General features: G+C 62.3%; 52 protein-coding genes and 1 pseudogene (2 of these 53 cut by a window edge). 33 read left to right on the top strand and 20 right to left on the bottom strand.

Features of this window, described 5'->3' with window-relative positions:
• The 3 genes in view from IZV00_RS12345 to IZV00_RS12335 are tightly spaced (at most 4 nt apart) and all read left to right on the top strand, a layout consistent with a single transcriptional unit that may run on beyond the window.
• A protein-coding gene (locus tag IZV00_RS12345) for an SCO family protein (protein ID WP_196224911.1) crosses the window boundary here: on the top strand, positions 1-467 show its 3' portion. It extends 190 nt beyond the left edge of the window; only the last 467 of its 657 coding nucleotides appear in the window; its start codon lies off the left edge, out of view; the stop codon is at positions 465-467.
• 4 nt (positions 468-471) lie between these two features.
• Entirely contained in the window at positions 472-897 is a 426-nt protein-coding gene (locus IZV00_RS12340; protein ID WP_230463201.1) for a YcgN family cysteine cluster protein, read from the top strand.
• Positions 878-1,588, top strand: a complete 711-nt coding sequence (locus tag IZV00_RS12335) for a M48 family metallopeptidase (protein WP_196224909.1) — start codon at positions 878-880, stop codon at positions 1,586-1,588. The genes IZV00_RS12340 and IZV00_RS12335 overlap by 20 nt, the downstream gene beginning before the upstream one ends.
• Here the strand turns inward: IZV00_RS12335 and trhO are convergent.
• On the bottom strand, positions 1,585-2,400 hold the full coding sequence (gene trhO, locus IZV00_RS12330; RefSeq protein ID WP_196224908.1) for an oxygen-dependent tRNA uridine(34) hydroxylase TrhO: 816 nt from the start codon (positions 2,398-2,400) through the stop codon (positions 1,585-1,587). The two genes, IZV00_RS12335 and trhO, sit on opposite strands and share 4 nt — an antisense overlap.
• A gap of 64 nt (positions 2,401-2,464) precedes the next feature.
• Between trhO and pdeM the strand changes: the two genes are divergently transcribed.
• Together pdeM and IZV00_RS12320 are read left to right on the top strand one after the other, a co-directional pair.
• Positions 2,465-3,124, top strand: a complete 660-nt coding sequence (gene pdeM / locus IZV00_RS12325) for a ligase-associated DNA damage response endonuclease PdeM (protein WP_196224907.1) — start codon at positions 2,465-2,467, stop codon at positions 3,122-3,124.
• Between the two features lie 186 nt (positions 3,125-3,310).
• Positions 3,311-6,082 carry a TonB-dependent receptor gene (locus tag IZV00_RS12320; RefSeq protein ID WP_196224906.1) on the top strand — a complete coding sequence of 924 codons (2,772 nt, stop codon included), beginning with the start codon at positions 3,311-3,313 and terminating at the stop codon, positions 6,080-6,082.
• On the opposite strand, the gene IZV00_RS12315 is transcribed toward IZV00_RS12320, so the two are convergent.
• Positions 6,060-6,794 carry a YggS family pyridoxal phosphate-dependent enzyme gene (locus tag IZV00_RS12315; protein WP_196224905.1) on the bottom strand — a complete coding sequence of 245 codons (735 nt, stop codon included), beginning with the start codon at positions 6,792-6,794 and terminating at the stop codon, positions 6,060-6,062. The genes IZV00_RS12320 and IZV00_RS12315 overlap by 23 nt on opposite strands.
• A 23-nt stretch (positions 6,795-6,817) precedes the next feature.
• On the opposite strand from IZV00_RS12315, the pseudogene IZV00_RS12310 reads away from it, so the two are divergent.
• Positions 6,818-7,366: pseudogene (locus tag IZV00_RS12310) on the top strand (thiamine phosphate synthase); the annotation flags it as partial.
• Between the two features lie 41 nt (positions 7,367-7,407).
• On the opposite strand, the gene IZV00_RS12305 reads toward IZV00_RS12310, so the two are convergent.
• Both IZV00_RS12305 and IZV00_RS12300 read right to left on the bottom strand, forming a co-directional pair.
• Complete coding sequence (locus tag IZV00_RS12305; protein WP_196224903.1) at positions 7,408-8,037, bottom strand: FMN-binding negative transcriptional regulator; 630 nt, start codon at positions 8,035-8,037, stop codon at positions 7,408-7,410.
• Between the two features lie 178 nt (positions 8,038-8,215).
• Positions 8,216-8,944 (bottom strand): hypothetical protein, encoded by a 729-nt coding sequence (locus IZV00_RS12300; protein ID WP_196224902.1) that lies wholly within the window; start codon positions 8,942-8,944, stop codon positions 8,216-8,218.
• Between the two features lie 225 nt (positions 8,945-9,169).
• Between IZV00_RS12300 and IZV00_RS12295 the strand changes: the two genes are divergently transcribed.
• From IZV00_RS12295 to IZV00_RS12270, 6 genes are all read left to right on the top strand, one after another.
• Positions 9,170-9,619, top strand: coding sequence for a DUF3576 domain-containing protein (locus IZV00_RS12295; RefSeq protein ID WP_196224901.1), 450 nt, complete (start codon positions 9,170-9,172; stop codon positions 9,617-9,619).
• A gap of 86 nt (positions 9,620-9,705) precedes the next feature.
• Entirely contained in the window at positions 9,706-12,222 is a 2,517-nt protein-coding gene (gene leuS, locus IZV00_RS12290; protein ID WP_196224900.1) for a leucine--tRNA ligase, read from the top strand.
• 97 nt (positions 12,223-12,319) lie between these two features.
• Positions 12,320-12,814 (top strand): LPS assembly lipoprotein LptE, encoded by a 495-nt coding sequence (lptE, locus tag IZV00_RS12285; RefSeq protein WP_196224899.1) that lies wholly within the window; start codon positions 12,320-12,322, stop codon positions 12,812-12,814.
• Complete coding sequence (gene holA, locus IZV00_RS12280) at positions 12,811-13,836, top strand: DNA polymerase III subunit delta (RefSeq protein WP_196224898.1); 1,026 nt, start codon at positions 12,811-12,813, stop codon at positions 13,834-13,836. Before lptE ends, holA begins: the two co-directional genes overlap by 4 nt.
• Before the next feature lie 39 nt (positions 13,837-13,875).
• Positions 13,876-14,280: a peptide-methionine (R)-S-oxide reductase MsrB gene (msrB, locus tag IZV00_RS12275; protein ID WP_196224897.1), complete on the top strand. Its 405-nt coding sequence runs from the start codon at positions 13,876-13,878 to the stop codon at positions 14,278-14,280.
• Positions 14,281-14,391: 111 nt separating this feature from the next.
• Positions 14,392-16,470 (top strand): transglycosylase domain-containing protein, encoded by a 2,079-nt coding sequence (locus tag IZV00_RS12270; protein ID WP_196224896.1) that lies wholly within the window; start codon positions 14,392-14,394, stop codon positions 16,468-16,470.
• Here IZV00_RS12270 and IZV00_RS12265 read toward each other — a convergent pair.
• Positions 16,467-17,414 carry a retroviral-like aspartic protease family protein gene (locus IZV00_RS12265; RefSeq protein ID WP_196224895.1) on the bottom strand — a complete coding sequence of 316 codons (948 nt, stop codon included), beginning with the start codon at positions 17,412-17,414 and terminating at the stop codon, positions 16,467-16,469. The genes IZV00_RS12270 and IZV00_RS12265 overlap by 4 nt on opposite strands.
• 277 nt (positions 17,415-17,691) lie before the next feature.
• Here IZV00_RS12265 and rho point away from each other — a divergent pair, with 277 nt between their 5' ends.
• Positions 17,692-18,948 carry a transcription termination factor Rho gene (rho, locus tag IZV00_RS12260; protein WP_196224894.1) on the top strand — a complete coding sequence of 419 codons (1,257 nt, stop codon included), beginning with the start codon at positions 17,692-17,694 and terminating at the stop codon, positions 18,946-18,948.
• Between the two features lie 21 nt (positions 18,949-18,969).
• A complete protein-coding gene (locus IZV00_RS12255; RefSeq protein ID WP_196224893.1) occupies positions 18,970-19,692 on the top strand; it encodes a YjbE family putative metal transport protein in 723 nt (240 codons plus the stop codon).
• 68 nt (positions 19,693-19,760) lie between these two features.
• Here the strand turns inward: IZV00_RS12255 and IZV00_RS12250 are convergent, their stop codons facing one another.
• Together IZV00_RS12250 and IZV00_RS12245 are read right to left on the bottom strand one after the other, a co-directional pair.
• A complete protein-coding gene (locus tag IZV00_RS12250; protein ID WP_230463200.1) occupies positions 19,761-20,729 on the bottom strand; it encodes a quinone oxidoreductase family protein in 969 nt (322 codons plus the stop codon).
• Between the two features lie 14 nt (positions 20,730-20,743).
• On the bottom strand, positions 20,744-21,442 hold the full coding sequence (locus tag IZV00_RS12245) for a dienelactone hydrolase family protein (RefSeq protein ID WP_196224892.1): 699 nt from the start codon (positions 21,440-21,442) through the stop codon (positions 20,744-20,746).
• A 142-nt stretch (positions 21,443-21,584) separates the two neighbouring features.
• On the opposite strand from IZV00_RS12245, the gene IZV00_RS12240 reads away from it, so the two are divergent.
• The 7 genes from IZV00_RS12240 (at position 21,585) to pepN (ending at position 30,207) form a co-directional block, all read left to right on the top strand.
• The gene (locus IZV00_RS12240) at positions 21,585-21,839 is read left to right on the top strand and encodes a DUF6489 family protein (protein ID WP_196226641.1); all 255 of its coding nucleotides are present in this window, start codon (positions 21,585-21,587) and stop codon (positions 21,837-21,839) included.
• A 7-nt stretch (positions 21,840-21,846) separates the two neighbouring features.
• Positions 21,847-23,124: a tRNA uridine-5-carboxymethylaminomethyl(34) synthesis GTPase MnmE gene (gene mnmE, locus IZV00_RS12235; RefSeq protein WP_196224891.1), complete on the top strand. Its 1,278-nt coding sequence runs from the start codon at positions 21,847-21,849 to the stop codon at positions 23,122-23,124.
• Between the two features lie 60 nt (positions 23,125-23,184).
• Positions 23,185-25,035 carry a tRNA uridine-5-carboxymethylaminomethyl(34) synthesis enzyme MnmG gene (mnmG, locus tag IZV00_RS12230; RefSeq protein ID WP_196224890.1) on the top strand — a complete coding sequence of 617 codons (1,851 nt, stop codon included), beginning with the start codon at positions 23,185-23,187 and terminating at the stop codon, positions 25,033-25,035.
• Positions 25,032-25,673, top strand: a complete 642-nt coding sequence (gene rsmG, locus IZV00_RS12225) for a 16S rRNA (guanine(527)-N(7))-methyltransferase RsmG (RefSeq protein ID WP_196224889.1) — start codon at positions 25,032-25,034, stop codon at positions 25,671-25,673. The genes mnmG and rsmG overlap by 4 nt, the downstream gene beginning before the upstream one ends.
• The gene (locus IZV00_RS12220) at positions 25,670-26,452 is read left to right on the top strand and encodes a ParA family protein (protein ID WP_196224888.1); all 783 of its coding nucleotides are present in this window, start codon (positions 25,670-25,672) and stop codon (positions 26,450-26,452) included. The genes rsmG and IZV00_RS12220 overlap by 4 nt, the downstream gene beginning before the upstream one ends.
• The gene (locus tag IZV00_RS12215; protein WP_196224887.1) at positions 26,449-27,375 is read left to right on the top strand and encodes a ParB/RepB/Spo0J family partition protein; all 927 of its coding nucleotides are present in this window, start codon (positions 26,449-26,451) and stop codon (positions 27,373-27,375) included. Before IZV00_RS12220 ends, IZV00_RS12215 begins: the two co-directional genes overlap by 4 nt.
• Positions 27,376-27,606: 231 nt before the next feature.
• Positions 27,607-30,207 (top strand): aminopeptidase N, encoded by a 2,601-nt coding sequence (pepN, locus tag IZV00_RS12210; protein WP_196224886.1) that lies wholly within the window; start codon positions 27,607-27,609, stop codon positions 30,205-30,207.
• A 47-nt stretch (positions 30,208-30,254) separates the two neighbouring features.
• Here the strand turns inward: pepN and IZV00_RS12205 are convergent, their stop codons facing one another.
• The 4 genes from IZV00_RS12205 to IZV00_RS12190 are packed head-to-tail and all read right to left on the bottom strand — an operon-like array spanning position 30,255 to position 33,829.
• Complete coding sequence (locus IZV00_RS12205) at positions 30,255-30,869, bottom strand: ABC-type transport auxiliary lipoprotein family protein (protein ID WP_196224885.1); 615 nt, start codon at positions 30,867-30,869, stop codon at positions 30,255-30,257.
• 11 nt (positions 30,870-30,880) lie between these two features.
• Positions 30,881-31,843 carry an MlaD family protein gene (locus tag IZV00_RS12200; protein ID WP_196224884.1) on the bottom strand — a complete coding sequence of 321 codons (963 nt, stop codon included), beginning with the start codon at positions 31,841-31,843 and terminating at the stop codon, positions 30,881-30,883.
• Between the two features lie 4 nt (positions 31,844-31,847).
• Positions 31,848-32,720, bottom strand: a complete 873-nt coding sequence (locus IZV00_RS12195) for an ABC transporter ATP-binding protein (protein ID WP_196224883.1) — start codon at positions 32,718-32,720, stop codon at positions 31,848-31,850.
• Positions 32,720-33,829 (bottom strand): MlaE family ABC transporter permease, encoded by a 1,110-nt coding sequence (locus IZV00_RS12190; RefSeq protein ID WP_196226640.1) that lies wholly within the window; start codon positions 33,827-33,829, stop codon positions 32,720-32,722. Before IZV00_RS12190 ends, IZV00_RS12195 begins: the two co-directional genes overlap by 1 nt.
• Positions 33,830-33,927: 98 nt before the next feature.
• On the opposite strand from IZV00_RS12190, the gene IZV00_RS12185 reads away from it, so the two are divergent.
• Positions 33,928-34,602, top strand: coding sequence for an HAD family hydrolase (locus tag IZV00_RS12185; protein ID WP_196224882.1), 675 nt, complete (start codon positions 33,928-33,930; stop codon positions 34,600-34,602).
• A 7-nt stretch (positions 34,603-34,609) separates the two neighbouring features.
• On the opposite strand, the gene IZV00_RS12180 is transcribed toward IZV00_RS12185, so the two are convergent.
• A complete protein-coding gene (locus IZV00_RS12180; protein ID WP_196224881.1) occupies positions 34,610-35,548 on the bottom strand; it encodes a 2-hydroxyacid dehydrogenase in 939 nt (312 codons plus the stop codon).
• Entirely contained in the window at positions 35,545-36,870 is a 1,326-nt protein-coding gene (locus IZV00_RS12175; protein WP_196224880.1) for a cystathionine gamma-synthase family protein, read from the bottom strand. The genes IZV00_RS12180 and IZV00_RS12175 overlap by 4 nt, the downstream gene beginning before the upstream one ends.
• Positions 36,871-37,032: 162 nt before the next feature.
• On the opposite strand from IZV00_RS12175, the gene IZV00_RS12170 reads away from it, so the two are divergent.
• The gene (locus IZV00_RS12170) at positions 37,033-39,444 is read left to right on the top strand and encodes a ligase-associated DNA damage response DEXH box helicase (protein ID WP_196224879.1); all 2,412 of its coding nucleotides are present in this window, start codon (positions 37,033-37,035) and stop codon (positions 39,442-39,444) included.
• Here the strand turns inward: IZV00_RS12170 and IZV00_RS21215 are convergent.
• Positions 39,441-39,932: a membrane-like protein gene (locus IZV00_RS21215; RefSeq protein WP_230463199.1), complete on the bottom strand. Its 492-nt coding sequence runs from the start codon at positions 39,930-39,932 to the stop codon at positions 39,441-39,443. The two genes, IZV00_RS12170 and IZV00_RS21215, sit on opposite strands and share 4 nt — an antisense overlap.
• Before the next feature lie 249 nt (positions 39,933-40,181).
• Between IZV00_RS21215 and IZV00_RS12160 the strand changes: the two genes are divergently transcribed.
• The 3 genes from IZV00_RS12160 to IZV00_RS12150 are packed head-to-tail and all read left to right on the top strand — an operon-like array spanning position 40,182 to position 42,386.
• Complete coding sequence (locus IZV00_RS12160) at positions 40,182-40,637, top strand: TadE/TadG family type IV pilus assembly protein (RefSeq protein ID WP_196224878.1); 456 nt, start codon at positions 40,182-40,184, stop codon at positions 40,635-40,637.
• Entirely contained in the window at positions 40,634-41,041 is a 408-nt protein-coding gene (locus IZV00_RS12155; RefSeq protein ID WP_196224877.1) for a TadE/TadG family type IV pilus assembly protein, read from the top strand. Before IZV00_RS12160 ends, IZV00_RS12155 begins: the two co-directional genes overlap by 4 nt.
• Positions 41,042-41,075: 34 nt before the next feature.
• Complete coding sequence (locus IZV00_RS12150) at positions 41,076-42,386, top strand: TadE/TadG family type IV pilus assembly protein (RefSeq protein ID WP_196224876.1); 1,311 nt, start codon at positions 41,076-41,078, stop codon at positions 42,384-42,386.
• A gap of 33 nt (positions 42,387-42,419) precedes the next feature.
• Here the strand turns inward: IZV00_RS12150 and gyrB are convergent, their stop codons facing one another.
• Entirely contained in the window at positions 42,420-44,927 is a 2,508-nt protein-coding gene (gene gyrB, locus IZV00_RS12145; protein WP_196224875.1) for a DNA topoisomerase (ATP-hydrolyzing) subunit B, read from the bottom strand.
• Positions 44,928-45,013: 86 nt separating this feature from the next.
• On the opposite strand from gyrB, the gene IZV00_RS12140 reads away from it, so the two are divergent.
• Both IZV00_RS12140 and yczR read left to right on the top strand, forming a co-directional pair.
• Positions 45,014-45,475: a hypothetical protein gene (locus IZV00_RS12140; RefSeq protein ID WP_196224874.1), complete on the top strand. Its 462-nt coding sequence runs from the start codon at positions 45,014-45,016 to the stop codon at positions 45,473-45,475.
• Between the two features lie 84 nt (positions 45,476-45,559).
• Positions 45,560-47,023, top strand: coding sequence for a MocR-like transcription factor YczR (gene yczR, locus IZV00_RS12135; RefSeq protein ID WP_196224873.1), 1,464 nt, complete (start codon positions 45,560-45,562; stop codon positions 47,021-47,023).
• 165 nt (positions 47,024-47,188) lie between these two features.
• Here yczR and ppa read toward each other — a convergent pair whose 3' ends face one another.
• Positions 47,189-47,731: an inorganic diphosphatase gene (ppa, locus tag IZV00_RS12130; RefSeq protein ID WP_196224872.1), complete on the bottom strand. Its 543-nt coding sequence runs from the start codon at positions 47,729-47,731 to the stop codon at positions 47,189-47,191.
• A gap of 41 nt (positions 47,732-47,772) precedes the next feature.
• Positions 47,773-49,686: a M61 family metallopeptidase gene (locus IZV00_RS12125; RefSeq protein WP_196224871.1), complete on the bottom strand. Its 1,914-nt coding sequence runs from the start codon at positions 49,684-49,686 to the stop codon at positions 47,773-47,775.
• 153 nt (positions 49,687-49,839) lie between these two features.
• On the opposite strand from IZV00_RS12125, the gene hisS reads away from it, so the two are divergent.
• The 4 genes from hisS to IZV00_RS12105 all read left to right on the top strand — a co-directional run bounded on the left by hisS (position 49,840) and on the right by IZV00_RS12105 (position 54,149).
• Positions 49,840-51,102 (top strand): histidine--tRNA ligase, encoded by a 1,263-nt coding sequence (gene hisS, locus IZV00_RS12120; protein ID WP_196224870.1) that lies wholly within the window; start codon positions 49,840-49,842, stop codon positions 51,100-51,102.
• Positions 51,102-52,193: a peptide chain release factor 1 gene (prfA, locus tag IZV00_RS12115; RefSeq protein WP_196224869.1), complete on the top strand. Its 1,092-nt coding sequence runs from the start codon at positions 51,102-51,104 to the stop codon at positions 52,191-52,193. The genes hisS and prfA overlap by 1 nt, the downstream gene beginning before the upstream one ends.
• Positions 52,190-53,017, top strand: a complete 828-nt coding sequence (gene prmC, locus IZV00_RS12110; protein WP_196224868.1) for a peptide chain release factor N(5)-glutamine methyltransferase — start codon at positions 52,190-52,192, stop codon at positions 53,015-53,017. The genes prfA and prmC overlap by 4 nt, the downstream gene beginning before the upstream one ends.
• 352 nt (positions 53,018-53,369) lie before the next feature.
• Positions 53,370-54,149 carry a DUF4167 domain-containing protein gene (locus IZV00_RS12105; protein WP_196224867.1) on the top strand — a complete coding sequence of 260 codons (780 nt, stop codon included), beginning with the start codon at positions 53,370-53,372 and terminating at the stop codon, positions 54,147-54,149.
• A gap of 90 nt (positions 54,150-54,239) precedes the next feature.
• Here IZV00_RS12105 and IZV00_RS12100 read toward each other — a convergent pair whose 3' ends face one another.
• Both IZV00_RS12100 and IZV00_RS12095 read right to left on the bottom strand, forming a co-directional pair.
• The gene (locus IZV00_RS12100) at positions 54,240-54,617 is read right to left on the bottom strand and encodes an acyl-CoA thioesterase (RefSeq protein ID WP_196224866.1); all 378 of its coding nucleotides are present in this window, start codon (positions 54,615-54,617) and stop codon (positions 54,240-54,242) included.
• Positions 54,610-54,909 carry a hypothetical protein gene (locus IZV00_RS12095; protein WP_196224865.1) on the bottom strand — a complete coding sequence of 100 codons (300 nt, stop codon included), beginning with the start codon at positions 54,907-54,909 and terminating at the stop codon, positions 54,610-54,612. Before IZV00_RS12095 ends, IZV00_RS12100 begins: the two co-directional genes overlap by 8 nt.
• Before the next feature lie 75 nt (positions 54,910-54,984).
• On the opposite strand from IZV00_RS12095, the gene IZV00_RS12090 reads away from it, so the two are divergent.
• Entirely contained in the window at positions 54,985-55,413 is a 429-nt protein-coding gene (locus IZV00_RS12090; RefSeq protein WP_196224864.1) for a CBS domain-containing protein, read from the top strand.
• A gap of 1 nt (position 55,414) precedes the next feature.
• Here IZV00_RS12090 and IZV00_RS12085 read toward each other — a convergent pair whose 3' ends face one another.
• Positions 55,415-56,819, bottom strand: partial view of a lipopolysaccharide biosynthesis protein gene (locus tag IZV00_RS12085; protein ID WP_196224863.1) — the 3' portion only. The gene runs 83 nt beyond the window's last position; the window shows 1,405 of its 1,488 coding nt (coding positions 84-1,488); its start codon lies off the right edge, out of view; the stop codon is at positions 55,415-55,417.

Raw genomic sequence — 56,819 nt, 5'->3', positions numbered from 1 at the left:
GGGACGATCTCAAGGGCAAGTACCGGCTGGTCTATTTCGGCTACAGCTATTGCCCCGACGTCTGCCCGCTCGATTTGCAGCATATCATGCAGGGCTTTTCGCAGTTTGAGAAGGTGGATGCAAAGCGGGCGGCGAAGGTGCAGCCGATCTTCATCAGTGTCGATCCGGAGCGTGACACGCCTGCGGTTCTGAAGACCTATGTCGCGGCCTTTCACCCCAAGCTGATCGGCTTGACTGGCACGCCTGACGAGATCGCGAAGGTGGAGAAGGATTTCGTCGTCATCGCCAACAAGGAAAAGGCGGAAGGCGCCGGTGACTATCTGGTAAGCCATAGCCGCACGCCCTATCTTTTCGGCCCGGATGGCCAGCCTGTGGCATTGGTGCCGGTGGATGATCCGGGAACGGCGGACAAGCAGGAAGGCACTGCGGACGATGTGCGCGCCTTCCTGGAAAAATGGGTCAAGTGACGGTTTGAACTTCTGGGAAAAGCCCCTCGACAAGCTGGACCGCGCGGAGTGGGAAGCACTGTGCGACGGGTGCGGCAAATGCTGCCTGCACAAGGCGGAGGATGAGGATACCGGGCGCGTCTATCCGACCAACGTCGCCTGCCGATTGCTCGACCGGCATAGCGGACAGTGCAGCAATTACAGCGAACGGCGGCGCTTCGTGCCGGATTGCGTTCGGTTGACCCCGCAAAAGGTGAAGACGATCAGCTGGCTTCCGCGCACTTGTGCCTATCGGCTGCGGGGTGAGGGCAAGCCGTTGCCGTCCTGGCACTATCTGATCAGCGGCGACCGGGAAGCGGTGCATCGCGCCAAGGAGTCGGTGCGCGGCTGGACGATTGCCGAGGCGGACGCGGGCGACTGGGAAAATCATCTTGTCGACCGGGAACTCTGACAGCAGCATCACTATCGACGGCATTGCCGTTCCGGTTCGAATCCGCCGTTCAGCGCGGGCGAAGGCTTATCGCCTGTCACTGGATCATGCGCGCGGGGAGTTGCGGCTGTCGCTGCCGATGCGGGCCAATCTCAACCGGGCGCTGGGATGGGCGCAGGGGCATGAAGGCTGGGTCCGGTCGCAGATGGCGGCGCGACCTGCAATGGTGCGGTTGGAGGATGGGATTTGCTTTCCGCTGGAAGGGCGGGAAGTACGGATCTGCTGGATGGCGGATGCGTCGCGTACCGTGCGGATTGAGGGTGATCGGCTGATGCTGGGGGGCGTGCGCGAGTCGGTCGGGCCGCGTGTGCTGCGCTGGCTGAAGGCGCGGGCGAAAGCGGTGTTGGAAGAGGAGAGCCATGCGATGGCGGGCGATCATGACTTGATCGTGGCGTCGGTTGGCATTGGCGATCCGCGCAGTCGTTGGGCAAGTTGTGCGTCGAGCGGGGCGATCCGCTATAGCTGGCGCTTGATCCTGTGCCCGCCGCATGTTCGGCGGGCGACGGTTGCGCATGAACTCGCCCATTTGCTGCACATGGATCACAGTCCGGCATTCCACGCGGCCCATGCCCGGATATTGGGGGAGGACCCCAAGCCTGCCCGTGCCTGGTTGAGGGAGCATGGGGCGGGGCTGCACCGCTATGTTGTTTAGGGCGCCAGATCGCTCGCCGGGCACTCATGCGCGGCATCAGGTCGATGGGCGAGGCCGCAGTCGCGGCAGATGACATGATTGCCAGGGGCGAGGCCGTGGCCGACCGACACCCGTTCGTCGAAAACGTAGCAGTCGCCCTGCCAGCGGCTTTGTTCTTCCGGCATTTCCTCCAGATAGCGCAGAATGCCGCCGCGCAGGTGATAGACATGCTCAAAGCCGCGTGAGCGCACCAGCGCCGTCGATTTTTCGCAGCGGATACCGCCGGTGCAGAACATGGCGATGCGGGGTTCGCGGCCTTCCTCCCGCAGCTGCTCGGCGAAGCGGTCGAACCAGGCGGGGAATTCGCGGAAGGATCGGGTGCCGGGATCGATTGCGCGCTCAAAGCTGCCGACGGCGACCTCGTAAGCGTTGCGGGTGTCGATGACGATCGTGTCGGGATCGGCGATGAGCGCGTTCCATTCGGCGGGGTCGAGATAGCGCCCGGCTTGTGAGGCGGGGTCGAGATCGCCTGCGCCCAGGGTCACGATCTCCGCCTTCACTTTGACCTTCATGCGGGCGAAGGGGGCTTCGTCCGCCGTGGCGAATTTGACGTCCAGATCGGCGCAGCCCGGAAGGGTGCGGATATGGGAGAGGAGGGCGTCGATCGCCTGCTCGCTGCCCGCGACCGTGCCGTTGATACCTTCGCGCGCGAGGATCAGCGTGCCGCATGTGCCAAGTTGCGCGCAGAGATCGCGCAGCTGTGCCGCCAATGCTTCCGGATCGGGGAAGGCGGCGAAACGGTACAGCGCGGCGATGGTGAAGGGCGGAGCCATGGCGCGCCCATAGCCGCTTCAAACCGCTCTTGAAAGGGTTACAAAGAGCGCGCATAGGCGATCCATGGTTCCCTTTTCGTTCGCGGGTCACGAGTTTCTGGCTTTGCCTGAAGCGGCGCTGTTCTGGCCCGCGCGATCGGCGTTGCTGGTCGCGGATCTGCATTTTGAAAAGGCGAGCTGGTTCAGCCGATTTGGCCAGTTTCTGCCGCCGCATGACAGTCAGGCGACGCTGGACGTCATTGAAGCGCTGGTGGCGCGGACGGGCGCGCGGGCCGTCTGGTCGCTGGGTGACAGCTTTCACGATGCCGATGGGGCGGCGCGGTTGCCGTCCAAGGCGCGCGCGAGGCTGGAGGCGCTGACGGGGCGGCTCGACTGGCTCTGGATCACCGGCAATCATGATGCGGGCATGGATGCGACGCCGGGCGGGCGGCGCATGGTAGAGGCCGAGGTTGATGGCATCTGGCTTCGGCATGAGGCTGATCCGGTTGATCCGCGACCTGAGATTTCGGGGCATTTCCACCCCAAGCTGCGGCTGTCGGTGCGGGGGCGGCGGGTGTCGCGGCGCTGCTTCGTGGGATCATCGTCAAAGTTGATCCTGCCAGCGCTGGGCGCGCTTACCGGCGGGCTTGATGCAAGCCATGGAGAAATTCGCCGTGCGGTGGGTCCGGGCGCCATGGCGATGGTGCCGGTTGCGGACAGGATGCTGCGTTTTCCGCTTGGCTAGTCACGCTACGGAAACGGGGCGTTAAGCTGTTGCTGCTAAGCCACAGTGGCCTGTAATAAGGTCAAACGCCGGGCGCAAAAGGTTGGAAAGGCTGGCTTGCCTTGCCTTCGGCTTGCTGTGTCCGCATAATCGCACTCCTGAAGTCGACATGGGAAAATCATGCGCCGCAGGAGAGGAAAGGGTCTCATGAACAAGAAAAATCTCTGGCTATTGTCCGCTGGCATGATTGCGCTGGCCGGGTCGGTTTCCCATGCCCAGGCGCAGGAAGCGCAACCGCAGAACGGCGCGGCGGACGATGATGGCATCATCATCGTGACTGCGACGCGCCGCCCCAGCCCTCTGTCCGATGTGCCCATCGCGGTATCGGCTGTTTCCGCACAGGCAATGCAGAATAGCGGCGCGAGCGACATCCGCGCGCTCAACCAGCTGGCGCCGTCGCTGCTGGTGTCATCCACCGGATCGGAAGCGAATGCGTCCGCCCGTGTTCGCGGCATTGGCACGGTTGGCGACAATCCGGGCCTTGAAAGCTCGGTCGCGCTGTTCATCGATGGCGTCTACCGTTCCCGCACGGGTGCGGGGCTTAACGAACTTGGCGAGATCGAGCGGGTCGAAGTGCTGCGCGGACCGCAGGGTACGCTGTTCGGGCGCAACGCTTCGGCGGGTATGATCAACGTGATCAGCAAGGCGCCCGAATTCAAACTGGGCGGCAAGGCCGAGATAACCTACGGCAATTATGATTATTGGCGTCTGGCCGGGCGCATCACCGGACCTGTCTCCGACAAGCTGGCGCTAAGCCTGGATGGCGTGTGGTCGAAGCGGGACGGTTTTTACGACCTGGTGGATACCAGCGGCAACAAGGTTGGCGAAACCAACGATCGCGATCGCTATTTCGTGCGCGGACAGGCGCTGTTCGAGCCCAATGATGCGCTGTCGATCCGCTTGATCGGCGATTATACCAATCGTGACGAGAGCTGCTGCGGCGCGGCCTATATCGAAACGCGCGAGCGTCGGCCGGTCGCGGGTGGCGGATACAGCACCGCGCCGTTCAACCGCATCGCGGCGATCCTTGCCGGGCAGGGCAGCGTGTTCGCGGCCGATCCCTATGACCGCGAACTGACGATCACGCCCGGGCGCGACTATGTCAGCAAGGTCAAGGATTGGGGCCTGTCGGGCGAGGTCAATTATGATCTGGGCGGGACGAAGCTGACCAGCATCACCGCTTATCGCGATTATAAGAGCCAGGATTATGGCGATTATGATTATAGCGGGGCCGACCTGCTGTATCGCGATCCCAACACCTACCGCCAGTTCCGCACCTTCACGCAGGAGTTGCGCGCGCAGGGTTCGGCCTTTGGCGAGGTGCTCGACTGGTTGGTCGGCGGCTATTATGCGCATGAGAAGCTGACGCTGGAGGACAATATCGTCTTTGGCGACGATTATGGCCGCTTTGCCGCTTGCCGCCTGATGGCGGGGGCAGGCGTCAACAGCAACCTGACGGCGCAGCAGTTGGCGGCGTGCGGCAGTGGTCTGGCGACACAGGCGCTGATCACCGGGACGCAGGCGCAGCTGAATGCGGCGCTGACGCCAGCGGTCGGAGCAGGGCAGGCCGGGGCGATTTCCACCGGCTTGGGCAACGGGCTGCGCGCGCTTGCGGCCATTCCGGCGGGGACGGGCGATGTTGCCTCGGTCTATCGTCAGAAGAGCGAGAATTGGGCGCTCTTCACGCATAATATCATCCACATCACCAAGCAGCTCGATCTGACGCTTGGGTTGCGCTACACGCATGAAAGCAAGCGTTTTGCGGCCGATTTCGATAATAACAATGCGATATGCGCGGCATTGCAGGGAACGAGCTTGCCCACGTTGGCGACCACACCGGCCCTTGGCCAGGCAGCGGCGCTGGCAGGCGGCATCCTGACGCTGGGTTGCCTTGGCAACGGTTCGACCGGGCTCAACGCGCTGAACCTGAATGATCGGATCAGCGATGGTGAATTTTCCGGGACGGCGGTGCTGTCGTGGAAGCCGGTAGACGAGATGCTGGTCTATGGCAGCTATTCGAAGGGTTATAAGGCAGGCGGCTATAATCTCGATCGGTTCCAGTTGGGATCGACCGGGCTAAACCCGGTTCCGGCTGTCTTTTCGCCACGTAACAACGCAGATGTGACGAGCCTTCGCTTTGCCGCGGAGAAGGTCGACGCGTTCGAAGTGGGCCTGAAATATACCCAGCCCAAGTGGAGCGTGAACATCGCGGCGTTCCGGCAGGAGTTCAAGAATTTCCAGCTGAACACCTTCAATGGCACCAGCTTCGTGGTCCAGAATATCAATGGCTGCGACGGGTCGCTGTCGGCAGGCCGTACTTGTGACAGCGGGGATGTAGGGCCGGGCCTGATCAGCCAGGGTGTCGAGCTGGAACTGGCAGCATCGCCGGTGCGCAACGTCCGACTGGCCGGTGGATTGACCTATGCGCGGGCGAAGTTTGCTAACCGGCTGGTGGGCAGCGGCGATGGATCAGTGCCGCTTGATCCGGCGCTGTTCCTGCTGCCCGGATCGATCAACAGCCAGGCGCCCGAAATAGTGACGACCGTCAGCGCGTCCTGGACGCCGGAGATCGGCTCTACCGGGCTGTCGGCGCTGTTCTACATCGACGGGCGCATGACCAGCGACTTCAACACCGGGTCGGACCTGTTCCCCGAAAAGCGGCAGGATGGCTATGCGGTGTTCAACGCGCGTGTCGGCATCCGTGGGCCGCAACAGCGCTGGGCGGTGGAATTCTGGGGCCAGAATATCTTCAACCAGGATTATAGCCAGGTGGCCTTCAGCAGCCCGCTGCAATCAAGCAGCCCGTCCACATCGACGACCGGCCAGTTCGCGCTGGGCGCGCCGATGGCGAACCAGCTGATCTCCGCCTATCTGGCTGAACCCCGCACCTACGGCATCACGCTTCGCGGGAGTTTCTGATCATGCCTCTCCCGCTTGTCGGAACAGGGCGGGGGGGAGAGGGTCTTTCTCCGAACAAGGCGGTGCCCACGCGAATGTGGGTTGCGCCCATCATGATGGCGGTTTCGAAATCGCCCGACATGCCCATGGAAAGCTGATCCAGGCCTTCATCGCGGGCGATCTTTGCCAGCAGGGCGAAATAGGGGGCGGGTTCTACGTCTGCGGGCGGGACACACATCAGGCCTGCGACCGGGACATCGGCGTCGCGTGCGGCGCGGATCAGGGACGGGGTTTCCGCGATCGGGCAGCCGCCTTTCTGCTCTTCCGCGCCGATATTGACCTGAATGAAGCAGGGGACTTGCTTGCCCGCTGCGTCCATCGCCTTGGCGAGCGCGGTGAGCAGGGAAGGACGATCAAGCGAATGTATGACGTCAAACAGCGCGACGGCGTCGGCGGCCTTGTTGGATTGAAGTTGGCCGACGAGGTGCAGGGCGATGTCCGGCGTTTGCTCGCGGAGAGCAGGCCATTTGGCTTGCGCTTCCTGAACCCGGTTCTCGCCAAAGACGCGTTGCCCGGCTGCGATCAGCGGCAGGATGGCGGCGGCATCCTGTGTCTTGGAAACGGCGATGAGGGTGATGTCATCGGCGGTACGGCCAGTGAGACGAGCGGCCCGTCCCATGGTTTCGCGCACGGCGTTCAGGCGGTTCGCGGCTTCGATGCTGTCGGTCGTCATGCGGGCTGCTATAGGCGAGGGCGATGAGAGCTCGCTACGCTAAAAATATGCCCTCCATCTGGTTGGTCACGGACGAGCGCGTTCCTTCCGCAGTGCTGCTGGCAAGTGCCGCGCGGTTGCCTAAGGGTCGGGGGGGAATCTTGTTCCGGCACTATCGCACGGGGCCGCGTGAACGGCGGGCGCTATTCGATCGTGTGGCGGAGGTTGCACGGCGGCGGCGCTTGGTGCTGCTGTTGGCGGGACCGGCGCGGGAGGCGGCAGCCTGGGGCGCTGATGGCTGGCATGGGCGCGGGGCCGGGTGGGCTGCACGGCCTTTGTTGCGCAGCATGGCCGTTCATAATGCGCGGGAGTTGCGAGGGGCCGAGCGTGCGGGGGCGGACCTTATCTTCCTGTCGCCACTCTTTGCCACGCGGTCGCATCCGGGGGGAAGGGTGCTCGGACGGGTGGGATTCGCGGCGTTGGCGCATCGGGCGGGGATCCCGGTGGTTGCCTTGGGGGGCGTTCGCGCGGGGCATTGGCGGATGTTGAAAGGACTGGGTGCTTCGGGGTGGGCGGCGATTGATGGGTTGACGGGGGGATCGGGTGGTGGAGTGATAGCGGGTAATCTGGGCGCTTATCCGCCGTTAGACCGCGCCGCGACCTCCTCGGCGAGCTCAACGAGCCCTTCTGCTCGCAGGCCTTGCTCAACACCTAGACGGTTAGGCAATGGTTGGTTTTGACTAGCCTTCCATTTGCCCTCGACCCGATCGACTGGAACCTCAAGGCCGACGATGCCCTTCATTTGGCCTGCCAAAAAATCGTCTGGCGCATCAGTGACGCTCCAAGGCTCGGCTCGTTCTTGTTCGTGGATCGTTGTGAGTTCATCAAGCTGACGACTCAACCAAGCCGTATCATCGATAATTCTTGGCGTCCCCCAAACCTGAATAATCACATAATTCCAAGTAGGAACAACACGCCCGTGTTCTAGCTTAGTAGGATACCAAGATGGGCTGACATATGCCTGCGGCCCTTGAAACATGACCAGTGCTGGCGTTTCCTCCCGCAGATCAGCGATTTGTTCATTTGCTTTGGCAAGGTGCGCTTGAAGAAAATCGCCGTTTGGCGTGGTCTTCAGAATGAACGGCACGACATTGACGATCAGGCCCGATGCGCCCGCAGTGATTAGCGTGCCTAAAGGGTGAGCGCGAATTGCGGTACGTATGACATCCGGACGATCTTCTCGAAATGCAGGGGGGCGATACATCCCGTGTTGTTACCCGACACGGCAAACGCTCGCAAATGGTCGTTAGCTGTCACCCGCGGTGAGCGGGGCGCTTGTGTCGAGGGCTCGGCCTAGCCTCACGAGATCCCAGCATTCGCTGGGATGACGAGGGAGCAGCGTTTAACAGCGGTGGGAAACCGAGTGTCTCAGCTCGTTAAGATCAGAACTTGAACACAGTCCCGAGATAGACGGCCTGATTATCCTGCCGCTCGTCGGTCATGGGGGTCAGGCGGCCGATCACGCTGTTGTTGTAGCGCAGGCCCGCGGTGACGTTCAGGTTGCGCGTCAGCGAGTAGGAGCTGGCTAGATCCAGCGAATAATCCTTGTCCGCATTGGGGCGCGCGGCCGTGCCCAGATCGCGGCGGCTTTCGATCATCACCTTGGTGCTGAAACGGTTCTTGCTTCCCTGATCCAGCGAGAAATTCTTTGCGCCAGCCATCTGCTCGATCGAAACCGGGTCCAGTTCCTTGCGGCCGACAGCTTCGGGCAGGGCGAATTTGCGCCAGTTATGCGCACTGTTCAGGCTGAACGCGACGGGGGCGATGCCGACCGGGTCGATCGTGCGGCTGACCGTAACGCGATCGTTGAGATCAGCGGCGCGGACCATCACCGTCACCGAACGCTGCCCGCTGAGCGAACCGCTGGTGGGTGTGAAGCGGAAATTCTGACGGCCAGCCGACGCTGCGATCCGCGCATAGGCGGCAGCCAGGCGCGGGTCCTTGGTCGTGGGCGTGAAGGAGGAAATGCTGCCCAGAGCGCCAAGGGACACCGGCACGTCGGCGCGTAGTCGGGCAAGATCGGTCGCGGCGCCAATAGCGGGAGACAGCATAAAGCCAGCGACGGCAACTGCCGCGCTTGCCAATGCCAAATATCCCCTATTCATGCGCATAACGCGAATCTCTTCCCCACCGACTTATTTTCAATACTTGTACACCCGTCGGGCCGCGATGGGTAGTACGTCATGACCTTTTTGTCCGGGCTGTTGCACGGAACACACAGAGTCCAAAACGCGGCAGGCGGCCAAGCGTTGCAACTGCTGCCACGGCCCCCTTGCCCATTGCGACGGCTTCTCTATAGAAGCGGGGCGTTTTTCTTCAATATGGGACATGCCCTGATGGTCCGCCGCCTACCCGCTTCTATTTCCGCCGGTCTGCTGCTGGCCGCGCTTTTGCCGCTCGCTGCCTGCGGCGGCGGGGCCAAGGAACGTCCCAAGGCCGATCTGGCCGCGTCCAAGGTGACGACGATCGGCGTCAACAGCTATCTGTGGCGGGCGACGCTGGACACGCTGTCCTTCATGCCGATGGTGCAGACCGATTCCAACGGCGGCGTGATCGTGACGGACTGGTACGCCAATCCGAATTCGCCCAATGAACGGATGAAGCTGACCGTGTCGATCCTGGACCAGGACCTGCGCGCCGATGCGCTGCGTGTCGCGGCCAGCCGTCAGGTCAATCAGGGCGGCCAGTGGGTCGATGCGCCGGTGCAGGCCGCCACGGTCCAGAAGCTGGAAGAGATCATCCTGACCAAGGCGCGCGACCTGCGACGCATGGCGATCGCAGGCTAAGCCCTTCCTTTCATCCAATTTCTTGAACAACAAAGGGGCTGGGCTTGGAAGAGCTCAGCCCGCATGCATTTTGGGGACGTGAACAGATGCAAAGGCGCTTCAACCCGCTTGAGGCCGATGCCCGCTGGCAGGCCGTTTGGGACGAGAAGCAGACGTTCAAGGCGTCGGATACGAGCGACAAGCCGCGTAGCTACGTGCTGGAGATGTTCCCCTATCCGTCTGGGCGCATCCATATCGGCCATGTCCGCAACTATTCGATGGGCGACGTGCTGGCACGGTTCCGTCGGATGACCGGACATGAAGTGCTGCATCCGATGGGCTGGGATGCGTTCGGCATGCCGGCGGAAAATGCCGCGATGGAAAAGAAGGTGCATCCGGGCGACTGGACCCGGTCCAACATCGCGACGATGCGAGCGCAGCTCAAGAAGCTCGGCTTTGCGCTCGATTGGAGCCGGGAACTGGCGACTTGCGAGCCGGACTATTATGGGCAGGAGCAGGCGCTGTTCCTGGACATGCTGGAAGCGGGGCTCGTCTACCGCAAGGAAAGCGCGGTTAATTGGGACCCGGTCGACATGACCGTGCTGGCCAATGAGCAGGTGATCGACGGCAAGGGCTGGCGCTCGGGCGCTCCGGTCGAGAAGCGCAAGCTCAGCCAGTGGTTCCTCAAGATCACGCAGTTTGCTGATGATTTGCTGAGCGGATTGAAGACGCTGGATCAGTGGCCCGAAAAGGTGCGGCTGATGCAGGAGAACTGGATCGGCAAGTCGGTTGGTCTGCAATTCCGCTTCAAGTTGGACGAGGCGGTAGACGGGATCGAGGAACTGGAGGTTTTTTCGACCCGGCCCGATACGATCTTTGGTGCGAGCTTTGCGGCGATTGCGGCGGATCATCCGATCGCCTTGGCGCTGGAGGCGAAGGATGCGGGTCTGGCTGCGTTCGCTGAGGAATGCCGTCATAGCGGCACGGCCGCGGCGGAGATCGAAACGCAGGAGAAGAAGGGCTATGACACCGGGCGGTCGGTGATCCATCCCTTTACCGGCCGTAAGCTGCCGCTGTTCGTCGCGAACTTCGTGTTGATGGAATATGGCACGGGCGCGGTCATGGCAGTGCCGGGGCATGACCAGCGCGACCTCGACTTTGCGCGCAAATATATGCTGCCGGTCGAGCGCGTGGTCGCGGCTGAGGGTGATGAGGAAAAGGGCATTGGCGAGGAAGCCTATGCCGGGTCGGGTCGCCTGGTGAACTCTGATTTCCTCAACGGCATGAGCGTTGACGACGCCAAGGCGGAAGTGATCCGTCGCGCCGAAGAAGGCGGCTGGGGCACCGGCACCACCGTGTTCCGCCTGCGCGACTGGGGCGTGTCGCGCCAGCGCTATTGGGGAACGCCGATCCCGGTCATCCACTGCGACGATTGCGGGCCGGTGGGCGTGCCCAAGGACCAGCTGCCGGTCGTGCTGCCGGAGGATGTCAGCTTCGATATTCCGGGCAATCCGCTCGACCGCCATCCGACATGGAAGCATGTTGATTGCCCCAAATGCGGCAAGGCGGCGCGGCGCGAGACGGATACGCTGGATACTTTCGCGGATTCCAGCTGGTATTTCATCCGCTTCGCCAGCCAGCCCAAGGACAAGCCCTTTGATCGGGAAACGGTCGAGAAATGGCTGCCGGTGGGGCAATATATCGGCGGCGTGGAACATGCGATCCTGCATCTGCTCTACGCGCGGTTCTGGACGCGGGCGCTTCAGCACATGGGGCAGTTGGGCTTTGTCGAGCCGTTCACTGGCCTGTTCACGCAGGGGATGGTGACGCATGAAACCTACAAGTCACCCGAAGGCGGCTGGCTCGCCCCGCAGGATGTGGAGCGGCAGGGCGACAAGGTGGTGATGATCGAAGGTGGAGCGCCGGTGACGGTGGGCCGCGTCGAGAAGATGTCCAAGTCCAAGAAGAATGTCGTCGATCCCGATGACATCATCGCCCAATATGGCGCGGACGCGGTGCGCTGGTTCATGCTGTCCGACAGCCCGCCGGAGCGCGACCTGCCCTGGACCGAAAGCGGCATCGAGGGCAGCTGGCGCTTCATCAATCGCCTCTGGAGGCTGTTTGGAGAGGCCGACAAGAGTGCCGAGGGTGAAGATAAGGCGCTGGACCGCAAGCTGCACCAGACGATCGATGGCATCGCCAAGGATATTGAGGCGCTGTCCTTCAACAAGGCGGTGGCGAAGATCTACGAACTGACCAATGCGGTGGAGAAGGCCAAGCCTTCGGCGAGCCGCAGCGCGGCGATCCGGGCGCTGGCGCTGCTGGTCGCGCCGATGACGCCGCATCTGGCGGAGGAAGCCTGGGCGGACATGGGTGAGCAGGGCCTGATTGCGGATGCAGCCTGGCCCGCTGTTGATCCGGCGCTATTGATCGAGGATGAGGTGACGATTGCCTGCCAGGTGATGGGCAAGCTGCGCGACACCATCACCGTGCCCAAGGGGACGAGCAAGGATGAGCTGGAACGGCTCGCCCTTGCGGCGCCCAATGTGGCGCGGACGCTGGACGGCGCGACACCGAAGAAGGTGATCGTGGTGCCTGACAGGCTGGTCAATCTGGTGATTTAATTGGCGTCTTTCGGGCGGGACGCGCTGTGGCATTTTTCTTTCGAAGAGGAAGAAGGGGGCTTCGACAGGCTCAGCCCGAACGGATATAGGGTTGCTGATGAGATACGCTGTTCCCCTCCTGCTCCTCGCCACGCTCTCCGCTTGTGGTCTGCGTCCCGTCTATAGTGGCGGCAGTCATGGCGCGGTCGCGCAGAAGTTGGGCAGTGTCGAGGTTGCGCCGATCGAGGGCAAGGGCGGCTGGCTGGTGCGCAATGCGCTCAACGATCGCCTGTCCGCAATGAGCGGCGCGGGGCCAAGCTACAAGCTGGTGGTGAAGCTGGATGATCAGATCAGCGGCTTTGGCTTGCGTGCGGACCAGGCGATCACGCGCGAACGGCGGACGTTGCGGGCGCGCTATCAGTTGATCGATGCGGCCACCGGCGCGCAGGTGATCGATGATACGGCGGGGTCGGACGCGGGCATCGACGTAACCTCCAGCGAATATGCGACCATCGCGGCGGAAGATACCGCGCTGGAGCGGCTGTCGCAGACTATTGCGGACCAGATCGTATCCCGGCTGGCGCTGTTCGCGGCGAGGGACCAGCAGCGTTGAAGGCCAATCGCGGCCAGATTGAAAAGGCGCTGGACGCACCCCCGGCCGATATCCGTTTCTTCCTGCTCTACGGACCCGATGAGGCGGGGAGCGCGGCGCTGGGCAAGCGGCTTGAACGGGCGATGGGGCCGGAGGCGGAGCGCGTCGATCTGGATGGGCCGACATTGCGGGACGATCCCGCCCGATTAGCGGACGAGGCCGCGTCCTTTTCCATGTTCGGTGACCGGCGCTGGATACGCGTCAACGGCATGGGCGAGGAGTCGCTGCCCGCGGTGACGGCGTTGTTCGAAGCGCTGGCGGCAGGCAATCCGGTGATCGCGACCGCAGGGGCGCTGAAGGGTACGTCCAAGCTGTTGAAGCTGGTGCTCGACAGTCCGCTGGCCATGGCGTTCGCCTCCTATCAGCCGGATGCGCGGGAGGCAGAGCAGATTGCCGTGGCGATCGCGCGCGAAGGGGGACTACGCCTGCCCGCCGAGTTGGCGAAGCGGATCGTGGACCTGACCAATGGCGACCGCGCGTTGATGGGCGGTGAGATCGAGAAGCTGATCCTCTATCTGGACGCCGCGCCGGATCGGCCAGCCGAGGCGACGGCGGAAGCATTGGACGCGCTGTCGGCTGACAATCCCGATTCGGACGCGGCGCCGCTGGTCAATGCCGTGCTGGGGGGCGACCTGCGCGCCATGCATCGGGAACTGGGGCGTCTGGCTGAGGCAGGGACCGCGATGGCGGCGGTGCTGCGTCCGCTTCTGACCCGTGCGATGCTGCTCGCCAATATCCGTTCGTCCTTCGATGACAGCGGACGGCTGGAGGGAGCGGTCGAGGCGGCAGGCAAGCAGGTGTTCTGGAAGGAAAAGGGCATCGTTACCCGGCAGGTGCGGCTGTGGGATGCGCACGGTATCGCGCGGGTGATCCAGCGGCTGGCGCAGGCGGAGCGAGCGAGCCGGTCGGGCAGGGGCCTTGGCGACCTGATGGTGCGCCATGAACTGCTCGCCATCGCGCGGCAGGCGGCGCGGGAGCGCTAAGCGCTTGATCGCAGGAAGTGGCGTCGCCATATTGCGGCCATGGACAAGCTCAACCTGACCGACGCCGAATGGCGCGAGCGCCTTTCTGCCGAACAATTTCATGTGTTGCGAGAGGCGGGGACGGAGCGGGCCTTTACCGGCAAATATAACAGCAACAAGGCCGACGGCGTCTATTTTTGCGCCGGTTGTGGGGCCGAACTGTTCGATGCCGAGGAAAAATATGACAGCGGCTCTGGCTGGCCGAGCTTTACCGCGCCGGTCGACATCGACGCGGTGGAGGAGATTCGCGACAGCAGCCACGGCATGATCCGTACCGAAGTGCGTTGCGCCAAGTGCGAAGGACATTTGGGCCATGTCTTTCCCGATGGTCCGGGCGTCAACGGTCTGCGCTATTGCATGAACAGTGCATCGCTGGACTTCAAGCCGCGCGACGAGGTTGAATAATCATTCATCGCCGGTAAAGCGTCGCTCCTCTTGAGAACCAAGATCATAAGGTTGTCAGCGCCCTTTTTGCGCTGGTGGCTTGATCCCTTAGCGCGTATCCGGGCGATGTAGATGGCACGAGCAGGCAAGAGCAAGGACACGCCCGGGGGCGCGAAGCGGTGGCTGATCCGGGGCATCAAGTTCGGGCTGGTCGCGACAGTGGGCGCTTTGTTCGCGATCGTCGTGGCGGTAGTGATCGCCTACCAATCGCTGCCCGATTATGAATCGCTAAAATCATCGCCCAATGGACAGATGATCCGCGTCCATGCCGCGGACGGCAGCGTGATCGTGTCGTTGGGGCCGAGCTTTGGCCGGTGGATGGCCTATGATCAGATCCCGACGGTGATGGTCGATGCGATGGTTTCCACGGAGGACAGGCGCTTTTACCTGCATCCCGGCGTCGATCCAATCGGCATGGCGCGCGCGACCTGGGTGGCGCTGGAGAATCGGGGCAAGGGCCGCCGCTGGCAGGGTGCGTCGACCATCACCCAGCAGGTGACGCGCAACATCTTCCTCAACAACAGCTATAGCTGGGGCCGCAAGGTCAGGGAAATGATCCTGGCGCTGGCGCTGGAGCGGAAATTTTCCAAGCGGCAGATATTGGAGCTGTACCTCAACAAGGTGTATTTCGGGGGCGGCGCCTATGGAATCGACGCCGCCAGCCGCAAATTCTTTGGCCACCCCGCCGCCGCGCTCAGCCTGCCGGAAGCGGCGATCATCGCGGGGCTGGTGAAGGCGCCGTCGAGCTATTCGCCCACCGCCGATGCCGAAGCGGCGATCGGCCGTGCAGGCGTCGTGCTGGAACTGATGCAGGAAAATGGCGCGATCAGCGCGGCGCAGCGGGCGAGCATCGACCTAAACGACGTCAAGATGGCGCCGGAGCCACCGCAAAACAGCGTGCGCTATTTCACCGACTGGGCACTGCCGCAACTTGATGTGCTGGTGGACGAGCCCAATGAGCCGCTGGAGGTCTACACCACCATCGATCTGGGCATGCAGAAGGCGGCGACGGCGGCGATCCAGGCCAATGTGCCGGGGGGCGCTCAGGGCGCGCTGGTGTCGCTCGATCGCGATGGAGCGGTGCGGGCGATGGTCGGCGGGCTGGACTATGTGACGTCCAACTACAACCGCGCGACGACCGCCACGCGGCAGCCGGGCTCGGCCTGGAAGATATTCGTCTATATGGCGGCGCTGGAGGCGGGCTATACGCCTGATACCGGCGTTACGGACAAGCCGGTGACGATCAACGGATGGAGCCCACGCAACAGTTCGGGCCGCTATTCCGGCGACATCGATGTTCGGACGGCCTTCGCGTACTCCATCAACACGGTTGCCGCGCAGCTGGGCGTGGAGGTTGGCTTCCCCACGGTGGCGGACATGGCGCGGCGCTTTGGTGTGACGACGCCGATCAATACGCATCCCTCGATGGTCTTGGGCACGTCCGACGTGCGTCTGATCGACATGACCCGCGCCTTTGCCTCCATCGCGCGCAAGGGGGTGGCGGTGACGCCCTATGGCATCACGAAGGTGACGACGGCGGACGGGCGGCTGCTTTACCAGCATCAGGATGATACCAGCCGCGTGCTTGTCGCGCCCTGGGTAGCGGCGGGGATGACGGACCTGATGCAGACGGCGGTCAGCACGGGCACGGGCAAGGCGGCGCAGATCGGTCGGCCCGTGGCGGGCAAGACGGGCACCACCAGCAGCAACAAGGATGGCTGGTTCCTGGGCTTTTCCAGCGGGATCACCACGGGCGTCTGGATGGGCAGGGACGATGCGCGGCCGGTGAGTGTTTTGCAGGGTGGCCGCGCGCCCGCCCATGCCTTTGCCGACTATATGAAGGTCGCCGTATCCCGCCGCCCGGTCGAGCAGTTCGAGACGCAGGTGACGCTGCCCGAATGGCAGCTGGAGCCCGACGACGAGGCCTATTATGGCCAGCCCGATAATGGAACGGGCGGGGGCATGATGGTCGATGAAAATGGATTGCCGATCAGCCAGGAGCCGCAGCAGCAGCAGCAAGATCAAGAGCCCCAGCAGGACGATCAGTCGGTTGACCAAGCGGCCCCTGCCCGGACGGCGCCGCCAAAGCTGGACCAGCAATGGATTGATCAGGTGCTCGGCCGCGACAGGCAGCGGACTTCGCCGCGCTAACCGGCCTGTCGGGGCGCTGCTGCGAAGCGTCGTGGATCAAAGGCGCTGGCATCCGGCATCAGGAAATCGACCTTGCCCCGGCCGAAGTCGATGGCGACGCGATCAAACATTCTGAGGGCCTGAATGCCCAGTAGCAGGGTCGGCTTGTCCTGCAGCCCAAGTTCGCTGAATGGCTGGGCATCGGCGAACATGACTGGCAGGTCGGTCAAGGCGATGGGTCCCATGCGGATCCTGCCGATGCGCCCAAGCTGACCTGTCAGGGTCTCGCCGGTTACGCTCATCAGGCTGATCTCGTTCATCGCCGGGGCGCGCTTCTTGCGGATCAGCTTGTCGCGCAGGGCGAGATTGCCGACGCTCAGATGCGTGCCGGTGTCGAGGATGATGTTGACCTTCAATCCATTGGCGTCGGAATGCAGCAGGATCAATTGCCCCTTGCGCCGCCGCGCCTCGACGATGATGGCGTTGGGATCACGCCATGAGGGACGGCTGGCGCCGATTTCCACTCGGCCGGTGCGGAAATTCAGGAGGAGGCGCTTGGCATGCAGGCTGTCGAGCCCGAGCAGCCCCGCCGCGCCGAGATGGTCACCCTCCAGCACGGGCGCTTCGATGTCATCGACCGTTTCCGCGCCATAGCCGAGCCGTGGAACGGCGACGGTCCGCGTTTCCTGGCGACCCGCCATGCTGACGATGGTGACATGGTGTCGAGCGGGCAGGGCGAGCTGATCGGCAAGGTCACGGGAGATGACGGTGCGCTGCGATCCGGTATCGACGATGAAGTTCCAGGGGCCGCGTCCATCGATGTGGATGGGGATGGAGACGCGGTCGTCACTGGTCGAGAGGGTGCGGACCACGGCGGGCGGATCGGCCGCAGGGACCGCCTGACCCGCGGCGGGCGGGCAGATCATCAGCATGGCCATTGCAGGGACGAGATAAGGCCGTCTCATGCCCTTCGCCTCTTCAGCTAGAGCGCCAAGTCATAGCATGGATCGCCAAGGCCGGTCCATTGCCGCAACTGCTGCACCATTTGCCGATGAAGGCGGCGGGGGCCAGCATTTCCAGCAAGGCGGGGCCAAGCGACACCTTGACTTTGGGGGGCGCTGATCGCTAAACGCGGACGGTCTATCCCGGCCGTCCAGCGCCGGAGTCCCGTGTTTTCCATACCGGGCGACTCTCCTTTTTCGTATTTCCAATCTTCATCTCTCGTCATCGGACTCAAGTCGAATGCACCTTAAAGACCTCAAGAAGAAATCACCCGCCGACCTGGTCACTACGGCGGAAGAACTGGGCGTCGAAGGCGCATCGACCCTGCGCAAACAGGACCTGATGTTCGCGATCCTCAAGGCTGAGGCGGAAAATGGCGAGCAGATCATGGGTGAGGGCACGATCGAAGTGCTGCCCGACGGCTTTGGCTTCCTGCGCTCGCCTGAAGCGAACTTCCTTGCCGGTCCCGACGATATCTATGTGTCGCCCAACCAGGTCCGCAAATTCGGCTTGCGCACCGGCGATACGGTGGAAGGCGAAATCCGCGCGCCCAAGGATGGCGAGCGCTATTTCGCGCTGACGAAGCTTATCTCCGTCAACTTCGATGACCCGGATGTCGTCCGGCATCGCGTCAACTTCGACAACCTGACGCCGCTCTATCCGACGCAGAAGCTGGTGCTCGATACGCTCGACCCCACGGTCAAGGACAAGTCGGCCCGCGTCATCGACATCGTTTCGCCACAGGGCAAGGGGCAGCGCGCGCTGATCGTCGCGCCGCCGCGCACGGGTAAGACGGTGCTGCTCCAGAATATCGCCAAGGCGATCACCGACAATCATCCCGAAGTCTTCCTGATCGTCCTGCTGATCGACGAGCGTCCGGAAGAAGTGACCGACATGCAGCGCAGCGTGAAGGGCGAGGTTGTGTCCTCGACCTTCGACGAACCCGCGCAGCGCCACGTGCAGGTCGCCGAAATGGTGATCGAAAAGGCCAAGCGCCTCGTGGAACACAAGAAGGACGTGGTGATCCTGCTCGATTCGATCACCCGCCTCGGTCGTGCCTATAACACCGTTGTGCCTTCGTCGGGCAAGGTGCTGACGGGCGGCGTTGACGCCAATGCGCTCCAGCGTCCCAAGCGCTTCTTCGGCGCCGCGCGTAATATCGAGGAAGGCGGTTCGCTCTCCATCATCGCCACCGCGCTGATCGATACCGGCAGCCGCATGGACGAAGTCATCTTCGAAGAGTTCAAAGGCACCGGCAACTCGGAAATCGTCCTCGATCGCAAGGTCGCGGACAAGCGCATCTTCCCGGCGCTGGACGTTGGCAAATCGGGCACCCGCAAGGAAGAATTGCTGGTCGATAAGGCCAAGCTGTCCAAGATGTGGGTGCTGCGCCGTATCCTGATGCAGATGGGCACGGTCGATGCGATGGAATTCCTGCTCGACAAGATGAAGGATTCCAAGACCAACGAAGATTTCTTCGATTCGATGAACCAATAAGCGGAGTTATATCGGGCCGTTATGATCGACCTTCTTACGACTGCCGCCGCTGCCGCACAGGGTATGGGTTCGCCCGCCGATATTTGGGGGCACATCGCCAACGATTTCAGCAATATCGGTTCTCCGGCTGCCTTGTCGGCCTTTGGCCAAGTGCTGATGATCGACATCCTGCTGGCTGGCGACAACGCGATTGTCGTGGGCGCGCTTGCTGCCGGTCTGCCGGTGCAACAGCGCCAGCGCGTCATCTTGATCGGTATCATAGCCGCATTGGTGTTGCGTATCGGTTTTGCCTTGGTCGTGACGCAGTTGATGCAGATCGTAGGCCTCATTCTGGCGGGCGGCTTGCTGCTGCTGTGGGTTAGCTGGAAGATGTGGCGCGAACTGCACCCGAAGCGTGGGGCGGACACGCCGGACGATCCCAGCGACGATGACATATCGGGACTGCGTCCCGCCAAGAGCTTCGCGGCTGCCGCATGGGCTGTCGCTGTTGCCGACGTATCGATGAGCCTGGACAATGTTCTGGCCGTGGCAGGCGCGGCGCGTGATCATCCCGGCATCCTGATCATCGGCCTTATTCTGTCGGTTGCGCTGATGGGTGTGGCGGCTAACATCATTGCCAAATATATCGAGCGTTTCCGGTGGATCGCTTATCTGGGTCTGGCCGTCATCATCTATGTTGCCGTCAAGATGATCTATGAGGGTATCATCGACCATCAGGTCGGCATTCTGACCCTCTTTGTGTGATTGAGGCGAGCAGGGGCGGGCTTGTGCCCGTCACCTGCTCGACCCATTTTCAGACTTCTTCAGCGCGCCTATGGCACCAGGATAGTGCTACCGACGGTTCGCCGCCCCTCCAGCGCCCGATGTGCATCAGCAGCCTCCGAAAGGGCGAAACGCTGGCCGATATGGGCGCGAATGACGCCCCTCAGCATGCGATCGAACAGGCGGTCACTGACATGCTTCAACTCCTCCTGCGACACGATATAGTCGAACAGGGTGGGGCGGGTCACATAGAGGGATCCAGCGCGACTGAGTTCCAGCAGGCTGACCGGCGGTACTGGGCCAGACGCATTGCCATAGCTCACCATCATGCCGCGCCGCCTGAGCGAGGCAAGCGACGCGCTCCAGCTATCCTTCCCCACGCCATCATAGACAACGTCCACGCCATGACCTTCCGTCAGGGCACGCACCCGGTCGGCGAGGTCCGTCAACGGGCAGTGTAGGCTGTGATCGGCCTGCACCTTTGCAGCCTTTTCCGCCGACCCGCTATGGGCGATGACCACGACACCCTTGTCCCGAAGCCAGGGCACGAGCACGGAACCTACGCCACCGGCGGCGGCATGGACCAGAGCGACCTGACCGGCCCGGAGCGACAATATATCCTCCGCGAGGAAGCAGGCGGTCATGCCCTTCAGCATCATCGCGGCGGCTTCATCCGTGCCGATTTTGTCAGGGATCCTTAAGACGCGGTCGGCGGCGACCGTGCGATGGGTGGCATAGGCGCCCATGCCGCCCGCCGAGCCGACCTTGTCGCCGATCGCCAGCCCGCTGACACCCGGCCCCAAGGCCACGACATAGCCCGCTCCTTCAACGCCGAGGGTGAGGGGGAGCGGGGATTCGTAGAGGCCCGACCGATGATAGGTGTCGATGAAGTTCAAGCCGATCGCATCCTGAGTGATCAGCACCTCACCCTCGGTCGGAGGAGCGGGATCGAAATACTCCCGCTCGATCACCTCCGGACCGCCGGTCGCGCGGACGATCATGCGCCAGGCTTGTGTCATGAGTGGCGCGTCGGTCAGAGATGTGTGGCGAAAAAGTCAGCCGTGCGCTGATCGGCCAGTTGCGCGGCTTCCTCGACCCGGCGCGCGCCCATTTCAGCGGCGAAGCCATGGTCGAGCCCCTCATAATCGTGAAGGGTGATGTGGCGATTGTCTTTCAGGCCGTCGTGCATCGTCTTCTGCACTTCCGGCGGCACGAATCCGTCAGCGGTGGGAATGTGCAGCAAGACGGGTTTGCCGATAGCATGCTGCTCGCCCAGAAGATTGTCGATGCCCACGCCATAATAGCCGACAAAGGCGTCGCCATCCGTCCGGCAGGCGGCCATGAAGGTCAGCCGGCCGCCAAGGCAGTAGCCGACCACGCCGACCTTCCCTGTGCCGCCCAGTTCCGCCCGAGCGAATTTGATCGCCGATTCAATGTCATAGATGGCGAGGTCCTGGTCCAGCTTCTGCATGTGGCCGATTGCCGCCTGAAATTGTTCCGGAACATCCGCATCCAGTTCGACATGCGCGGTGTCGCGCCAGAACAGGTCGGGAGAAATCGCCAGATATCCTTGGCTGGCCCAGTAGTCGCATTTGCGGCGAATGCCTTCATTCACGCCGAAGATTTCCTGAATGACGATAATTGCCCCGCGCGGGGTTCCGTCGGGTCGAGCAACATAGGCGTCGAATTGCGCATCGCCCTCAAGGGTCGAAATCGGCGTAAATGATCCCATGGCTGATGTCCTTTCATTCTCTGCACTGGTCGAAGGATAAGCGGGTTTTGCAAAACCGCCAACGCTGCTGTGCCCAAATTATTTGCGTTCAGGGGCCATGTTGCGGCATGACGACGATGGCTGGCAATTGAAGGTGCGCAGGATGAAAGTAACGGTCGACGTAGATTGCACCCCAACCGAGGCGCGGGCTTTTCTGGGCCTGCCTGATGTCACGCCCATTCACGACAAATATGTGAAAACGATGCTGGACAGCTTTGACGGCATCGCCAGCGCCGAACAGATGGAAACGATGTTCAAAAGCTTCTCTCCTCTGGGGGATGCGGGGATGCGCCTGTTCCGGCAGATGATGGACATCGGCCTTTCTGGCGTTGCCGGGAAGAATGGCGACAAGTCCTGAGCCGTTAATGGCGGACACGATTTTCGCCCTGTCGAGTGGTGCGCCACCGGCAGGGATTGGGGTCATTCGGATAAGTGGCCCTGCTGCCGCTGCCGCCTTGCAGGGCCTTGCGGGGCAACTTCCCGAACCCCGGCGGGCGCGGCTGGCTTTGCTGAAAGACCCGCGCAACGGGGCGCCTCTCGATCGCGCGCTCATCCTCTGGTTTCCTGGCCCCGGCACTGCGACCGGGGAAGACCTGGCGGAGTTGCATTGCCATGGCGGTCGGGCTGTGGTCGCGGGGCTGGAGGATGCGCTCAGATCCTTTGAAGGCGTGCGGCAGGCCCAGCCGGGTGAGTTTACCCGCCGGGCCTTTATGAATGGGCGGATGGATCTTAATGAGGTCGAGGGGCTGGCCGATCTTCTCGCCGCCGAAACCCAGCAGCAACGGCGCGCGGCTCTGCTCATGTCCGAGGGGCATTTTTCCCGTCAGCTGGAGCAGTGGCAAAGGAGCTTGCTTGATCTTTCCGCCATGGCGGAGGCGGCGCTCGATTTTTCCGATGAGGATGATGTCCCTGAACATGGGGCCGAGGAACGTATCGGCTCAGGTATAGCCGGACTCATCGGGGAGGTGCGGTCGGCGCTGAGTGCGCCTTCGGCCGAGCGTTTGCGGGATGGCATCCGGGTGGTGCTGGCCGGGCCGCCCAATGCGGGGAAGTCCACGCTGTTAAATGCACTGGTGGGGCGGGAGGCGGCGATCGTCTCCGACGTCGCGGGTACGACGCGCGATCGCATCGAAGTGCCCGCAGCGCTTGGCGGCACAGCTTTTCTTTTCACCGATACCGCGGGTTTGAGAGAGGCGACATCGGACGTCATCGAAGCGATCGGCATGGACCGGGCGCGCGCGGCGTTGGACAGTGCCGACATCATCCTGTGGCTTGGCGATCCGGACGAAGTACCGCGCGAGGACGCGATAATTGTCGGTGCTCAATGTGATCGGCACGCGGTGACCAGAGGGTTGCCCATATCGGCGGTCACGGGTGAGGGGATGGAAACCCTCATCGCATTGCTTTTGGAGCGAGCGGCTGCGTTGCTGCCGGGGGTAAGCGAGTATGCTCTGCATGAAAGGCAGCGGGAGGGTGTTGCGCTGCTGCTCGGCCATTTGGAAAATGCCTTGCCGCAGTCAGACCTTCTCATTGTCGCGGAAGAGCTTCGGCATGCACGTGCGGCGATCGATGCGCTGACGGGGCGGGCAAGTACCGAGCATATGCTCGACCGGCTCTTTGCAGGATTTTGCATCGGCAAATGACCGCTGTTCCACGTGGAACAGTTTTGACCGCGAGGCCCCAATTCTGATAAGGGCGCGGGCATGCAGACAGCTTTTGACGTGATAGTGGTTGGCGGCGGCCATGCCGGGTGCGAAGCGGCGGATGCAGCTGCTCGCAAGGGCGCGCAGGTTGCGCTCCTAACCTTCGAAAAAGCAACGGTGGGGGCGATGTCATGCAACCCAGCGATCGGGGGTTTAGGCAAAGGTCATTTGGTGCGTGAGGTTGATGCGCTGGATGGACTGATAGCGCGTGCCGCCGACGCTGCTGCCATACATTATCGGATGTTGAACAGCAGCAAGGGTGCGGCCGTTCAGGGGCCGCGCGTGCAGGCCGATCGATCACATTATCGGGCCGCCATTCACCGCATGATCGATGCGCAGCGCGGGATAGAGATCATGGAGGGTGAGGCTGCGGCGCTGCTGCTGAAGAATGGCTCGGTAGAAGGGCTGGAGATGGCAGACGGACGCCGCTTGTCCGCGCCCGCCATTGTGTTGGCGACGGGCACGTTTCTGGGCGGCAAATTGTTCCGGGGCGAGGAAACGCTGGCGGGCGGACGAACAGAGGAGCGGGCGGCAACGGTATTGGGTGTCCAGCTTCGTGGGCTGGGCCTGCCGATTGCGCGGCTGAAGACCGGGACCCCGCCGAGGCTGGATGGGCGATCGATAAATTGGGGGGTGCTGGAGGAGCAGCCGTCTGACTGTGGCGATTGGACCATGTCTGCCCTCTCCGCAGGGCGGCAGCTTCCGCAATTGAGCTGCGCGATCACGCGTACCAATGAGGCGACCCACGCGATCATCCGTGGGGGGCTGGGGCGCTCGCCATTGTTCAGCGGGGCGATCGAGGGGCGCGGTCCTCGATACTGTCCTTCGATCGAGGACAAGGTGATCCGTTTCGGTGATCGTGACGGGCATCAGATTTTTCTGGAGCCGGAAGGGTTGGGAAGCCATCTGGTTTATCCCAATGGGATCAGTACCTCTCTGCCTGCCGATGTGCAGGAGCAGATGGTCAGGTCGATGGCGGGGCTGGAGCGCGCCGAGATCGTAGTGCCCGGCTATGCGGTGGAATATGATCATATCGATCCGCGCGCGTTGGACCACAGTCTGGAGATGCGAGACGTCCCCGGCCTCTTCTGTGCGGGGCAGATAAATGGCACGACGGGATATGAGGAGGCGGCGGCGCAAGGGCTGGTCGCCGGTGTGAATGCGGCTGCACGTGCCAAGGGCGATGCGCCGATGATCCTCGATCGGGCGAGCAGCTATATCGGTGTGATGGTCGATGACCTGGTGCTGCAAGGCGTGACTGAGCCTTACCGAATGCTAACCGCGCGGGCGGAATATCGCTTGCGGCTGCGGGCGGACAATGCGGGAAGCAGGCTGGAAGAGGTTGGCCGAGTGCATGGTATATTGGGCAAGGAGCGGCTGGCTCATTATGACGGGCGGGCTTCGCAGCGCGCCAGTGTGGATGAGGAGTTGGGGCAACTGCTGAGCGCCACTCAGCTTGCACGTGCAGGTGGGACTGTCCGACAGGACGGCTCGCGAAGAACCTTGTTTGAATGGGCACGGTTTCCGGAAGTCCAGCGGGAATTGCTGTTCGCTTTGGCGCCGTCGCTTACGTCAATAGACGAGAGTCTGCGGGACGAAATATTGGAGGACGCTCATTACGCTCCCTATCTCGAGCGCCAGGCGGCGGAGATTGCGGCCTTGCGTCGCGACGAGCGGGTGTCGATTCCTGCCGACTTTGATTTCGGGGCAATCGGTGGACTGTCGAGCGAGATGATTGAAAGGCTTGATAAGGCTCGCCCCGATACGCTGGCGGCTGCGGGCCGCATTCGAGGCATTACCCCAGCGGCTTTGGCCGCGTTGCTGGTCCATATTCGGCGTCAAGCCGCATGACGGAGGATGAGGCGAAGGCGTGGTTGGAGCAGCATTTCCTCGTTTCACGTGAAACATGGGATAAGCTGGAGGGCTATGTGCAAATGTTGCTGTCCGAGATGGATCAGCAGAATTTGATTGCAGAGTCCACGCGTGATCATGTCTGGGTGAGACATATTGCGGACTCGGCTCAGCTTCTGACATTAGCCGATAGTGCGGGGGATGGTCTTTGGATCGACCTCGGATCGGGGGCGGGTTTGCCGGCCATCGTGATCGCCATCTTGAGCGACCGGCCCGTGCTTATGATAGAATCGCGGCGTAAGAGGATAGATTTCCTGAATGAGGTGATCGACCGGGTTGGCATCAAAAATGCCCAAGTTTACGGCGGACGGGTGGAGAGCGCTTCCTCAAGGGCGGCGGCAGTAATCAGTGCGCGCGCTTATGCGCCGTTGGAGCGCCTCTTCCCCTCGGCGCTCCATTTGTCCGATAGTCGAACCCTTTGGGTGTTGCCAAAGGGGCGTAATGCGCAGAATGAACTGGAGGCGGCGCGATCCTCGTGGCAAGGTGTGTTTCACGTGGAACGCAGCATCACCGACCCGGAAAGCGCAATCATCATAGCGCAGTCGGTAGCGCCAAGGGGCAAGAAAGGTCGCAAATGATCCGTATCGCCATTGCGAATCAAAAGGGTGGGGTGGGGAAGACCACAACGGCGATCAACTTGGCAACCGGGCTTGCTGCTACTGGCCTGAGAGTGTTGTTGATCGATCTTGATCCCCAGGGAAATGCTTCCACGGGATTGGGGGTCCATCAATCTGATCGTACCTGGTCGAGTTACGATTTGCTCGTCGGGAATTGCGCTATTGAAGACGCGATCCTGCCGACCCGTGTGCCGAAACTCGATATCATCGCGGCGACGCAGGATTTGTCGGGGGCCGAGATCGAACTGATCGAATATGAGGAACGGACCCACCGACTCGAGCGGGTGCTGAGCGAAGCGCAGGTCGGTAGGTGGGATATCTGCCTCATCGATTGTCCCCCTTCACTCGGCCTCCTGACCATCAATGCGATGGTGGCGGCCCAATCATTGCTCGTTCCGCTTCAGTGTGAATTCTTTGCGCTGGAGGGCCTGTCCCAGCTGTTGCAAACGGTGGAGCGCATTCGCGGCCGTTTCAACCCGGGTCTTTCGATCATGGGCGTGGCGCTTACCATGTATGATCGGCGTAATCGCCTTACCGATCAGGTCGCGGATGATGTCCGCGCCTGTCTGGGCGACTTGGTGTTCTCAACGGTTATTCCGCGGAACGTTCGGCTTTCGGAAGCGCCAAGCCATGGCGTTCCGGCGCTCATCTACGACTTCCGCTGTTCTGGTTCGGAGGCCTATATGCGCCTCGCCCGTGAACTGATTTCGCGTCTGCCCCCACAGGAGGTTGCGGCTTGAGCAACGAGAATGATGATAAGCTGAAGGTCATTAAGCGTCCTCATGGACTGGGACGGGGCCTTTCAGCGCTGCTGGGCGACGTAACGAGAGAAGAGCCGGTCGCGCCGCAGGCCGTTTCCGCTTCGACCAAGGCTATCCAGAGCATCGAAGTCGCTTTGATCCAGCCGCATCCGGAGCAGCCCCGGCGTCATTTTGACGAAGGCGCCTTGGCGGAGCTGGCGGACAGCATCGGGAAGCGCGGCGTTATTCAGCCGATCATCGTGCGTCCCCATGGTGGCGGATTTCAGATCGTTGCGGGGGAGCGACGGTGGCGAGCGGCGCAGCGTGCGCAATTGCACCGTATTCCGGCGATTGTCCGTGATTTTGATGAAGCCGAAACGCTCGAAATCGCGCTGGTGGAGAATATCCAGCGCGAAGACCTGAACCCGATCGAAGAAGCGGAAGCCTATCGCAAGCTGATCGCGGACTTCAATCACAGCCAGGAAGCGCTGGGGCGGATCGTTGGCAAATCGCGCAGCCACATCGCCAATCTTATTCGGCTGCTCGATCTTCCGGCCTCTGTGCAGCAACAGGTCGTTGAGCAGAAGCTATCGATGGGTCATGCCCGAGCGCTGATCGGCGCGCCGGATTGTGAGACGCTAGCAAAGACAGTGGAGGCCAAGGGCCTGTCGGTGCGCGATACCGAAGACTTGGTGCGCCGGTCGAAAAAGGGGGAAGGCGCGGCGCCGCGAGGCCGGGCCTCGCCGGGAACGGTCAGTAAAGACCCCGATATCGCGGCGCTTGAACAGCATCTTGCGGATATATTGGGCGTTAAAGTCGACATTGGACATGGGGAGGGCGCGGGCGGCACGCTGTCGTTGCGCTATTCGACGCTCGATCAGCTCGACATGCTGTGCCAGCGCCTGTCCGGTGAGCGTATCTGAAAAAGGCAAGCGCTGCTTGATCAGCCGCGCACCACTGGCATCTGACGAGAGTCTTTCCCGGAGCATGACCCGATCAAAACTGTCTGAGATCATGCTCTAATGTTGCGGCGCTGTCTAAGTCAGCAGGCGCAGCCGCCCTGGCCCGAAAACGCTCGGTTTAACTCTTGTTTTCCGCATTTTCCGGGCCAGCGGGTGATACCCCCTGCCTGGAAAATGCTCTAGATTGCAGTGATGGCTGACATACAATCTGCAAACGCTCCCGCGCCCCTTGTCGTTCGACGTCAGGACTATAGGCCGCCCGACTGGCTCGTCCCCGAGATTGAGCTGGACTTCCTCTTGGACCCCGCGTGTACGACGGTAAGGGCAAGGCTGAGCGTCAGTCGCAATGGTGCGCATGATCGCGCGCTGAGGCTGGACGGAGATGAACTGACTCCCGTCGAGGTCAAGGTGGACGGCCGCCCCCTCGGCTCGGGGGAGTCGAAGATGGATGGCGGTGCCTTGATTATCCCACTTTCGGGTGGGGTTCATCAGGTGGAAACGCTGGTGGAGCTTGCTCCTGAGCATAACAGCAAGCTGATGGGTCTTTATGCCAGTGGCGGGCTGCTTTGCACCCAATGTGAGGCGGAGGGATTTCGCCGGATCACCTTCTTCCCGGATCGGCCGGACATCCTCTCCCGCTATTCCGTGCGAATGGAGGCGGACAAGACGCGCTATCCGATCCTGCTTTCCAATGGTGATCCCGTCGCGCAGGGCGAACTTTCCGGTGGGCGGCATTGGGCACGATGGACCGATCCATATCCCAAGCCCTGCTATCTCTTCGCGCTCGTGGCGGGCGACCTTGCCTGCAACAGCGACAGCTTCGTGACGATGAGTGGGCGCGAGGTGAAGCTGGGCATCTGGGTGAAGGAAGCCGACTTGTCGCGCACGGGCCACGCCATGCAGGCGTTGAAGAACAGCATGGCTTGGGACGAGCGTGTCTATGGCCGTGAATATGACCTGGACGTCTTCAATATCGTCGCCGTGGCGGACTTCAACTTCGGGGCGATGGAGAATAAGGGCCTTAACATATTCAATTCGCGCTACATTCTGGCCGATCCCGAGACCGCGACGGATGCCGACTATGACGGCGTCGAAGGCGTGGTGGCGCATGAATATTTCCACAACTGGTCGGGAAATCGCGTCACTTGCCGGGACTGGTTCCAGCTTTCGTTGAAGGAAGGGTTCACCGTCTTTCGCGATCAGAACTTCTCGGCCGATATGGGTAGCGAGGCGGTCAAGCGCATTGAGGATGTGCGGGTGCTGCGCGCGGCGCAGTTTCAGGAAGATGCAGGTCCGCTAGCTCATCCGGTCAGGCCGGAATCCTACATGGAAATCAGCAACTTCTATACGGCGACCATCTACAACAAGGGCGCTGAACTGATCAGGATGATCGCGCTGATGCTGGGGCCGGACCGCTTCCGCGCCGCGACCGACCTTTATTTTAAGCGGCACGATGGCGAGGCGGCGACTTGCGAGGATTTCGTCCGGGCGATGGAAGAGGGGGGTGGGGTGGACCTTACCCAGTTCCGCCGCTGGTATGAGCAGGCCGGAACGCCGCATGTCCGGGCCAGCCTGACGCATGATCCCGTCACCCAGACCGCTGAGCTGCTGTTGGAGCAGAACACGCCGCCGACACCGGGCCAGCCGGAAAAGCTTCCGTTCGCCCTGCCGCTTCGTACAGCCTTGTTCGATCGCGGCAGTGGCGGAAGTGCGGGCGAGATGCTGTTGATGCTGACACAGAAGCAGCAGCGCTTCACCTTCAAGGGCTTTGCTGTTGCGCCGATTCTGTCCATCAATCGTGGCTTCTCAGCGCCGGTGATCGTTGAAACAGATAGGAGTCAGGCCGATCTGGCTTTCCTGTCCGCGCATGATGATGATCCCTTCGCTCGCTATGAAGCGATGCAGCAGTTGATGGTGAATGCCTTGGTCGGCCATGTAGCCGGGCAGGCGCTGGACGCAGCTGCAATCATCACGGCGATCCGGGATACCGTGACCGACCCGCATCTTGATGGGGCATTCATTGCGGAAGCCATTCGCCTGCCGAGCGAAGCCTATCTAGGCGATCAGATGGTTCAGGTCGATCCGGATGCCATCCATGAGGCTCGCGATGCGTTGCAGGGCCGGATCGGCCGGGAGTTGGAGTCCCTCTGGCGCGAGCTGCACGTGCGAAACAGGGCGAACGGCTTTTCGCTGTCCCCTGCCGCGAAGGGCGCGCGCAAGCTGCGTAACGGCGCCTTGGTCTATCTGGTGGCTTCGGGCGCGGCGGACGGGGCGGCGTTGGCCTTTTCCCAATTTGACGAAGCCGATAACATGACGGAGCGGCAATCGGCTCTTGCGACCCTTGCCAACGGTCGCAGCGAGGAGCGGGAGGCGGCGCTCGACATCTTCTATAACCGCTATCGGGATGATCCGCTGACGCTGGACAAATGGTTCCAGACGCAGGCTTTTGCTTCCCACCCTGATACCGTCGATCTGGTGGAGGAGCTGGGGCGGCACCCCGACTTCACCCTAGCCAATCCAAACCGGGTCCGTTCGCTTTTTGGCGCGTTCGCCGGAAACCAATGGGCGTTCCATCATAGGTCGGGCAAGGGCTATCGACTTGTGGCCGACTGCATCATTGCGCTCGACAAGCTCAATCCGCAGACCGCCGCGCGGCTGGTTCCGCCACTGGGGCGGTGGCGGCGCTTCGATGAGGGAAGGGCTGGCCTGATGCGCAGCGAGTTACAGAGGATTTTGGGTCAGCCGGGCCTGTCGAAGGACGTTACCGAGCAGGTGAGCAAGAGCCTGGATTAAGGCGACATTCGCCATGCCGATACAGGTTCGGCATGGCGTGCTGTCCCTCAGCGCCCGCTGGCCGCCAGCCATGCCGCGACGTCGGCAGCCACCTTGTTCGCGGCGCTGTTGAGCGGAGCGCCGATGGTCGTCGCATCGATCTTGCCGCCTATGGGGGCGCTTGCCGTGAACCGCTGGCGCGCGATCGCGGTGCCGCCGGGTCCGGCAAGGATAGCGTCATAGGTGACCACGGCGCTGTTGCTTGCTTCATCCAGGCCGAAATCGACCAAGTCACCCATCAGGCGCTGGCCCGCATCGGCGGAATATTGACCGGGATCGAGCACGATACGGTTGCTGCTGGCGGCGATGGTTTCGGACAGCAGCTTCTGAAACAGATGACGCGGCGTATCGGCCCACTGCACCTTGGTGACATAGGCGAGCGATGTGGGCGACGTGCGCACCGGCACGCGCACCGTGTCGAGGAGCTTGGGCGCTTCGGGATCGGCGACCGTGAGGGTGGTCCCTGCGGTGGCGCTGCGGAGCGTACCGGGAGCGACCTTCTGGGCCGCGTCGAGTGACAGCAGCCGTTCGGGCGGCTTCCCGCCGAAGGAAACGCAGCCTGACAGTGCCGCGGCGAGCGCCAACATGAGGGGAAGGGCGGCAGGTTTCTTGTGGAACGTCATCGCGGTCCCTCTCATCGCTTGTAATCGGGCAGTTTGGGCGATCCAACGATCGACCCCGCGCCCTGTTGATCGAGTTTTTCGGCAACGCCGCGGAAGGCGCGCGACATTTCGCGCAGGTCGCGAACCAGCTGATTGACTTCCGGCATGGTCTGGTTGCTGAACGCGCGCACGCCCGGCTGCGCTTCGGCAATCGTCTTGTCGAGCGTTTCGATGCTGCGGGTCGCGGACTGTACGCTCTTGCGCAAGTCAGCCATCAGCGGCTTGCCCTCGTCGGTCAGCATCGAGTCCGTGGTGGCGGCGAGCTTGCCGATCTGTTCCGCCGCTATGCCCGTGCGCTGGACCGCGATCCGCGCTTCGGCAAGCGTGGCTGCAATCTCCGGGCTGCGATCGGCGAGGGCGCCCGACACGCGCTCGACATTGGCGAGGATGCCCGCGATCGATTGCTGGTTCTTGTCGTTCAACAGTTCGGTCAGACGCTCGGTCAGGGTCGAGAGACGCTCCAGCAGTTGCGGCGCGTTGTTCAACAGTTCGCCAAGCGCCCCTGGCTTGGTCGGAATGACCGGGATACCGTCGGGGCAGGCGGACAGGGGATTTTCCTCGGGGCAGCTGATGGGCGGCGCGCCCTTTACGGCGCCGTCCAGCACGATCTCGCTGACGCCGGTAAAGCCCACGCCTGCGATGGTGGCGGTGGTGCCTTGAAGAACGGGTGTGCCTTCCTTCACCGAAATGCGCACCTTTACGAAGCTGGGGTCGCGTTTCCACAGCTCGATCTTTTCGACCTGTCCGGAGGGAACGCCGGAGTAATTGACGCTCGACCCCTTGGCCAGGCCATTCACCGACTGTTTGAAGAAGATGTCATATTCCATGTTGTCGCCTTCGGAGAGGCGCGAGAACCAGAAGGCGGCGACCATGATCGCCGCTAGCAGCAGCAATGTGACCGTGCCCACCAGCACATGGTTGGAGCGGGTTTCCATTATATTATCGCCTTCCGTCCGATGGCTGTGCCGCCGTCTTTTCCCGTTCGCGGGTCACGGCCGCCGTTGCGGCGCGGCCGCGAGGACCGTTGAAATATTCCTGAATCCAGGGGTGATCGGTCGCCAATAGCTCATCAATCGTGCCGACCGCGATGACCTTTCTGTCCGCCAGCACCGCGACGCGGTCGCAGATGGAATATAGCGTGTCGAGGTCATGAGTAATGAGGAAGACGGTGAGGCCGAGCGTCCGTTGAAGCTTGCGCGTCTGATCGTCGAAGGCCGCTGCGCCGATGGGATCGAGCCCGGCAGTCGGTTCGTCAAGAAACAGCAGATCGGGGTCGAGCGCCAGCGCGCGGGCGAGGCCCGCACGCTTCTTCATGCCGCCAGAAAGCTCGGCGGGGTATTTGGGACCAGCTTCTGCGGGGAGGCCCGTCAGCCGGATCTTGTAGGCGGCAATCTCGTCGCGCAGTTGCGGCCCGATATTGGGATAATATTCGCGGATCGGCACCTCGACATTTTCGGCCACGGTAAGGGTGGAGAAGAGGGCGCCGCCCTGGAACAGAACGCCCCAGCGCTTGCGGATGGCCAGCGCCTCGTCGTCCAGGCGGCCGATCATTGATTCGCCGAAGACGTGGATTTCGCCCTCATCGGGTGTCTGAAGGCCGATGATCGAGCGCATCAATACCGACTTGCCGGTGCCCGAGCCGCCGACGACGCCCAATATCTCGCCCTTGCGCACGTCGAGGTCGAGATTTTCATGCACGACCTGATCGCCGAAGCTATTCTTTAGACCCCGGACGGAGATGGCGATCTCGCTTTTTTCAACAGCCTTGTCGACGCGCGCCTCTTCGGCGGCGGCTTCTTCCTCCTCGGCCATCAGTTCCACCCTAGCCAAGTGAAGAAGACCGCGAAAAACGCATCGATCACGATCACCAGGAAAATCGCCTGGACAACGGCAGCGGTGGTTCGCAGCCCGACTTCCTCCGCATTACCCTTCACCTGCATTCCCTGGAAGCAGCCGGACAGCGCGATGATGATACCGAAGACAGGGGCCTTCAGCAGGCCAACCCAAAGGTCTGTGATCGGCACCACCTCTCGCAACCGTTGGATGAAGGTGATCGGCGGGATGTCGAGCGAGACGGCGCACAGGAACCCGCCGCCGATCACCGCGACGATGGAGGAATAGAAGCCGAGCAGCGGCATCATGATGACAACCGCCAGCGTCCGGGGCAGCACCAGTGCCTCCATGGGCGACACGCCGATGGTGCGCATCGCGTCCACTTCTTCGGTCAGCTTCATGGTGCCGAGCTGCGCCGCGAAGGCTGAGCCCGATCGGCCCGCCACCATGATCGCCGTCATCAGCACACCGAGTTCGCGGAAGGTCAGGCGGCCGACGAGGTTGATCGTTAGCATCTCCATGCCGAACTGACGCAACTGTACCGATCCTTGCTGGGCGATGACGATCCCGATCAGGAAGCTCATGAGGCCGATGATGCCGAGCGCGGAGACGCCGACGACCTCGAACCGCTGAACGACCGCGTTGACGCGGAACTTGCTGGGATGCCGGATCACGTTCCAGCTTGCGACCAAGGTCGCGCCGAAAAAGCCGAGGAGGCCGAGCAGCGTGGTAAAGGAGTTGACCACCGCTTCGCCGATCTGGCCGATCACACGTTGTAGCGGGGGAACATAGTCGGGCCTGATGTTGACCGGCTCGTCCAGCTTGCCGACGGCCTCGATCAGGCGCCGGGCGTCTTCATTGCCGCCGGTAAGCTCGCAACTCAGTCTTTTCGCGGTACGGTGGACCGTCCAGGCGCCGATGGTGTCCATATGGTCGATGCCGGACAGGTCGATAGCAGCGACCGGCCCCGCCACCGCGTCAAGGCGGGCGGGCAGACCGCCCAGGCAGGCAATGGAAAAATGTCCCAAAAGCCGAATGACAGCACCGCCATCGCGCGTTTCTTCGACAAGATCGGCGGCTTTATTCATCAAGGCGGTTTAGTGGTCCATTATCGGTTGCACGGCAAGCCGAAACGGCCCATCCGCACGGTAGAACGATAGCAAGGCGCAAAAGTTTCGGAAACGGCATGACGCACCGTCTGGCAATATACGATATGGACCGCACGGTGACCTTTTCGGGCACCTATACGGGCTTCCTGATACATGTTTCCAAAGGCCTGGCGCCATGGCGGTTGGTGCTGCTGCCCTGCGTCATCCTGTTGATGCTCGCCTATGTGATGAGGCTCATTAGTCGGCAGCGGCTGAAGGAGCTGAATCAGGCGCTGATGATCGGCTATAATGTCGAGCGCGCCAGGCTGATGCCGCATGTCGAAAGCTATGCGGCCAAGGTCGTTGCGACCAATGTCCGCGCGGGCGCCCTCGACCAGATCGCGCGGGACAGGGCCGATGGATATCGGCTGGTGCTCGCCACTGCATCCTACCGTCTTTATGTGGAGCCGATCGCCCGCAGGCTGGGTTTCGACGCGGTGATCGCGACCGACCATCTGAGTCAGGACCTGCGTTATGTGCGTGCAAAGATCGCCGGCGAGAATTGCTACGACACCGGCAAGCTGCGGATGATCAAGGCGTGGATGGCGGCGGAAGCGATCGACCGTGACCATGCGCAGATCCGGGCCTATTCCGACCATGTGTCCGATGCGCCGATGCTGGAATTCGCCGACATGCCTTTCGCCTCCAATCCGCATAAGCCGCTCGCCAGACTGGCGGCGAAGCGCGGGTGGACGCGGGTGGACTGGGCGTAGGCCCGGTTCAGCGAGAATTGACCCGGTTCGGTAGAGCTTTTTCGCCGAAGAAGGCTTCCAGATTCGCCAACACCATCGCGGCCATGCGCGCGACCGCTTCCTGCGTGGCGCCGCCGATATGGGGCGTCAGGACGCAGTTGGGCACGTCCTTCCAGAGGTTGGCGGGGGTAGGTTCCTGCTGGAACACGTCCAGCGCCGCTCCGCCCAGTGTTCCCTGACGCAAAGCCTGCCTCAAGGCCTCTTCATCCACCAGTTGCCCGCGCGCGACGTTGACGAGCAGCCCATCCGGGCCGAGTGCATCCATGACGTCGGCACTGATCATCCCGCGATTGCTGTTGTCGGCGCGGGCGGCGACCAGCAATATGTCGCTTTCCTGCGCCAGGACCATCAGGCTGTCGGCGCGCGGCCAAGGCAGGCCGGGCTTGTCGCGCGGACCCCACCATCCGATCTGCATCCGCATCGCTTCGGCTCGTCGGGCGACAGCCAGCCCGATATGGCCCATGCCGACGATGCCAAGCCGGGCCTGATTCATGGAACGGGTAAGCCTGTCCGATTCGGCTGTCCAAAGGCCCGCGCGCAATTGCCGGTTGCCTTCGACGATGGCGCGTCGGTGTGCGAGCATCAGACCGATTGCTTGATCGGCGACGTCCTCGGCATTGGCATCCGCGCCATGCGTGACGGCTATGCCGCGCCTCTCCGCTTCCTCCAGATCGATGCCGTCATAGCCGACGGTGAAGCAGGCGATGAGGCCGAGTTGCGGCATGGCGTCGAGCAGAGCAACGGAAAGCGGGAATTCGCCGGCCCAGACTATGGCCTTGGCATCTGCTTGCCGCCGGGCACCTTCATCCTCCCACAACGGCCCGGCGTCATAGAAGGGTGAAAGGATTTTCAGCAACGGCGCCAATAATGGCTGTCCAACCAGGACTAAAGGCCGACTGCCGCTCATCCCACGGCCCGCAGCGCCTGCGCGAAGTCTGCGATCAAGTCATCGGCATCCTCGCAGCCGATCGAGATGCGCACCATATTGTCGGTGATCGCCAGAGCCTTCTTCCGCTCGGCGGGCACGGACAGGTGCGTCATCGCCGCCGGGTGGCTGGCAAGCGTCTCCGTGCCGCCAAGGCTGACGGCCAGCTTGGCGATCTTCAGCGCGTCCAGAAAGGCGAAAGCCTCAGCCTCACCACCCTTAAGATAAAGCGAGAAGGTCGATCCCGCGCCTGTGCAGTGGCGGTGGTAGATGTCCGCCTGACGTTCCGTTTCGGGGAAGCCGAGATAGACGACCTTTTCCACCTGCGGCTGGTCTTTCAGCCAGGCGCAGACCTTTGCCGCATTTTCGCCAGCCCGGCTCATTCGCAGTTCTAAGGTTTCAAGGCTCCGTAGCAGCATCCAGGCGCTGTGCGGGTCGAGGATCGTGCCGATCGTGTTGCGCATCAGCCGGATCGTGTTGATGAGGTCCTTCGGTCCCAGCACGCCCCCGGCGACAAGGTCGCTATGGCCGCCCGCATATTTGGTGAGGCTGTAGATGACGAGGTCCGCGCCATGGGCAAGTGGGTGATGCCAGAGCGGGCCGAGGAAGGTGTTGTCGATCGCGACCGGGGGCAAATGCGCCTCTCCGGCGAAGAGACGGTCGCGGCGGGCCACGACCGCCTCCACATCCACGAGCACGTTGGTGGGGTTGGCCGGGCTTTCCAGATAGATGAGCGCGACGCGGCCGAGCGACTTTGCCCGCTCGATCACCGCGCTGATTTCCTCCTCCGTCGAACCAGCGGGGAAATCGAGCCATTGCACGCCAAACTTGCCGAGGATGCGGCCGATCAGCGATTCTGTTGCGGCATAAAGGGGTGCGGAATGGACGATCACATCGCCGGGCTGGACGAGGGCGAGCAGCGTGGTCGCGATTGCCGACATGCCGCTGGAAAACAGCAGGGCGTCTTCCGCTTCTTCCCACACGGCCAGTCGGTCTTCGGCGATTTCCTGATTGGGACCATTGAAGCGTGAATAGACCAGCCCTTCCGCGCCGCCGGGCCTGATCCCGGTGACGCCTTCAAAATGCCGTTTGCCGGCAGCGGCGCTTTCAAAGGCGAAAGTGGAGGTGAGGAAGATGGGCGGCTTGAGCGATCCTTCCGACAGCATCGGGTCGTAGCCATGGCCCATCATCAGCGTCGCGGGCTTCAGCTTGCGTCCACCGATTTCCATGATGGCTGGTTTGGCACGGCGGCGCTTGCGCGGGGGCTCGGCGCCTGAAAGGTCGGCCTCTGTCTCGCCGGTCATCGCTGTTTCTCCTGCGTTTGCGGCCTTTGCCGCCCTTTTATGATGCCTGGAGTGTAACGCCTTTCGAGGGGAAAGAGACCAGCCATTCCGGCAATTATGTTATCGCCACGACATCGCGCCGGGATCGTGACAGGGGCTGCGCGCGTTCCTACATCTATCGATATGAACCAACGCCTTCCCGAACCGCTGGAGCAATGGTTCACCGCGCGCGGATGGTCGCCGCGCAGCCATCAGACCGATATGCTGGCAGCCGCAAGGGCGGGGGATCATGCCTTGCTCGTTGCGCCCACGGGGGCGGGGAAGACATTGGCGGGATTCCTGCCGACGCTTTCCGACCTGATCGAAGAACCCGCAGAGGGGCTCCATACCCTCTATGTGTCGCCGCTGAAGGCGCTGGCGGTCGATGTGCGGCGCAATCTGCTCACCCCGATCGAGGAGATGGGCCTGCCGATCCGGGTAGAGACGCGCACCGGCGATACGCCATCGGATCGCAAGGCGCGGCAGCGGGCGAGGCCACCGCAGATATTGCTGACCACGCCCGAATCGCTCTCGCTGCTGCTCAGCTATCCCGACAGTTTCCTGATGTTCGCGCAGTTGAGGACGGTGATCATCGATGAGGTCCACGCCTTCGCCACCCAGAAACGCGGCGATCTGCTCAACTTGTCGCTTGCAAGGTTGCAGAGGATCAATCCCGGACTGCGTCGTGTTGCGTTGTCCGCGACCGTGGCGGACGTGGATGCCTATCGCGCTTGGCTGGCGCCCGATGGCGACATCAACAGCGTAGTTCCGGTAATCGGCGAGCAGGGTGCCGATCCGGATGTCGCCATACTCATCCCGGAAGGGCGCATCCCATGGTCAGGCCACTCCGGCAAATATGCCGCAAAGCAGGTGATGGCCGAAATCGAGCGGCGGCAGACGACTTTGGTCTTCTGCAATACGCGAGGACTGGCCGAGCTTATATTCCAGGAGCTTTGGACCGCGAACGAAGCGAACCTGCCGATCGGCATCCATCATGGCAGCCTGTCGGTAGAGGCCCGGCGCAAGGTGGAAAATGCGATGGCCGATGGCAGGCTGCGCGCGCTCGTCGCGACCGCGAGCCTCGACCTGGGCGTCGATTGGGGCAATGTCGATTGCGTGATCCAGATGGGCGCGCCCAAGGGATCGTCCCGCCTGCTCCAGCGCATCGGTCGCGCCAATCACCGGCTGGATCAGCCGAGCGAAGCCATCATCATTCCCGGTAATCGCTTTGAATATCTCGAGGCGCGGGCTGCGCTTGACGCGGTGGAGGCGGGGGAGCGGGACGCCGACGATTTTCGCACCGGCAGCCTCGACGTTTTGGCGCAGCATGTGATGGCGCTCGCCTGCGCCGCGCCGTTTGTGGAACAGGAGCTGCTGGAGGAAATCCGGTCGGCCACGCCCTATAGTGCGCTCACCGATGAGGGGTTCGCCAACGTCCTGCATTTTATCGAAGGGGGCGGCTATGCCCTGCGCGCTTATGATCGGTTCAAGCGGCTGACCCATGACGCGGACGGCTTGTGGCGTGTGTCGCACCCGCGCTTCATTCAGCAGCATCGTATGAATGCCGGGATCATCGTCGATCAACCTGTGCTGGACGTCCGGTTCGCTAACGGCCGCAAGCTCGGGACGGTGGAGGAGGGCTTTGCTGCTACGCTGCGGCCGGGCGACAGCTTCTTCTTTTCTGGCCTGGCGTTGGAGGTGGTGCGGATGGACGTCACCGATCTGGTCGTGCGGGCGACGTCGAAGCAGGCGCGCGTGCCCGCCTGGGGTGGCACACGCATGGCAATGTCCACGCGGCTCGCCGATCGTGTGCGGCATTTTCTGGCCGAGCCGGAGGAATGGCACCGCTTTCCCGACGATGTGCGGGAGTGGCTGGAGGTGCAGAAATATCGATCAACCCTGCCTGAGCCCGGGCAACTGCTCATCGAAACCTTCCCGCATGAGGGGCGGCATTATCTGATCTGCTATAGTTTTGAAGGATGGAACGCGCACCAGTCGCTGGGCATGCTGCTCACTCGCCGCATGGATGCGCAGGGTTTGATGCCGCTGGGTTTCGTGTCCAATGATTATGCGCTCGCCGTCTACGGGCTGAAACCCGTGACGGACCCGAAGAGCCTCTTTTCCGCCGACATTTTGGATCATGAATTTGTCGAATGGGTCGAACAATCGAGCTTGTTGAAGCGCGCTTTCCGGGACGTCGCCGTCATCGCGGGTCTGATTGAACGCCAGCATCCCGGCAAGCGAAAGACCGGGCGACAGGTCACTTTCTCGACCGACCTCATCTATGACGTGCTGCGCAAATATCAGCCTGATCATTTGCTGTTGAAGGCGGCCTGGGCCGACGCCCGCGCGCGCATGACCGATGTCGGGCGGCTGGGCGACCTGATCGACCGTGCTTCGGCAACGATGCTGCATATCGATCTGGATCGGGTGAGCCCGCTGGCGGTGCCGGTGCTGATCCTGATCGGCCGCGAACAGGTGGCGCAGGCGGCGGCAGAAGATGCCTTGCTGATGGAAGCGGAGGCACTAGTGGCAGAGGCGATGCGGACGGATTAAAAGTCCTCGCGCACGCCGCCGCAGCCCTTCAACGTTCCTTCGCCAAAAGACAGCGCTACGCGGTCGGCCCAATGTGCATCGCTCATGCCGTCGCTGCATGGTCCGTCCGTCACGGTCATCGAAAATCCGTCCGCCAGATACCGCACGGCGCGGCCGTCATCCGTCCGGTTGACGGAAACATGAACGGGGGCCTTGTCCGGGCGCTCCAGCGTGGCAACCGAGCCTTTGACTGTTACCGCCCAAAAGGGTTCGGTCCCCAAAGCGCGATAGCGTGTTTCGTTGCTGAGCGGTGCGGTGCTCACTCTTTCCGGGGAAAGTTGCGGGGCTGGTGCATCGGATAAAGTTACGGATTCGTCATGATCCGCCTGCCGATCCAAAATGGACGTTTGCGCGACGGGCGTATCTTTCGCACGATGTTCACCCATGTCTTCCTTCCGGCCGCAACCCGCGAGCAGAAGGGCGCCTGCAACGAACAGCCATGCCTTCATATTTGCCTCGCCTCTTTACCGTTAATTAATATAGCGTCGGATATATACCGAAGCATAAACAGCATCTTAGCAGATGATTAACCATGTTGTTTAGGCAAATGAACAGCATGTGTTGAGTAGAAAATTCCCCGAACGAGGGGATTTTCAATGCGTCCTTCTATGTTTGGCCGATTGTTGCGCAGCGAGGCGAGGAGCGATTTGCCGCGTTGCTCCATGCCTGCCGCCGATCGGGCGCCTCTCCGGGCGTTGTTGAGCGGATTCAGGGCCGAGACATCAGGCATCGCCCTTGTCGAAACGGCGCTGGTCGCGCCATTCCTGGCCATCATCCTCATGGGCACGGTCGATGCGGCCCGTTACGGCGCGGCCAAGATGAAAATCCAACAAGCCGTCAATCGCGGTCTGGAGATGTCTTGGATGGGCGGCACGGACGTTGTCGCAGCCGACATTCAGGCGCAGGCGGCAGCGCAGGCGAATGTGCCGACCAGTGCCGTTACAGTCACCCAGACACTTGAGTGCGGGGGCACGGCAACGACCTGGACCACCAATGCCAATCCCTGCGCCTCCGGCGAAACAGCGCGCTACACGCAGATTCAGATTTCAACGACCTTCACGCCATCCTTTGCGCTGGGGTCGCTGGCGAAGATGCTGGCTAACTCGGATGGCGTCGTGCCGATATCCGCGACGGGGGTTCTGAGAATCCAATGACACGGTTTTTTCGCCTTCTCCATCAGCTTGCGTGCGATTGCCGTGGCGCCGGTGTGCTCGAATTCGCGCTGGTAGCGCCTGTCCTGCTGGGCATGCTGATCGGGATCCCGGCGCTGGGGATACTCTTCTATGCACAGGCTGGGCTCAGGAGCACCGTCGAGGATGCCGCGCGTTATGCAACGACGTGGCCCAAGCCGAGTGAGGCCGACATACAGGCGAGAATAGCGTCGAAGCAGTTTGGGATGAACCCGGCCAACATCGTTGCGCCGACCGTCACGTTCACGACCAGTTCGAAGCCCAACTATGTGACCATAACGATGGGCTACAATGTCACCATCAATTTCCTGCTTGGAAGCAAGACGATCGCGCTGTCCGAAACGCGCAGAGCCTATGTCACGAGCTAAACCCGAGGATCTGACGATGCCATTGCTCCATTGCTTGTCTCGTCTTCGCGCGCTTTGGTCCGACGCACGGGGCAATGCGCTCATGCTGACGGCGCTGGCGCTTCCCGTCATGATCGGAGCGGCGGGGCTGGGCGTCCACACCATGCAGCTTTCGCATGTGAAGCGGGAATTGCAGCGGGAGGCCGACTCCGCGGCGATGGCAGGCGCCTATTCGCTCTATCAAAGCCAAGGCAACAGCGCCGCAACGGCTCAGGCGAACAAGGCGCTGACACAGAATGCTCTTGTCCCGGGAGCCACATCTACGATCACGCCAGGGGCTTATACTACCAGTGATGGAACCACTTACACCTCGGCAATGTATGTCCGTTTGGCCAGCACTCAGCCTACGGCCTTGATGGCCCTGCTTGGCATGTCCACGTCGACCGTGGCCGCTGAGGCCCGGGCGGCAGTCGTATCCGATGGCAAGGTCTGTTTCCTTGCCAAGGAGAGTGGTAACAACACCGGGATCACCTTTGCAGGCAACTCGACCCTCGATCTGGGATGCGGCGCGGGCACCAACTCGATCAGCAGCAGTGCGGTCAACGTGAATGGTCAGCCGACGGTGAAGGTTTCGCCGATCGTCGCGATGGGCGGCATCCCGTCGTCCAGCGCCTATGCCGCTGGCACCATGCTCATGTCCAATCACGCAGCGCTGACCGATCCGTTTGCGGGTACCAATCTCGACCCGAGTACCAGCGATGTATCCAATGGGAAGTGCAAGAACGGCAGCAACTGGAATGTCATTGATGTCTCTTCGGGGACGACGGTCGATAGCAGCAGCGGAAGTCCTTATGCACCGGGTTGCTATGGAACAATCAACGTTCAGGGCACCCTAACGCTGAAGCCGGGCGTATACTACCTGGCTAATGGGGCGAATAATGCGGGCCTGCAAGTTGGCGCTCAGGGGCATCTTACCTGCATGGGTTGTACTTTCGTGCTGACCAGCACCACGCCCAACAACGCGAACAGTTTCGCGACGATGGACATCAACGGTGGGGCGGAGGTCGATCTTTCTCAATCGACCAGCGGGACCTATAATGGCATCACCATCTATCGGGACAGCAGGGCCGCGGCGAGCAATCAGTGCTGCCAGATCAACGGCAATTCCAATTCGACCCTCAGTGGCGCCTTCTACTTCCCCAACGATACGCTGACCTTCAACGGCACATCGGGCATGTCGCTCACCTGCTTTCAGATGGTCGCGCTGCGCCTGTCCTTCAGCGGAAACGCGACGATCACGAACACCTGCGACCCTCCAGGTGGAGCGTCCAAATGGTCATTGACCGCTGTCCGGCTGATAAGTTGAAGCGGCTGTAAGAGCCGCTTCACTCTACCAGAATCAAACGTCCAGATTGGCGACGTTCAGCGCGTTGTCCTGAATGAACTCGCGCCGGGGTTCGACGACATCGCCCATCAGACGGGTGAAGATCTCGTCGGCGACGTCTGCCTGCTCGACCTCGACGCGCAGCATCGAGCGGTTGTCGGGGTCCAGCGTGGTTTCCCACAACTGCTCGGCATTCATCTCGCCCAGACCCTTGTAACGCTGAATGGCGAGGCCCTTGCGACCTGCCGTCAGCACCGCTTCCAGCAATTCGCTGGGCCGGGTGACGACGACCGCGCCCTTGGACACCACCGGCAGATCGTCTTCCCCCGCCTCTTCGGCAGCGGCCGCAGCCTTTGCGGTGACAAGGCGGCTGGTGGTGCGATAGCTGTCGGCTTCCTCGGCGGCGATGGAATGCAGCTTGCGCGCTTCGGCGGAGCCGATGAAGCCATGTTCGATCATGTGGTGATCGGTCACGCCGCGCCAGAGCCGCTCGAAATGGAAGCCGCCTTCTTCGGCGATGCGGCCACTCCAGCGGCCTTCATCATCCTGCGCGTCCATCCACTTGACGGTCGCCGTCAGCCTTTCCGCCTGTGCGTCATGGCCCAGTTCCGGGTCAAGCGCGCCGTTGATGGCGAGCGCCTCGATGATTGCGGGATTATAGCGGCGCGGCACATAGCGCGTCACTGCGCGCATCCGGCGGCCATGCTCGATCAGCGAACGCAGATCTTCGCCCGAACGCATGCCGCCGGTGGTTTCCAGCGCCATCGAATCGACGCCATTATCGACCAGATATTGCTCCAGCGCCGCTTCATTCTTGAGGTAGACTTCTGAACGGCCCCTCGTCGCCTTGTAGAGCGGCGGCTGGGCGATGTAGAGGTGCCCGGCCTCGATGATCTGCGGCATCTGGCGGTAGAAGAAGGTCAGCAGCAGCGTGCGGATATGCGCGCCATCGACGTCGGCGTCGGTCATGATGACGATCTTGTGGTAGCGCAGCTTTTCCAGGTTGAAATCGTCGCGGATGCCGGTGCCCATCGCCTGAATGAGGGTGCCGACTTCCTTGGATGAGAGCATCCGGTCAAAGCGCGCGCGTTCGACGTTCAGGATCTTGCCCTTCAGCGGCAGGATCGCCTGATTGTGCCGGTTGCGTCCCTGCTTGGCCGAACCGCCGGCGGAGTCACCCTCGACCAGAAAGAGTTCGGACTTGGCGGGATCACGCTCCTGACAGTCGGCCAGCTTGCCGGGCAGCGAGGCGATGTCCATCACCCCCTTGCGCCGGGTGAGTTCGCGTGCCTTCTTCGCGGCTTCACGAGCGGCGGCGGCGTCGATCACCTTCTGGATGATCATCTTGCCATGGCCCGGATTCTCTTCCAGCCATTCCGCCATCTTGTCGGCCATCAGGCTTTCCAGCGGCTGGCGGACTTCGGAACTGACCAGCTTGTCCTTGGTCTGGGACGAAAATTTGGGGTCGGGCAGCTTGACCGACACGATCGCGGTCAGACCTTCGCGCATGTCCTCGCCGGTCAGGGACACCTTCTCCTTCTTCAACATGCCCGACTTGTCGGCATAATTGTTGAGGGTCCGGGTCAGCGCCGCGCGGAAGGCAGCAAGGTGCGTGCCGCCATCCCGCTGCGGGATGTTGTTCGTGAAGCAGAGGACGTTCTCATAATAAGAGTCGTTCCACTCCAGTGCGACGTCGATGGTCACATCGTCGCGGCTACCCGAAATCGCGATCGGATCGGGCATCAGCGGCGTCTTGTTGCGATCAAGATATTTGACGAAGGCCGCGATGCCGCCCTCATAAAATAGTTCGACTTCCTTCTTCTCCTCATGCCGGGCATCGACCAGGAACAGCCGCACGCCGGAGTTCAGGAAGGCCAGTTCGCGGTAGCGATGCTCCAGCTTTTCAAAGTCGAACTCGGTATGGTTCTTGAAGGTGCCGCCGTCGCCGGGGGTCTTTTCGGTCGAGGGAAGGAAGGTGACCTTCGTGCCCTTCTTGCCTTGGGGAGCGTCCCCAATGACCTTGAGCGGTGCGACGGCATCGCCATAGGCAAAGCGCATATAATGCTCCTTGCCGTCCCGCCAGATGTTGAGGTCCAGATATTCGCTGAGCGCGTTCACGACCGACACGCCAACGCCGTGCAGGCCGCCCGACACCTTGTAGGCATTGTCGTCCGAGGTGTTCTCGAACTTACCGCCCGCGTGCAGCTGGGTCATGATGACCTCCGCCGCAGACACGCCTTCTTCCTTGTGGATGTCGGTGGGGATACCCCGGCCATTGTCTTCCACGCTGACCGACCCATCGGGATTGAGCGTGATCAGGATGCGGTCGCAATGTCCGGCCAGGGCCTCGTCGATCGCATTGTCGCTGACCTCGAACACCATATGGTGCAGGCCCGAGCCATCATCGGTATCGCCGATATACATGCCGGGCCGTTTGCGCACGGCGTCCAGGCCTTTCAGGACCTTGATGCTGTCGGCGCCATAGGCGTTGGCGTTGGGGCTGTTTTGACTTTCCTCGCTCATGCCCGAGCATATAGGGAAAGCCCCAAAGAAACTAAAGCGAAACATGCCTGCTTCCGCTTGAGGATTGGCCAGTCTATCAGGGGCGCATGCGCGCTATCATCCCCCTGTTTCTGATGCTTGGCGCCTGTTCCGACAGCAGCGACGTGCTGGAGCAATTGCCCAACAGCTCCATCGCCGGAGCACCGCGCGACGACATGCCCGAAACCCGGCTGGAAGCGAAGATTACGCGTCCCGTGATCATTGGCGAGGACGGCCCGCGACTGGATGCCTGTGGCGCCATGGGGCAGGCGGTGCGCGTCGGCGCCCAAGGGCTGGCTATCCGTGCCGCGCCTTTTGCCGAGGCGCAGGAAATCGGACGTCTGGCGGAAGGAGCGAGAGCCTTCGTGTGCACCCGCAGTCTGGACCAAAAGTGGCTTGGGGTGGTCGTCGAGCCGCAGCCGTCGGCCGACTGCGGTCTGTCCGAGCCGGTCGATCGGAAGCAAGCCTATGCTGGGCCGTGCCTTAGCGGCTGGGTGTCGAGCGCGTCGATCCGGTTGGTGGCCGGTTGATACGCTAAAGATGTATTGGCCTTTTACAAAATAGCCTGTGGTTTCTAAATGGACCTCTATTTCTGATCAGAAAGAGTCGGTTCCATGTCCAATTCTGCTCTTCGTCCGCCCTCGCTGGTTCGACTGCTGGGCGCTTGGCGGGTCGCGGAGAGTGCCGAACCTGCCTATCGCCAACTGGCCGATGCACTGCGGATGCTGGTGCTGGATGGACGGGTAGGGCTGAATGTGCGCTTGCCGGGCGAACGGGAACTGGCCGCCGCGCTGAGTCTCAGCCGGACAACGATCGCGGCTGCGTTCGACCGGTTGCGCGATGAGGGCTATCTGGAAAGCCGTCAGGGTTCGGGCAGCGTCACGCGCCTGCCGCCCGGCCGGATACATCCCGAAGCGCCTGAATTGGACCTGCCCACTGGCGGGAACATCCTCAACTGGACTCATGCCGCACTGCCCGCTGCGCCGGGGGTAGGGCGCGCCTGCCAGGCGGCGGTTGAAGCCTTGCCGGCCTTTCTGGGCGATCTTGGCTATGATCCGCTCGGCCTGCCGCCGCTGCGCCGCGCGATCGCCGCGCAGTTCGAACGGCGCGGCTGCCCCACCAGCCCTGACCAGATCATCGTCACCAACGGCGCACAGCAGGGCTTTGCCTTGTTGCTGCAGTGGCTGACGGGTCCGGGGGACCGGGCCGTGATCGATCATCCGACCTATCATAATGTCATTCAGGCGTTGCAGCGCGCCCATGTCGTGCCGGTGCCCGTTGGCCTTCCCGCGCAAGGGTGGGACATTGACGCCATGGAGGCGGCGTTCCGCCAGACAAGCCCGCGCTTTGCCTATGTCATCGCGGATTTTCACAACCCGACCGGGCGCAGCATGGACCCGGCGACCCGGCGCGCCTTGGTCGCGGCGGCCACGCGTACGCACACGCCACTGATTATCGATGAAACCATGGTTGCGATGGGGCTCGATTTTCCCGCCCCACCGCCGGTGGCGATTCATGATCCGTCGGGGCGTCAGGTCATCACCATGGGATCGGCGAGCAAGATCTTCTGGGGCGGACTGCGCGTCGGCTGGATTCGCGCCGATCCGCAGACGATTGCGGCGCTCGGCCGCCTACGCACGACGATGGACATGGCCAGTCCGGTGGTGGAGCAGCTTGCCGTCGCACAGTTGATCGACAGTGATGAGGGGTTGGGGCCGCGGGCAGACCTGCTGCGCTCTCGCCGGGACCATCTGATCAGCGAGATCGACAGGCATCTGCCGCACTGGCGTGTCGAATCGCCTGCGGGCGGGCTTTCGGTCTGGGCCGAGCTACCGCGCGCCGAAGCGACTGCCTTGGCCGCGATCGCCGAAAGTCATGGCGTGCGGGTTGCGCCGGGTCCGCGTTTTGGCGTGAGCGGCGCGTTCGAGCGCTTCCTGCGCCTGCCCTTCACATTGCCTGAGGAACAACTGACCCTTGGGGTGGAGCGGCTGGCCGAAGCGGATGCGCGGCTCCATGCCCGTCTGCCGCGCGGGCGCGATTCGCTGGCGGCGGCGCTGGAGGCGGATCGGCTGATCTAGGGGCGGCATGTCCGCCGGGCGCAGTCATCCCAGCGGAAGCTGGGATCTCCGGCCTGCTCGCGCTTTCTCCCGAGATGCCAGCGTTCGCTGGCATGACGGAACAAACCAAACAAAAAGGGCCGCGCAGGACATCTCCCGCGCGACCCCTTATCTCAATGAGTTGGCTTACGCGGCCTTCTTGTCAGCCTGATAGCGCTCGATCGCTTCCAGCGTGATGCGGCGGGCGTCTTCCGCGCCGCCCCAGGTGCCGATGCGCACCCACTTCTGCTTTTCCAGATCCTTATAGTGGGTGAAGAAATGTTCGATCTGCTCCATCACGATGCCGGGCAGATCGTCCTTTTCATCGACGTCGCTATAATAGGGGAAGGTCTTGTTGTCAGGAACGCAGACCAGCTTTTCGTCGCCACCCGCTTCATCTTCCAGATTGAGCACGGCGATCGGACGAGCGCGCACGACCGACCCGGGCACGAAGGGCGAGCGGGCAATGACCAGCGCGTCCAGCGGATCGCCATCGGGCGACAGGGTGTGCGGCACGAAGCCATAATTGGCCGGATAACGCATCGGCGTGTGCAGGATGCGATCGACGAACAGTGCGCCCGATGCCTTGTCGAATTCATATTTCACAGGCTCGCCGCCAACCGGCACTTCGATGATGACGTTCAGGCTGTTGGGCGGATCGTCGCCGACCGGGATCAGTTCGATATTCATGGGACTTCAAGCCTTTTGATGCAAATTGGCGTTGCGGGTGATTATGTCCTTGGTTTGAGCAGCCGATCGAGGCTGCCGTCACCCTCTCCTGATTTTTCGAGGCGCGGATAGCGCAGGCCGCCGGAATAAGCGAGCGTCAAAGTGCGGTAGTATTTGTCCTGCTTGACGATGATCTGCATCGGCTTGGCGGCCTTCAGCGCGGCCTTGAACACTTCGCCGGAATATTCGTCTCCGTTGATCGCGACGATCTTCGTGCCGACCGCCAGCCCGGCCTGGAACGCGGCGCTGTCCCAGACGACGTTGGAGATTTCCCCATCCCCCTTCACGATCAGGCCAACGCCGAAGCTCTGGTCGATATTTTTGCCCTCGGCCGCCTTGGTGAAGGCGTTGGGCGTGTCACCATAGACCAGCTTGTAGCCACCCATGGCAAAGCCGCCCTTGGGCGTCTCGCGCGTCGTGCTATCGACATATCGGGCGAAGAATCCCGCCCAGTCATAGGGCGCAACGCCGTTCAGCGTCTTGATGACATCGTCGCGATTATAGACGACCTGACCCCAATCGCCGGGGTTGATGCCAAAGAAAGCCTTGGCGAAATCGTCGAGGCCCTTCGCCCCGCGCGTCTGCTTGCGGATGATCGCGTCCGCCTCCAGCCAGATCATCAGCCCTTCATTATAATAATCCTCCGACCGCTGCCAGCTTGTCCACCCCTTGGGACGGCGGGCGGAAATGATCGGATCGTGGGTGGTATCCTCCATCGGCCGCCACTCACGGCCGCGCGTCGTGTCCAGCTTGGCGGCGATATGGGCATAGGCGTCCAGCGTCTCCTGCTTGGTGAACAGGCCCGACCGCGCACCCAGCACATAGCCCCAAAATTGCGTCTGCCCTTCATAGACCCACAGCAGATTGTCTTGCATCGGCACGTTGAAGTCGGGCGTCCAGAGCAGGTCCGGGCGGCGGAACTTGCCGTCCCAGCTATGGACGAACTCATGCGGCAGCAGGTTGCGGTCCAGCAGCGCCTCGCCATCCCCCCATTTCTTGAAATAGCCTGGCTCGACCTGATTCTCGGATGACCGATGATGTTCAAGCCCGATGCCGCCCATCTCGTCAGTAATGGCGAACAGGAAGTCATAATGATCGAAATGATAGGTGCCAAAGAGCGCGCCCGCTTCATCGACCAGCTTCTTGTGCTTGGTGATCTGGTCAGGCTTGGCCTCCAGCTCGTCGGCATCGTCGGCGACGATATTCAGCGTCACATTATGGCCCAGGTCCACCGGCTTGAAATAGCGTCCGGCGAATACCGGCGAATCCTGCAACGCTTCATAGTCGATCGTCTCATAAGCGACGGTCGATCCGGTCTTTTGCCCACGCAGCGCGGTGGCCGCCTGCCAGCCATCGGGATAGGTCACCGTGGCCTGAACCGGAATCTGGCGGGTATAATAGCCTGCGGGATAGAGCGAGACCGACTCCCACTGGATATTCAGCATCTTGGGCGTGACGACGACGCGCCCCTGACTGGACTGCGTGGCCGACAGGAACTGGAAGGAAGCGGTGATTTCTCGTGCGCCCTGCGGAACGTCGATGACGAATCCATAGACGTTGAGCGGATCGCGCTTCCAGCCGACCGGCTTGCCATCGGCGGTAAATGTGAGGCCGCTGATCTTTTCAATCTGCCCACGCGGCGCATGATTGCCCGGCAGCCATTCGGGCACCAGCAGTGTCATGGGGCCGCTTGACGCGACGGGGATATGCTCCTTCACCCGAAGGATTCGTTGAGTCGTGTCGGTCGCGTCCACCTCCAGCCGGATGGTGCCGCCGGGGTAGGGGACGTCGCGCGGCGCGGGGCTGGCGTCATTCACCGGCAGGGCGGCGGGCCGTGACCTTACGGCATCCTGGGCGGCGAGTGGGTTGACGATGGCTGTGGAAAGCAGGAAGGCGGCAGCAAGGCTGCGGATCATGGCTGTCTCCGAGAAAGACTTGGCAGGAATTGTCTCATGAACTCAGCATGACGAACCAAAATCTATGCGTCCACCGCGAAGAACAGCGACGAAATTATCTGACAAAAAAAGCGCGTTTCCTTGAGGCTTCTTTGCCGTTAAAGGCGCATCCCCATGGCGAAAATTGAAACCCCGCGCCCGGTGCGCGGCACGCAAGACATGCTGGGGGGTACGGCGGAGGCGTTCCAGGAACGTTTCGCGCATGTGGTCGCGACCTTTGATCGGGTCCGCAGGCTTTATGGATTTCATCGCGTCGAAGTGCCGGTCTTCGAAGCAACGGCGGTGTTCGCCCGGTCGCTTGGCGAAAGCACCGACGTCGTTTCCAAGGAAATGTACACGTTCGATGATCGTGGCGGCGACAGCATCACTTTGCGTCCCGAATTCACCGCCGGGATCGCACGCGCCTATATTACCGAAGGCTGGCAGCAATATTCGCCGCTTAAAGTCGCGACCCACGGTCCCCTCTTCCGCTATGAGCGCCCCCAAAAGGGCCGTTTCCGCCAGTTCCACCAGCTGGACGCAGAGATTATCGGCGCGGGCGAGCCGGGCGCGGATATTGAACTGCTGGTCTTTGCCGACCAGTTGCTGCGCGAGCTTGGCGTATCCGAAGGCGTCACGCTGAACCTCAATACGCTGGGGGATGCGGCCAGCCGTGACGCGTGGCGCGCCGCGCTGGTCGCCCATTTCGAGGCGCATCGCGATCAGCTGTCGGAGGACAGTCTCGACCGACTGCATCGTAATCCGCTGCGCATCCTCGACAGCAAGGATCCGCGCGACCGGCCGGTGGCGGATAGCGCGCCGGATATCGACGCCTACCTGACCGAAGAAGCGCGCGCCTTCTTCGGCAAGGTGACGGCGGGCCTCGATGCGGCAGGCGTGGCGTGGGAACGCGATGCGCGTCTGGTACGCGGCCTCGATTATTACCGTCACACCGCTTTCGAATTCATCACCGATCGGCTGGGCGCACAGGGCACCGTCTTGGGCGGAGGCCGCTATGACGGGCTGATCGAAAATCTCGGTGGTCCCTCGACCCCGGCCGTCGGCTGGGCTGCGGGGATCGAGAGGCTCGCGATGCTGATCGATGCGCCGGAACCTTTCGCGCCCGCAGTGGTCATGATCCCGCTGGGCGAGGCGGCAGAAGCGAAGGCGATGGGCCTGGTCGCTGATCTTCGCCGCGCCGGGATTATGTGCGACATGGGTTTTCGGGGGAATATGAAGAAGCGGATGCAGCGAGCCAATGCTTCGGGCGCCGCATGGGCGGTCATCATCGGCGACGATGAACTGACTCGGGGCGAAGCGGGTCTGCGCGATCTGCGTTCGGGTGAACAGCAGGCCGTGCCGCTGGCCGATCTAGTCGGGAAGCTGACGGCTCTCTAATGCAAATTTCCGCCGAACGCATCGCGCAGATCGAAGCGCGCCGGGACGAGGTGCAGGCGTCGATGACGCGCGCGGACCTCGCGCCCGAGGAGTTCGTGCGGCTGTCCAAGGAATATGCGGAGATCGAGCCGGTAGCCCGCGCCGCGCATGAGGTGCGGCGGCTTCGGCAGGAGCTTCAGGCGCTCGAATATATGGCGGGCGGCGATGGTGCCGAGGCGGATGCCGCGATGCGCGAGATGGCGCAGGAGGAAATGCAGCTGATCAAGAGTCAGCTGCCGTGCGCCGAACGGGCGCTCGCCCTGCAACTGCTGCCCCGCGACGCGGCCGATGCGCGTCCGGCCATGCTGGAAATCCGCGCTGGAACGGGTGGGGACGAGGCCGCGCTCTTCGCCGGTGACCTTTTCCGCATGTATCAGCGCTACGCCGATGCACAGGGTTGGAAGATGGAGATGATCTCCGCCAATGCCGCCGAAGTCGGCGGCTTCAAGGAAGTCGTTGCCAGCATCACCGGCATCGGCGTCTTTGCCAAGCTCAAGTTCGAAAGCGGCGTCCATCGCGTGCAGCGCGTGCCTGTCACCGAAAGCGGCGGGCGTATCCATACCTCTGCCGCGACCGTCGCGGTTCTGCCGGAACCGGAAGAGGTTGATGTGCAGATTGCCGACAGCGACCTCAAGATCGACATCTACCGGGCATCGGGCGCAGGCGGGCAGCATGTGAACACGACCGACAGCGCCGTCCGGATCACGCACTTGCCGAGCGGCATCGTGGTGACGCAGCAGGACGAACGATCGCAGCACAAGAACAAGGCCAAGGCCATGCAGGTTCTCCGCGCCCGGCTTTATGAAGCGGAAAGGGAACGCACGCAAAGCGAGCAGGCGGGCGCGCGCAAGGCGATGGTCGGGTCGGGCGACAGGTCTGAACGCATTCGCACCTATAATTTCCCGCAGGGCCGCGTGACGGATCACCGCATCAACCTGACCTTGCACCGGCTGCCTGAAATACTGGAAGGGCCGGGGCTCGCTGAAATCATCGACGCGTTGATCGCCGAGGATGAGGCCGCGCGCCTCGCCCAGCTGGACGGCATCGGGTGAGCATTGCCCAGGCGCTTCGCGATGCGGCTACCCGGCTTCAAAATGTCAGCGATACAGCGCGTCTCGACGCGGAACTGCTCCTCGCCCACGCGCTGGGCATCACCCGCAACGAGTTGCTGCTTCGCCAGCAAGACCTCACGGTGCCTTCCGGCTTTGACGCGCTGATCGATCGACGGATTAAAGGCGAACCCATCGCCTACATCACCGGCGTGCGTGATTTCTGGACGATCAGCCTGCGGGTGACGCCCGATGTCCTGATCCCGCGTCCGGACACGGAAACGTTGATCGAGGCTGCGATTGATCATTTCCAGGGGCGCGCACCGGCACGAATCCTGGACCTTGGCACCGGATCGGGCGCGCTGCTGCTCGCGGCCTTGGATCATTGGCCGCAGGCGACGGGCATCGGTGTAGACAGCTCCGCCCCCGCCCTCGCGGTTGCCCGAACCAATGCCGAACATCTGGGGCTTGCCGGGCGCGCATCCTTTCAGCGGGGCGATTGGGCGGAGGGAATGGTGGAACGGTTCGACCTCATCCTGGCTAACCCGCCCTATATTGAAAGCGATGCCGAGCTTGCGGGCGATGTGTTGCATGAACCTTCAAGCGCCCTCTTTGCCGGTGCCGACGGGCTGGACGATTATCGGCGTATCGCGCCCATGATCGCGCGACTGTTGGCAAAGGGCGGCGTAGCGGCCATCGAGATCGGCCATGATCAGCGAGAAAGCGTCTCCGCCCTGCTTCATGATCAGGGACTTGGCGTGGTCACGCGCAAAGACATGGCGGGACATGACCGTTGCCTGGTCGCTACTCCTTCTCCACAGCTTTGAGCGTGCCCGATCCTCGTGATGATCAGTCGACGAACCGAACGCGCCGGAATTGCTCGGGCGCAAGTGAAATTCGCTTGGTTTATCCCGCCAAAGACACTACATGAGGAGCAGGGACGGCATTATCCTGAGGATCTGCCCCGTGGGGCTTAGCTAAGAAAAGGCCGTTTACCCGCTCCTTCAAAGTCACGATGGCGCTGCTGCGCAGGCGCCTCTGGCAGCGTAAGGGCAAGGGCTGTCGCGCAGCCCCTGTCCGGCGGAGCCCTACCCGGCCTGATAAGCAGGCGGCGTTTTAGGATAGCGACTGAACGATGTTTTCAGTGAATGATGGCAAAGTGAACGCAAGGACCAGCTCTTGATCAACAACAGGCAGGCCGGTCGCCGGAATCGCGGCCGGAACAACAATAACGGACGTCCCAGCGGCGGTAACCGGGGCGGTGGCGATAGCGGCAACCGGATTGATAGCCGCGCACGCGGCAACGCGGTCCAGCTTCTGGAAAAATACAAGAATATGGCTCGTGACGCCCAGATGGCGGGCGACCGGGTGAATGCGGAATATTATCTGCAGTTTGCCGATCATTATTTCCGCGTGCTCGCCGACAATCGCGCCCGGCAGGAGGAGCAGCAGCAGCGCTACCGCCGTCCGGAAGACAATGGCGATTATGAAGGCGATGATTTCGACGCTCCGGAATATGCGGGCGATGATAATCGTGGCGAGCCGCAGCAGCAGCATTTCGAACGTGGCTATGAAGGCGATCGTCGCCGGGATCAGCCGCGCGACCAGCAGGATAATCGCGACCGGAATCGTCGGGATCGGCCGCGCCGGGATCGCCCTGCCTATGAAGCAGCCGAGCGACAGGAAAGGGAAACGCCGGAAGCTCCCGCACCAGTGGGGGAACATTTGCCTGAGCCTCAGCCCGAAACGGAAGCTGCGGCAGCGCCTGAAGCGCCCCGCGCCCGCCGGGGCCGCCCCCGCAAGGCCGATACGGCGAAGTCGGAGGGCAGCGAAGGACTGGATCTTTCCGTCCTGCCGCCATCGATTGCTCGTGCCGACAATGACAGCGAGCCAGCGGCAGAGGAAGCGCCGCGCAAGCGCACCCGTCGCGCCCGCCCGGCTGCCGAAGCGGCGGAATGATCTAAGCTGCTGCTTGAGACAGGCGGCGCGATAGAATTAAAGGGAGTGGCGTTCGCGCCGCTCCCTTTTTCATATTTGACCAGTGGCAATTCAGCGCGTGGGCAAAACGCGGGGCCGATGCTGGTCGTCCAGCGCGACGAAGGTGAAGAGGCCGCTGGTAAGGTCGATCTGCTGCTGATCCGCCCCGCGCGTCGCCACCACATCGACACGAATGCCCATCGAGGTCTGCCCGCGCCGTTCCTCATGCGCATAGACCGTCACAATATCGCCCAGCAGCATCGGGGATATGAATTTCATCCCATCGATCGCGACGGTCGCCACCGCTCCTTCGGCCAGTCGGCCCGCCACGATGCCGCCCGCGATATCCATCTGGCTTAATATCCACCCACCAAAAATATGGCCGTTGGTGTTGATCTGGGTAAGGCCGGGAACCACCCGCAGAACCAGTTCGCCCCTTTTTTCAGTCATCGATCGATACCTCGTCCTTCAGCGGGTCCATGACCTGATCGTCGTGTCCTGTCCCGCTCGACAGGAACACGAGCGCCATCAACCCGGTCCCCAGCATGAAGGTCAACCAAACCCCGATGATGGTGGCAAGGATCATGTGGAAGGGCATCGGTCCAGCCCATATCCGCAAGCAGACAAGCGCGACGCCGACGCACAGCGCGCCGCCAACCGCCATCCACAACATGATGCGGCGGAACCGTCCCCATGCGGTTGCGGCGATCCGGGGATCGTCGAGGCCCTGTTTATCTCTCATCTCTTTTCTTTGGGGAACGAAAGTGGGATCATCAAGGGACTGAGACATAATGTCTGAACGGCAAGGAGACGGGGCATGACGATCACCGCGATTCTGCAGGGCAAAGGACGCGAAGTCACTCAGGTCCGGCCCGACGACAGCGTTCTTTCCGTGGTTCAATTATTGTCCGAACGGCGGATCGGCTGCGTGCCTGTTGTCGGTGACGGGCAAGTGGTAGGCATCTTTTCCGAACGCGACCTCGTTCATCAAATTGCGCGGGACGGTGCGGCGGTGCTGGGTCGCAAGGTGAGCGAAGTGATGACGGCGCCTGCCATCACCACGGACGACAAGACGCCGGTGATTCACTGTCTGTCGCTGATGACGAAGAAGCGGGTGCGTCACCTGCCTGTCGTCGTTGATGGAGCTCTTATCGGACTCGTTTCCATAGGCGACCTGGTCAAGTTCCGGATCGACAGCATCGAATCGGAAGCGGCGGCTTTGCGCGACTATATCCAGTCGGCCTGATTCAGGCCGCGGCGGGCAGGGGCGGCGCTCGGCGAATCACCAGGCTGACCAATTCCCTCAGCGTGCCACGCGCGCACAGCATCAGCGCGGTCAGAAAAGCAAGGCCGCCCGCCGGGACCAGCAAGCTCAGCCGCGCCATCGCTCCCATGGCGGGAAGTTGCGAATCGATGGCCATGACCGCGCTCGCCATCAGGATCGAGCAGCCAAGCCCCGGAGCCGCTGCCCGAATCAGGTCAGACAGCCGGAGCCCCATCGGCCCCCCGGCGAGGCGCGCCGTAACGATCGTCAGGATGGGGAAGGCGCCCAGCCACGCCCATGCCAGGCCAATCGCGCCGAACTGAATGCCGATCAGGAAAGCCGCAGGCATGAGAATCGCTCCCACCGCGGCGATTCGCGCGGTGGTGCCGGGCCGCCCCAGCGCATTGCTGACCGGCGCAAACATCACCTGTAGCGTCATGAACGGCATGGCGAGCGCCAGCACCGAAACGAAGGGCGCCATTTCCAGCCACTTCGTTCCGAAAAGCGTTTCCACCAAAGGCTCGGCTGTCACCGCCATCCCGAGATATACTGGACAGGAAATAAGCAGCAGCAGCCGTACCGCCTTGCAGAAGGACCAGGCGATTCGGGATGGATCCTTTTGCATGCGCGCATAGGCAGGAAAGGCGACGTCATTGAGGGGCGGGATGAATTTCGACACGAAAATCTGCGTGAGGAACAGGGCTTCGGCATAGAGGCCAAGCTGATGCGCGTTGAGCATGCGCCCGCCTATGAAAATGTCCGCCTGGCTCTGCACGATCCAGAAAAGCTGGCCGCCCAGCAGCGATGCGCCATAAGCGACCATCGCCCCTGTGCCCCTAAAATCGAAGCTGGGAATCGGCCGGAAACCGGTAGCGAGTATATAGCCCACCGCCTTCACCCAGAATCCCGCCATCGGTGCAAACACCAGCGTCCACACGCCCCATCCCGACAGCGCGCCCGCCAGCGCCACGGCCGCGGACGCTATCGCCGCCACCAGATTGACCAACGCTGGCCGCCTGAAATCCAGTGCCCGGCCCATCAGCGCTTCGGGAATCGATATGAACGGCGTCGATAGATAGAGCAGCGCCTGCACCCGCAGCAGATCGCCGACCATGGGTTGGTCATAATAGTCCGCCGCCCAGGGCGCGATCAGCAACTGCGCCAGCGCCAGTCCGCCGTTCAGCAGCAGCATGATGCCAAAAGCCTGACGCAGCTTGTGCGAATCGAGCGTCTCCGACTGCACCAGCGCGCTCACCAACCCATAGCCGTTAAGAAAGGTGGCGAAGTTCAGGATGACCTGCGTCATCGCGAACAGTCCGTAATCAGCGGGATCGAGGAGCCGGATCACCACCAGCGTGACGACCCAGCTGATCATCTGCGACACGATC

Source organism: Sphingobium sp. Cam5-1, from assembly GCF_015693305.1.
GTDB lineage: Bacteria > Pseudomonadota > Alphaproteobacteria > Sphingomonadales > Sphingomonadaceae > Sphingobium.
The sequence above is the reverse complement of the archived record's forward strand: the minus strand, read 5'-3'. Positions and strand labels throughout refer to the sequence as shown.

Coding starts and splice junctions, on each gene's coding strand:
- trhO (WP_196224908.1), bottom strand. CDS start 2,400: ATGGCTCCGCCCTTCACCATCGCCGCGCTGTACCGTTTCGCCGCCTTC.
- pdeM (WP_196224907.1), top strand. CDS start 2,465: ATGGTTCCCTTTTCGTTCGCGGGTCACGAGTTTCTGGCTTTGCCTGAA.
- IZV00_RS12320 (WP_196224906.1), top strand. CDS start 3,311: ATGAACAAGAAAAATCTCTGGCTATTGTCCGCTGGCATGATTGCGCTG.
- IZV00_RS12315 (WP_196224905.1), bottom strand. CDS start 6,794: ATGACGACCGACAGCATCGAAGCCGCGAACCGCCTGAACGCCGTGCGC.
- IZV00_RS12305 (WP_196224903.1), bottom strand. CDS start 8,037: ATGTATCGCCCCCCTGCATTTCGAGAAGATCGTCCGGATGTCATACGT.
- IZV00_RS12300 (WP_196224902.1), bottom strand. CDS start 8,944: ATGCGCATGAATAGGGGATATTTGGCATTGGCAAGCGCGGCAGTTGCC.
- IZV00_RS12295 (WP_196224901.1), top strand. CDS start 9,170: ATGGTCCGCCGCCTACCCGCTTCTATTTCCGCCGGTCTGCTGCTGGCC.
- leuS (WP_196224900.1), top strand. CDS start 9,706: ATGCAAAGGCGCTTCAACCCGCTTGAGGCCGATGCCCGCTGGCAGGCC.
- lptE (WP_196224899.1), top strand. CDS start 12,320: ATGAGATACGCTGTTCCCCTCCTGCTCCTCGCCACGCTCTCCGCTTGT.
- msrB (WP_196224897.1), top strand. CDS start 13,876: ATGGACAAGCTCAACCTGACCGACGCCGAATGGCGCGAGCGCCTTTCT.
- IZV00_RS12270 (WP_196224896.1), top strand. CDS start 14,392: ATGGCACGAGCAGGCAAGAGCAAGGACACGCCCGGGGGCGCGAAGCGG.
- IZV00_RS12265 (WP_196224895.1), bottom strand. CDS start 17,414: ATGAGACGGCCTTATCTCGTCCCTGCAATGGCCATGCTGATGATCTGC.
- rho (WP_196224894.1), top strand. CDS start 17,692: ATGCACCTTAAAGACCTCAAGAAGAAATCACCCGCCGACCTGGTCACT.
- IZV00_RS12255 (WP_196224893.1), top strand. CDS start 18,970: ATGATCGACCTTCTTACGACTGCCGCCGCTGCCGCACAGGGTATGGGT.
- IZV00_RS12250 (WP_230463200.1), bottom strand. CDS start 20,729: ATGACACAAGCCTGGCGCATGATCGTCCGCGCGACCGGCGGTCCGGAG.
- IZV00_RS12245 (WP_196224892.1), bottom strand. CDS start 21,442: ATGGGATCATTTACGCCGATTTCGACCCTTGAGGGCGATGCGCAATTC.
- IZV00_RS12240 (WP_196226641.1), top strand. CDS start 21,585: ATGAAAGTAACGGTCGACGTAGATTGCACCCCAACCGAGGCGCGGGCT.
- mnmE (WP_196224891.1), top strand. CDS start 21,847: ATGGCGGACACGATTTTCGCCCTGTCGAGTGGTGCGCCACCGGCAGGG.
- mnmG (WP_196224890.1), top strand. CDS start 23,185: ATGCAGACAGCTTTTGACGTGATAGTGGTTGGCGGCGGCCATGCCGGG.
- rsmG (WP_196224889.1), top strand. CDS start 25,032: ATGACGGAGGATGAGGCGAAGGCGTGGTTGGAGCAGCATTTCCTCGTT.
- IZV00_RS12220 (WP_196224888.1), top strand. CDS start 25,670: ATGATCCGTATCGCCATTGCGAATCAAAAGGGTGGGGTGGGGAAGACC.
- pepN (WP_196224886.1), top strand. CDS start 27,607: ATGGCTGACATACAATCTGCAAACGCTCCCGCGCCCCTTGTCGTTCGA.
- IZV00_RS12205 (WP_196224885.1), bottom strand. CDS start 30,869: ATGACGTTCCACAAGAAACCTGCCGCCCTTCCCCTCATGTTGGCGCTC.
- IZV00_RS12200 (WP_196224884.1), bottom strand. CDS start 31,843: ATGGAAACCCGCTCCAACCATGTGCTGGTGGGCACGGTCACATTGCTG.
- IZV00_RS12195 (WP_196224883.1), bottom strand. CDS start 32,720: ATGGCCGAGGAGGAAGAAGCCGCCGCCGAAGAGGCGCGCGTCGACAAG.
- IZV00_RS12190 (WP_196226640.1), bottom strand. CDS start 33,829: ATGAATAAAGCCGCCGATCTTGTCGAAGAAACGCGCGATGGCGGTGCT.
- IZV00_RS12185 (WP_196224882.1), top strand. CDS start 33,928: ATGACGCACCGTCTGGCAATATACGATATGGACCGCACGGTGACCTTT.
- IZV00_RS12180 (WP_196224881.1), bottom strand. CDS start 35,548: ATGAGCGGCAGTCGGCCTTTAGTCCTGGTTGGACAGCCATTATTGGCG.
- IZV00_RS12175 (WP_196224880.1), bottom strand. CDS start 36,870: ATGACCGGCGAGACAGAGGCCGACCTTTCAGGCGCCGAGCCCCCGCGC.
- IZV00_RS12170 (WP_196224879.1), top strand. CDS start 37,033: ATGAACCAACGCCTTCCCGAACCGCTGGAGCAATGGTTCACCGCGCGC.
- IZV00_RS21215 (WP_230463199.1), bottom strand. CDS start 39,932: ATGAAGGCATGGCTGTTCGTTGCAGGCGCCCTTCTGCTCGCGGGTTGC.
- IZV00_RS12155 (WP_196224877.1), top strand. CDS start 40,634: ATGACACGGTTTTTTCGCCTTCTCCATCAGCTTGCGTGCGATTGCCGT.
- gyrB (WP_196224875.1), bottom strand. CDS start 44,927: ATGAGCGAGGAAAGTCAAAACAGCCCCAACGCCAACGCCTATGGCGCC.
- IZV00_RS12140 (WP_196224874.1), top strand. CDS start 45,014: ATGCGCGCTATCATCCCCCTGTTTCTGATGCTTGGCGCCTGTTCCGAC.
- yczR (WP_196224873.1), top strand. CDS start 45,560: ATGTCCAATTCTGCTCTTCGTCCGCCCTCGCTGGTTCGACTGCTGGGC.
- ppa (WP_196224872.1), bottom strand. CDS start 47,731: ATGAATATCGAACTGATCCCGGTCGGCGACGATCCGCCCAACAGCCTG.
- IZV00_RS12125 (WP_196224871.1), bottom strand. CDS start 49,686: ATGATCCGCAGCCTTGCTGCCGCCTTCCTGCTTTCCACAGCCATCGTC.
- hisS (WP_196224870.1), top strand. CDS start 49,840: ATGGCGAAAATTGAAACCCCGCGCCCGGTGCGCGGCACGCAAGACATG.
- prfA (WP_196224869.1), top strand. CDS start 51,102: ATGCAAATTTCCGCCGAACGCATCGCGCAGATCGAAGCGCGCCGGGAC.
- IZV00_RS12100 (WP_196224866.1), bottom strand. CDS start 54,617: ATGACTGAAAAAAGGGGCGAACTGGTTCTGCGGGTGGTTCCCGGCCTT.
- IZV00_RS12095 (WP_196224865.1), bottom strand. CDS start 54,909: ATGAGAGATAAACAGGGCCTCGACGATCCCCGGATCGCCGCAACCGCA.
- IZV00_RS12090 (WP_196224864.1), top strand. CDS start 54,985: ATGACGATCACCGCGATTCTGCAGGGCAAAGGACGCGAAGTCACTCAG.